The sequence below is a fragment of the Longivirga aurantiaca genome, from assembly GCF_042660085.1.
GTDB classification, from domain to species: domain Bacteria; phylum Actinomycetota; class Actinomycetes; order S36-B12; family CAIYMF01; genus Longivirga; species Longivirga aurantiaca.
In genome coordinates, this window is sequence record NZ_JBHSTI010000009.1 from 1 (window position 1) to 49409 (window position 49409).

At 69.1% G+C, this 49409-nt stretch carries 54 protein-coding genes and 1 pseudogene; 42 read left to right on the top strand and 13 right to left on the bottom strand.

The genetic code is table 11. The annotated features are described in order from the left end of the window. The first annotated feature begins 19 nt into the window (after nt 1-19). From ACFQGU_RS15280 to ACFQGU_RS15335, 12 genes and pseudogenes are all read left to right on the top strand, one after another. Nucleotides 20-136 carry a hypothetical protein gene (locus tag ACFQGU_RS15280; RefSeq protein ID WP_386768459.1) on the top strand — a complete coding sequence of 39 codons (117 nt, stop codon included), beginning with the start codon at nt 20-22 and terminating at the stop codon, nt 134-136. Between the two features lie 324 nt (nt 137-460). Then, nucleotides 461-2086 carry a flavin-containing monooxygenase gene (locus tag ACFQGU_RS15285; RefSeq protein ID WP_386768355.1) on the top strand — a complete coding sequence of 542 codons (1626 nt, stop codon included), beginning with the start codon at nt 461-463 and terminating at the stop codon, nt 2084-2086. A 201-nt stretch (nt 2087-2287) separates the two neighbouring features. Continuing rightward, the gene (locus tag ACFQGU_RS15290; protein WP_386768357.1) at nt 2288-3310 is read left to right on the top strand and encodes a thiolase C-terminal domain-containing protein; all 1023 of its coding nucleotides are present in this window, start codon (nt 2288-2290) and stop codon (nt 3308-3310) included. After that, nucleotides 3310-3447 (top strand): annotated as a pseudogene (locus tag ACFQGU_RS15295) (zinc ribbon domain-containing protein); the annotation flags it as partial. The gene ACFQGU_RS15290 and the pseudogene ACFQGU_RS15295, both read left to right, overlap by 1 nt. A 24-nt stretch (nt 3448-3471) precedes the next feature. Continuing rightward, a complete protein-coding gene (locus tag ACFQGU_RS15300) occupies nt 3472-3732 on the top strand; it encodes a Zn-ribbon domain-containing OB-fold protein (RefSeq protein ID WP_386768461.1) in 261 nt (86 codons plus the stop codon). Nucleotides 3733-3787: 55 nt separating this feature from the next. Next, on the top strand, nt 3788-4642 hold the full coding sequence (locus ACFQGU_RS15305) for a TIGR03619 family F420-dependent LLM class oxidoreductase (protein WP_386768463.1): 855 nt from the start codon (nt 3788-3790) through the stop codon (nt 4640-4642). 28 nt (nt 4643-4670) lie between these two features. Then, nucleotides 4671-5411 (top strand): SDR family NAD(P)-dependent oxidoreductase, encoded by a 741-nt coding sequence (locus ACFQGU_RS15310; protein ID WP_386768359.1) that lies wholly within the window; start codon nt 4671-4673, stop codon nt 5409-5411. Nucleotides 5412-5468: 57 nt separating this feature from the next. Beyond that, nucleotides 5469-7031 carry an AMP-binding protein gene (locus ACFQGU_RS15315; RefSeq protein ID WP_386768361.1) on the top strand — a complete coding sequence of 521 codons (1563 nt, stop codon included), beginning with the start codon at nt 5469-5471 and terminating at the stop codon, nt 7029-7031. A gap of 61 nt (nt 7032-7092) precedes the next feature. Further along, entirely contained in the window at nt 7093-7986 is an 894-nt protein-coding gene (locus ACFQGU_RS15320; protein WP_386768363.1) for a cyclase family protein, read from the top strand. A 43-nt stretch (nt 7987-8029) separates the two neighbouring features. Further along, a complete protein-coding gene (locus ACFQGU_RS15325; protein ID WP_386768365.1) occupies nt 8030-8608 on the top strand; it encodes a nuclear transport factor 2 family protein in 579 nt (192 codons plus the stop codon). 28 nt (nt 8609-8636) lie between these two features. Beyond that, entirely contained in the window at nt 8637-9491 is an 855-nt protein-coding gene (locus ACFQGU_RS15330) for an SDR family NAD(P)-dependent oxidoreductase (protein ID WP_386768367.1), read from the top strand. Nucleotides 9492-9507: 16 nt separating this feature from the next. Further along, the gene (locus tag ACFQGU_RS15335; RefSeq protein WP_386768369.1) at nt 9508-9822 is read left to right on the top strand and encodes a hypothetical protein; all 315 of its coding nucleotides are present in this window, start codon (nt 9508-9510) and stop codon (nt 9820-9822) included. Nucleotides 9823-9991: 169 nt separating this feature from the next. Here ACFQGU_RS15335 and ACFQGU_RS15340 read toward each other — a convergent pair whose 3' ends face one another. Next, the gene (locus ACFQGU_RS15340) at nt 9992-10285 is read right to left on the bottom strand and encodes a hypothetical protein (protein WP_386768371.1); all 294 of its coding nucleotides are present in this window, start codon (nt 10283-10285) and stop codon (nt 9992-9994) included. 129 nt (nt 10286-10414) lie between these two features. Between ACFQGU_RS15340 and ACFQGU_RS15345 the strand changes: the two genes are divergently transcribed. From ACFQGU_RS15345 to ACFQGU_RS15380, 8 genes are all read left to right on the top strand, one after another. Next, on the top strand, nt 10415-11362 hold the full coding sequence (locus ACFQGU_RS15345) for an NADP-dependent oxidoreductase (protein ID WP_386768373.1): 948 nt from the start codon (nt 10415-10417) through the stop codon (nt 11360-11362). An 82-nt stretch (nt 11363-11444) separates the two neighbouring features. Then, nucleotides 11445-12215, top strand: coding sequence for a CoA transferase subunit A (locus ACFQGU_RS15350; RefSeq protein WP_386768375.1), 771 nt, complete (start codon nt 11445-11447; stop codon nt 12213-12215). 128 nt (nt 12216-12343) lie between these two features. Next, the gene (locus ACFQGU_RS15355; protein WP_386768377.1) at nt 12344-12994 is read left to right on the top strand and encodes a CoA transferase subunit B; all 651 of its coding nucleotides are present in this window, start codon (nt 12344-12346) and stop codon (nt 12992-12994) included. Further along, complete coding sequence (locus tag ACFQGU_RS15360; RefSeq protein ID WP_386768379.1) at nt 12991-13476, top strand: MaoC family dehydratase; 486 nt, start codon at nt 12991-12993, stop codon at nt 13474-13476. Before ACFQGU_RS15355 ends, ACFQGU_RS15360 begins: the two co-directional genes overlap by 4 nt. Further along, complete coding sequence (locus tag ACFQGU_RS15365; RefSeq protein WP_386768381.1) at nt 13473-14300, top strand: HpcH/HpaI aldolase/citrate lyase family protein; 828 nt, start codon at nt 13473-13475, stop codon at nt 14298-14300. Before ACFQGU_RS15360 ends, ACFQGU_RS15365 begins: the two co-directional genes overlap by 4 nt. Next, on the top strand, nt 14297-15151 hold the full coding sequence (locus ACFQGU_RS15370; RefSeq protein ID WP_386768383.1) for an SDR family oxidoreductase: 855 nt from the start codon (nt 14297-14299) through the stop codon (nt 15149-15151). The genes ACFQGU_RS15365 and ACFQGU_RS15370 overlap by 4 nt, the downstream gene beginning before the upstream one ends. A gap of 67 nt (nt 15152-15218) precedes the next feature. Then, nucleotides 15219-15875, top strand: coding sequence for a PQ-loop domain-containing transporter (locus ACFQGU_RS15375; RefSeq protein ID WP_386768385.1), 657 nt, complete (start codon nt 15219-15221; stop codon nt 15873-15875). Further along, nucleotides 15872-16279: a PPOX class F420-dependent oxidoreductase gene (locus tag ACFQGU_RS15380; protein ID WP_386768387.1), complete on the top strand. Its 408-nt coding sequence runs from the start codon at nt 15872-15874 to the stop codon at nt 16277-16279. The genes ACFQGU_RS15375 and ACFQGU_RS15380 overlap by 4 nt, the downstream gene beginning before the upstream one ends. Nucleotides 16280-16285: 6 nt before the next feature. Here the strand turns inward: ACFQGU_RS15380 and ACFQGU_RS15385 are convergent, their stop codons facing one another. From ACFQGU_RS15385 to ACFQGU_RS15400, 4 genes are read right to left on the bottom strand one after another with little or no spacing between them, the layout of a single operon-like run. Then, a complete protein-coding gene (locus ACFQGU_RS15385; RefSeq protein WP_386768389.1) occupies nt 16286-17524 on the bottom strand; it encodes a bifunctional 3,4-dihydroxy-2-butanone-4-phosphate synthase/GTP cyclohydrolase II in 1239 nt (412 codons plus the stop codon). 45 nt (nt 17525-17569) lie between these two features. Then, nucleotides 17570-18424: an acyl-CoA thioesterase gene (locus ACFQGU_RS15390; protein WP_386768391.1), complete on the bottom strand. Its 855-nt coding sequence runs from the start codon at nt 18422-18424 to the stop codon at nt 17570-17572. Then, nucleotides 18421-19077 (bottom strand): HAD family hydrolase, encoded by a 657-nt coding sequence (locus tag ACFQGU_RS15395; protein WP_386768393.1) that lies wholly within the window; start codon nt 19075-19077, stop codon nt 18421-18423. Before ACFQGU_RS15395 ends, ACFQGU_RS15390 begins: the two co-directional genes overlap by 4 nt. 23 nt (nt 19078-19100) lie before the next feature. Beyond that, the gene (locus tag ACFQGU_RS15400; RefSeq protein WP_386768395.1) at nt 19101-19292 is read right to left on the bottom strand and encodes a ferredoxin; all 192 of its coding nucleotides are present in this window, start codon (nt 19290-19292) and stop codon (nt 19101-19103) included. 189 nt (nt 19293-19481) lie between these two features. Between ACFQGU_RS15400 and ACFQGU_RS15405 the strand changes: the two genes are divergently transcribed. The 13 genes from ACFQGU_RS15405 to ACFQGU_RS15465 all read left to right on the top strand — a co-directional run bounded on the left by ACFQGU_RS15405 (nt 19482) and on the right by ACFQGU_RS15465 (nt 30766). Further along, on the top strand, nt 19482-20732 hold the full coding sequence (locus ACFQGU_RS15405) for a cytochrome P450 (protein WP_386768397.1): 1251 nt from the start codon (nt 19482-19484) through the stop codon (nt 20730-20732). 56 nt (nt 20733-20788) lie between these two features. After that, entirely contained in the window at nt 20789-21988 is a 1200-nt protein-coding gene (locus tag ACFQGU_RS15410; protein WP_386768399.1) for an acetyl-CoA C-acyltransferase, read from the top strand. A 50-nt stretch (nt 21989-22038) separates the two neighbouring features. Then, on the top strand, nt 22039-22725 hold the full coding sequence (locus ACFQGU_RS15415) for an HAD family hydrolase (protein WP_386768401.1): 687 nt from the start codon (nt 22039-22041) through the stop codon (nt 22723-22725). Beyond that, a complete protein-coding gene (fabG, locus tag ACFQGU_RS15420) occupies nt 22722-23492 on the top strand; it encodes a 3-oxoacyl-ACP reductase FabG (protein WP_386768403.1) in 771 nt (256 codons plus the stop codon). Before ACFQGU_RS15415 ends, fabG begins: the two co-directional genes overlap by 4 nt. Before the next feature lie 33 nt (nt 23493-23525). Next, the gene (locus tag ACFQGU_RS15425) at nt 23526-23981 is read left to right on the top strand and encodes a MaoC family dehydratase (RefSeq protein ID WP_386768405.1); all 456 of its coding nucleotides are present in this window, start codon (nt 23526-23528) and stop codon (nt 23979-23981) included. Nucleotides 23982-24148: 167 nt separating this feature from the next. Further along, a complete protein-coding gene (locus tag ACFQGU_RS15430) occupies nt 24149-25354 on the top strand; it encodes an acyl-CoA dehydrogenase family protein (RefSeq protein WP_386768407.1) in 1206 nt (401 codons plus the stop codon). A 113-nt stretch (nt 25355-25467) separates the two neighbouring features. Next, nucleotides 25468-26325 carry an MBL fold metallo-hydrolase gene (locus tag ACFQGU_RS15435; RefSeq protein WP_386768409.1) on the top strand — a complete coding sequence of 286 codons (858 nt, stop codon included), beginning with the start codon at nt 25468-25470 and terminating at the stop codon, nt 26323-26325. Between the two features lie 15 nt (nt 26326-26340). After that, nucleotides 26341-27093 (top strand): SDR family NAD(P)-dependent oxidoreductase, encoded by a 753-nt coding sequence (locus ACFQGU_RS15440; protein WP_386768411.1) that lies wholly within the window; start codon nt 26341-26343, stop codon nt 27091-27093. Continuing rightward, nucleotides 27090-27602: a flavin reductase family protein gene (locus tag ACFQGU_RS15445; RefSeq protein WP_386768413.1), complete on the top strand. Its 513-nt coding sequence runs from the start codon at nt 27090-27092 to the stop codon at nt 27600-27602. The genes ACFQGU_RS15440 and ACFQGU_RS15445 overlap by 4 nt, the downstream gene beginning before the upstream one ends. 60 nt (nt 27603-27662) lie before the next feature. Further along, nucleotides 27663-28205, top strand: a complete 543-nt coding sequence (locus tag ACFQGU_RS15450) for a VOC family protein (RefSeq protein ID WP_386768415.1) — start codon at nt 27663-27665, stop codon at nt 28203-28205. Between the two features lies 1 nt (nt 28206). Beyond that, nucleotides 28207-28977 (top strand): SDR family oxidoreductase, encoded by a 771-nt coding sequence (locus ACFQGU_RS15455; protein WP_386768417.1) that lies wholly within the window; start codon nt 28207-28209, stop codon nt 28975-28977. Between the two features lie 13 nt (nt 28978-28990). After that, complete coding sequence (locus tag ACFQGU_RS15460; RefSeq protein WP_386768419.1) at nt 28991-29761, top strand: SDR family oxidoreductase; 771 nt, start codon at nt 28991-28993, stop codon at nt 29759-29761. A gap of 24 nt (nt 29762-29785) precedes the next feature. Further along, the gene (locus tag ACFQGU_RS15465; protein WP_386768421.1) at nt 29786-30766 is read left to right on the top strand and encodes an aldo/keto reductase; all 981 of its coding nucleotides are present in this window, start codon (nt 29786-29788) and stop codon (nt 30764-30766) included. Nucleotides 30767-30803: 37 nt separating this feature from the next. On the opposite strand, the gene ACFQGU_RS15470 is transcribed toward ACFQGU_RS15465, so the two are convergent. Then, a complete protein-coding gene (locus ACFQGU_RS15470) occupies nt 30804-31736 on the bottom strand; it encodes an SDR family NAD(P)-dependent oxidoreductase (RefSeq protein WP_386768423.1) in 933 nt (310 codons plus the stop codon). A 250-nt stretch (nt 31737-31986) separates the two neighbouring features. Between ACFQGU_RS15470 and ACFQGU_RS15475 the strand changes: the two genes are divergently transcribed. Then, on the top strand, nt 31987-32742 hold the full coding sequence (locus tag ACFQGU_RS15475) for a crotonase/enoyl-CoA hydratase family protein (protein WP_386768425.1): 756 nt from the start codon (nt 31987-31989) through the stop codon (nt 32740-32742). Between the two features lie 42 nt (nt 32743-32784). On the opposite strand, the gene ACFQGU_RS15480 is transcribed toward ACFQGU_RS15475, so the two are convergent. Then, nucleotides 32785-33750 carry an NADPH:quinone oxidoreductase family protein gene (locus tag ACFQGU_RS15480; protein WP_386768428.1) on the bottom strand — a complete coding sequence of 322 codons (966 nt, stop codon included), beginning with the start codon at nt 33748-33750 and terminating at the stop codon, nt 32785-32787. A gap of 391 nt (nt 33751-34141) precedes the next feature. Between ACFQGU_RS15480 and ACFQGU_RS15485 the strand changes: the two genes are divergently transcribed. The 4 genes from ACFQGU_RS15485 to ACFQGU_RS15500 all read left to right on the top strand — a co-directional run bounded on the left by ACFQGU_RS15485 (nt 34142) and on the right by ACFQGU_RS15500 (nt 38884). After that, nucleotides 34142-35767, top strand: a complete 1626-nt coding sequence (locus ACFQGU_RS15485; protein ID WP_386768430.1) for a sugar ABC transporter ATP-binding protein — start codon at nt 34142-34144, stop codon at nt 35765-35767. Between the two features lie 74 nt (nt 35768-35841). Beyond that, the gene (locus ACFQGU_RS15490; protein WP_386768432.1) at nt 35842-36870 is read left to right on the top strand and encodes an ABC transporter permease; all 1029 of its coding nucleotides are present in this window, start codon (nt 35842-35844) and stop codon (nt 36868-36870) included. Nucleotides 36871-37003: 133 nt separating this feature from the next. Beyond that, nucleotides 37004-38209: a sugar ABC transporter substrate-binding protein gene (locus ACFQGU_RS15495; protein ID WP_386768434.1), complete on the top strand. Its 1206-nt coding sequence runs from the start codon at nt 37004-37006 to the stop codon at nt 38207-38209. A gap of 84 nt (nt 38210-38293) precedes the next feature. After that, a complete protein-coding gene (locus tag ACFQGU_RS15500) occupies nt 38294-38884 on the top strand; it encodes a nuclear transport factor 2 family protein (RefSeq protein WP_386768436.1) in 591 nt (196 codons plus the stop codon). On the opposite strand, the gene ACFQGU_RS15505 is transcribed toward ACFQGU_RS15500, so the two are convergent. From ACFQGU_RS15505 to ACFQGU_RS15530, 6 genes are read right to left on the bottom strand one after another with little or no spacing between them, the layout of a single operon-like run. Next, the gene (locus tag ACFQGU_RS15505) at nt 38881-39462 is read right to left on the bottom strand and encodes a nuclear transport factor 2 family protein (RefSeq protein WP_386768438.1); all 582 of its coding nucleotides are present in this window, start codon (nt 39460-39462) and stop codon (nt 38881-38883) included. The genes ACFQGU_RS15500 and ACFQGU_RS15505 overlap by 4 nt on opposite strands. Beyond that, nucleotides 39459-40007: a nuclear transport factor 2 family protein gene (locus ACFQGU_RS15510; protein ID WP_386768440.1), complete on the bottom strand. Its 549-nt coding sequence runs from the start codon at nt 40005-40007 to the stop codon at nt 39459-39461. The genes ACFQGU_RS15505 and ACFQGU_RS15510 overlap by 4 nt, the downstream gene beginning before the upstream one ends. A 4-nt stretch (nt 40008-40011) precedes the next feature. Beyond that, nucleotides 40012-40779, bottom strand: a complete 768-nt coding sequence (locus ACFQGU_RS15515; RefSeq protein ID WP_386768443.1) for an SDR family NAD(P)-dependent oxidoreductase — start codon at nt 40777-40779, stop codon at nt 40012-40014. A gap of 39 nt (nt 40780-40818) precedes the next feature. Continuing rightward, nucleotides 40819-42054: an acyl-CoA dehydrogenase family protein gene (locus tag ACFQGU_RS15520; RefSeq protein WP_386768445.1), complete on the bottom strand. Its 1236-nt coding sequence runs from the start codon at nt 42052-42054 to the stop codon at nt 40819-40821. 13 nt (nt 42055-42067) lie between these two features. After that, on the bottom strand, nt 42068-43213 hold the full coding sequence (locus ACFQGU_RS15525) for an acyl-CoA dehydrogenase family protein (protein ID WP_386768447.1): 1146 nt from the start codon (nt 43211-43213) through the stop codon (nt 42068-42070). Then, nucleotides 43210-44763, bottom strand: coding sequence for a class I adenylate-forming enzyme family protein (locus tag ACFQGU_RS15530; RefSeq protein WP_386768449.1), 1554 nt, complete (start codon nt 44761-44763; stop codon nt 43210-43212). Before ACFQGU_RS15530 ends, ACFQGU_RS15525 begins: the two co-directional genes overlap by 4 nt. Nucleotides 44764-45045: 282 nt before the next feature. Here ACFQGU_RS15530 and ACFQGU_RS15535 point away from each other — a divergent pair, with 282 nt between their 5' ends. From ACFQGU_RS15535 to ACFQGU_RS15550, 4 genes are read left to right on the top strand one after another with little or no spacing between them, the layout of a single operon-like run. Continuing rightward, nucleotides 45046-45900 carry a TIGR03619 family F420-dependent LLM class oxidoreductase gene (locus tag ACFQGU_RS15535; protein ID WP_386768451.1) on the top strand — a complete coding sequence of 285 codons (855 nt, stop codon included), beginning with the start codon at nt 45046-45048 and terminating at the stop codon, nt 45898-45900. A 45-nt stretch (nt 45901-45945) separates the two neighbouring features. Next, nucleotides 45946-47265 (top strand): acyl-CoA dehydrogenase family protein, encoded by a 1320-nt coding sequence (locus tag ACFQGU_RS15540; RefSeq protein WP_386768453.1) that lies wholly within the window; start codon nt 45946-45948, stop codon nt 47263-47265. After that, nucleotides 47262-48344, top strand: coding sequence for a phosphotransferase family protein (locus ACFQGU_RS15545; protein WP_386768455.1), 1083 nt, complete (start codon nt 47262-47264; stop codon nt 48342-48344). The genes ACFQGU_RS15540 and ACFQGU_RS15545 overlap by 4 nt, the downstream gene beginning before the upstream one ends. Nucleotides 48345-48349: 5 nt before the next feature. Continuing rightward, on the top strand, nt 48350-49159 hold the full coding sequence (locus ACFQGU_RS15550; protein ID WP_386768457.1) for an enoyl-CoA hydratase/isomerase family protein: 810 nt from the start codon (nt 48350-48352) through the stop codon (nt 49157-49159). The last annotated feature ends 250 nt before the right edge of the window (nt 49160-49409 follow it).

A 49409-nucleotide genomic window follows, 5' to 3' on the forward strand; every position in this document is an offset into this window, starting at 1 on the left:
GCCGTTGACGCTGCTGCTGTTGAACCTGCTCAACTGGACGATCTTCTGGTACCGGCCGGAGATGTCGTTGTCGGGCGACCAGATCGCCGACCGGATGGTCGACCTGTTCCTCAACGGCGCGGCAGCACCGGAATGACCAGCAGCCCAGTTGTGGCACTGGCACACGCACTTCGGTTGCGCTGGAACCGTTCCCGCGCCCGGGGACCCCGCGGATCCGCCAGCCGACCGGTGCGGTCGGTCGGGCGCTTGGTTGACAAGAGCCGTAGCGGCCAATACGTTCCGGCAGTAAGGCGGCCCCACCCGCGCTCGTCCGGCGCCCTGATCTCCGACGATCGGGACGGCGGCACGGTCGAGGCGTGCCGACGGCACTGAGCCAGGCTCTCCCGACCCCAAGATCCGCGACACACCTCTATCCCCGCACCAACGGCCCCGGCACCGGCCCGCACCCGAAGGATCCGCCATGACGACACAGCCCACGCAGTCCACCGACTACGACGCCATCGTCATCGGTGCCGGTCCCGTCGGTCTCTACCAGCTCCACCTGCTGAGGGAACGAGGACTCTCAGTCAGAACCCTGGAGGCAGGCAGCGGTGTGGGCGGAGCCTGGTACTGGAACCGTTATCCCGGAGCGCGGTTGGACTCGGAGAGCTACACCTATCAGTACTTCTTCAATCAGGAGCTGCTCGACGAGTGGAGCTGGAGCGAGGAGTTCGTCACTCAGCCCGAGCTCGAGCGCTACTACAACTTCGTGGCCGACAAGCTGGACCTGCGGCCCTCGATCGACTTCGACACCCGTGTCGTGTCCACGGTGTTCGACGAATCTACCCACCGGTGGACCCTCGCAACCGAGGACGGGCGTGCCTACACCGCCAAATACGTTGTCGCAGCCACCGGAATCCTCTCGGTCCCCTACACCCCGGCGATCGAGGGGCTCGACAGCTTCCAGGGTCGGATGCTGCACACCGCAGTCTGGCCGCACGAGCCGCAATCGTTCGACGGCCGGCGCGTCGCTGTCATCGGAACGGGATCAACCGGGATCCAGATCATCCAGGCGCTGGGGCCCGTCGTGGGCGAGTTGACCGTCTTCCAGCGATCAGCGAACTGGGCGACGCCCCTGAACAACTCCCCGATCAGTGCCGAGCGGATGGCCGAGCTCCGTGCCGCCTACCCGGATATCCGCGACCGTACGCAGTCGACCTCGCAGTGCTTCAACATCGAGAGCTTGACAGAAGGCGCGCTCGACGTCTCGGAGGAGGAGCGACGGGCTCACTTCGAGAAGCTCTGGAACATGCCTGGATTGGTCTTCCTGACGCACAACTTCGCGGACGTCATGATCAACGAAGAGGCCAACGACACCGTCGTCGCCTACCTCACCGAGAAGATCAAGCAGCGCGTGAACGACCCTGAGGTCGCACGCAAGCTCATCCCGGACCACCGTTTCGGTCAGAAGCGTCCGCCCCTCGAGGTGGGCTACTACGAGGTGTTCAACCAGGACAACGTCGAGCTCGTGAACCTGGGTGAAGAGGCGATCTTGCGCGTCACCGCGACCGGTATCCAGACCACCGAGCGCCACCTCGAGTTCGACGACATCATTCTCGCCACCGGTTTCGATGCCCTGGCGGGATCGTTCAACAAGCTGGGCATCGTCGGTTCAGGCGGCGTCGCGCTGGAGGACTGGTGGAGCGACGGGCCGCGCACCTACCTCGGGCTGACTGTCCACCACTTCCCGAACCTGTTCATGGTGGGCCCGCAGGGAGTGGGCGGGAACTTCCCCGCAAGCGCGAAGGGCCCCGTCGACTGGATCACCCAGACGATCGCGGACGCCGAGAGCGACGGTGTCGCGCGAATCGAGGCCACCCACTCGGCGGAGCAGGAGTGGGTCGACATGATCAACGCCACGCTGCAGATCACCGTTCTCAAGGATGCGCAGTCGTGGATCACCGGTCACAACATCCCGGGCAAGGTGAAGACGAACTTCACCGCGTACCTCATGCCCATGTTCATGTACAAGGACAAGCTCGCGAGCGTCCGTGCGAACGGGTACGAGGGGTTCGACCGCCAGGCCTCTGCAGATGCTCCGTCCTGACATGAGTGAGATCGCCACCAACCAGTCGACCGCATACCTCCCGGAAGGCAGTAGGACGTGACCCGGGCAGCCATAGTCGGGATCGGACAGACGGAGTTCACCGACGGCAGCGACCCGCGCTCGGGCCTCGAGCTCGCGGCCGAGGCGATCATCGCGGCGGCGGACGACGCCGGGATCCCCGTCTCCGACATCGACGGGATCGTGAAGTACACGCTGGACCCCTCGGCCTCCCTGGAGATGCTTTCTGCGAACCTCGGCCTGAAGGAGATGAGCTTCTTCGCGGAGACGCCGATCGGTGGCGGGGCCAACTGCACCACGATGCAGCTCGCGGCAATGGCGGTCGAGGCGGGATACGCCCAGTACGTGGTCGGTTTCCGTGCCTTCACCTCCGTCGACTACGGCGAGGGTCTTCGTCGCAACCCCGCATGGCTCTGGGCGAGCGAGGTCGGAGTGAAGGAGGTCGCCCGTATCCACGGGTTCGGTGCGATCTCGCAGAGCTTCGCCCTTCAGGCGACGAGGCACATGTACGAGTTCGGGACGACGGAGGCGCAGTTCGGCTCGCTCATCCAGTCGGCCACGACGTACTCGGCGAACAATCCGAACGCCCTGCGCAAGAAGCGCATCACGGTCGACGAGTACCTCCAGACGCCGTTCGTGACGTCGCCGCTCCGCGACCTCGACATCTTCCAGCCGAGTTCCGGTGCCTGTGCCGTCATCGTGAGCACTCAGGAGCGTGCGCGTGATCTCCGGCAGAAGCCGGTGCGCATCCTTGAGGCCGTTTCCGGGTCCGCGGACAAGGTGCCTCCCTACTGGGAGCTGTGGCCGCTGCGCCGCGGCGACATCACCAACGGAGCGCCTCTGACAATCGCCCCGAAACTGTACGGCCGGGCAGGGATATCGCCCGCAGACGTGGACGTCGCCGAGCTGTACGACTGCTTCAGCTTCACGGTCATGATGGCGCTCGAGGCCTATGGCTTCTGTGAGTACGGCGGCAGTGGTGCGTTCATCGAGGCGGGCAACATCGCCATCGACGGTGCGATCCCGGTGAACACTCACGGCGGGCACCTGGCAGAGGCATACATCCACGGCTACAACCACATCGTGGAAGCCGTGCGTCAGATTCGTGGCACCTCGTACAACCAGGTCGAGGATGCCGAGATCGCGCTGGTTACCGGCGGCCCGGGCTTCGCCTCGAGCGCCATGCTGCTGTCGAAGGACTCATGATGCGAACCAGCCTGACGCCGCGCGTCCATCCCGAGTTCGAGGGGTTCTGGGAGGGCTGCCGGGTCGGCGAACTCCGCGTCCAGCAGTGCACGGACTGCCAGGAGGTGCGATTCCCACCGCAACCGCTCTGCCCCGCGTGCCAGTCCCGGAGGCGTCAGTGGGTGCCCGTCGCCGGGACGGGGACGGTGTACACGTTCAGCATCAACACCGGCCAGGGCGCCGCCGGCGCCATCCTCCCGGGGGAGCACGGCTTTCCCTACGCCGTCGCTGTCATCGAGCTCGACAGCGGTCCTCGGATGTACTCCGACTTCGACACCGTCGACCTTCCGCGGCTGAAGATCGGCGCTCGGGTCCAGGTTGTGTTCGAGGACATCGGCGGAGGCATGGTCGGACCCAACTTCGTTCTGACGGACCCCTCGTGAGCCGGCCTCATCGGGCGGCACGCGGTACGGCGATCCGCCCATGAAGATCGGTGTGATGGCCCTGTGCACCGACGAGTCGGTGTCGGTCCCCGAGCTTGCGACCAGTGCGGAAAGCCGGGGGTTCCACTCCCTGTATCTGGGTGAGCACACTCACCAGCCGGTGGCGATGGCCTCCCAGTACCCCATGGGGACGCCGCCGACGGGCATGCGGCGGATGGTCGACCCGCTCATCGCCTTGGCGGCCGCTGCGACAGTCACCACGACGATCGAGCTGGGGACTGCCGTAATGCTTCCCGCCCAGCACGATGCGCTCGTGTGCGCCAAGCAGGTCGCCACCCTGGACTTCATCTCCCGGGGTCGCGTCGTCCTCGGCGTCGGCTTCGGCTGGAACGACGAAGAGATGATGAATCACGGCGTCAATCCCAAGCGCCGGCGGGCGGCCCTGCGCGAGCACATGCTGGCGATGGAGGCGTTGTGGCGGGAGGAGTCCGCCGCTGCTGAGGGCGAGCGCGTCTCGTTCAGCGAGGCCTGGCAGTGGCCGAAGCCCTGGATGCGCGAACGACCGACGGTCCTGATGGGTGCCGCCCCTGGCCCCAACACCTACCAGCACATCGCTGAGTACTGCGACGGCTGGATGCCCGTTGCGGGCTCCGACCTCCCCCGCCAGCTCCCGCTCCTGCGCCGGGCGTTCGAGGACGCCGGCCGTGATCCGGACTCGTTGGAGGTCTGCGTCCTCGGCTGCCCGCCGGTGCCGAAGGCACTCGACAGGTACGCATCCCTCGGGGTGCAGCGGGTCATCTTCCCGCTCCCGATCCTGGAGCGAGGCAAGACCATCGACACCGTGAGCCGCGACGACGCTGAGCGGGCGATGGACCAGCTGCAGGAACTACTCACGCACGTGTCGCCCTGACGGGCTTCGAGCGGAAGGTGGGCACATCATGACGGACAAGGTGGCGATCGTCTCGGGTGCGAGCGGTGGCATCGGTGAAGCATGCGCGAGGGCGCTGCTGCGGAGCGGGGCCAGAGTCATGCTGGCCGACGTCACCGAGGCCGCCGGGCGGGCCGTCGCGGCCGAGTACGGGGAGGCGGCGCTCTTCATGCCCCTCGACGTCTCATCCGAGTCCGGCTGGGAAGAGGTGTGGTCTGCGGCGCGCGAGGCGTTCGGAGCGCCCACGATGCTCGTCAACGCAGCGGGCATCATCCGACGCGGCCCGATGCTCGAGGTCAGCGCTGAGGAGTTCATGGCCGTCACATCGGTCAACCAGCTGGGGACGTTCCTCGGGCTCAAGGTGGCAGGGCGCAAGATGGGTGCTTCCGGGGGCGGCTCCATCGTGAACATCGGCTCGATCGCGGCGGTCAAAGGGCTTGCGGGCTCCTTCGCCTACGGCGCCTCCAAGTGGGCGGTCCGCGGCATGACGTTCGCGGCAGCGAATGAGCTCGGCCCGTTGGGCATCCGTGTCAACTGCGTCAACCCGGGGCCGATCAGGACCGCGATGACAGCTCACTACGACGAGCGCATGTTCGCCGGGGCACCGCTTCGACGGATGGGAGACCCCGCGGAGGTCGCCGAGGTGGTGCTCTTCCTCCTGTCCGAGGGTGCCAGCTTTGTCACCGGCACCGAGCTGATGGTCGACGGCGGTGTGTCCGTCCCGGCAGCGGTGCTTCCCCCGCCGAGCTAGAGGTACGTCGACTCCGCATCCAGCCACAACCAGCACGCGATTCGGAAGACGAGGGACATGGCCATTCGAGTGCAGGGCAAGTACGAGGCGCTGATCCGGGAACGGGCGGCGACTGATGCCCACGACGTGTGGCTCAAGTTCCGTGACGAGACCTACTCGTGGAGCGACGTCCTTTCCGCGATGTCCCGAGTCGCCAACGGCCTGCTCGAGTTGGGCGTCCGGCCCGGGGACCGCGTCATGATCGTGATGAGCAACCGACCGGAGTTTCTCTGGTCGCACCTCGGGATCATCATGATCGGGGCCCATTCGGTCCCGGTCAGCACGCAGCAGCGGGGCGAGACCCTCCGGCACATGATCGTCGACTCCAGGGCGAAAGCGATCCTCGTCGAGGGGGACTACCTCCCCCATGTGCTCGCAGCCTCTCAAGGTGTCGAGACGCTTCAGCACATCGTCGGACTGGGCACGGCTCCGAGCCATGCCGCGCCCGTGACCTTTGAGCGACTCTTCGCCTCTCCCGACACCGAGCCCGACGTAGACCTTTCCGACGCGCCGGGCGGCAGTGGCTTGATCTACACGTCCGGGACGACGGGCCCGCCGAAGGGAGTCGTCGCGACCGCGTACGACTTCGGGCCGATGGAGTTGGTGCTGCGCGCCTCGGGCGTGCAGCCGGGCGAGACCATGTACGCCGCTACGCCTCTGTACCACGGCAACGCGCTCCTGGTGCAGGCCATGGGCTCGATCACGGTGGGAGCGAAGTTCGCCCTCGGGGAGCGCTTCAGCGCCTCGCGGTGGTGGGACGAGATCAGGCGCTACGACGCGGTCGAGTTCAACGCGGTAGGTGCGATGATCCCCATCCTCCTTAAGCAGCCTGCGCGATCCGACGATGCGGACAACCCGGTGAGGGCCCTGCTGTCCATGGCCTGCCCTGCCGATTCGTGGCGAGAGTTCGAGCGTCGCTTCGGGGTCCGCATCATCGAGACCTACGGCATGGTGGACGCGGTCGGCAGCCTCCTCAACGACGTCGGGAAGGTCGGCTCGGTGGGCAAGCCGGTTCCGGGCGTCGAGTACCGCATCGTCGATGACGAGGACCGGGCCCTGGGTCCGGGCGAGGTCGGCGAGATCACCTTCAGACACGCCAAGGGTCAGATGACCGACTACGAGAACAGGCCTGAGGAGACGGCGCACGCCTATCGCGGCGGCTGGTTTCACTCGGGTGATCTGGGTGAGTACGACGAGGACGGCTTCTACTACTACCGAGGCCGCAAGAAGGAGTCGATGCGTCGACGGGGGGTCAACGTCTCGGCATGGGAGATCGAGTCCGTCCTCATCAGCCACCCGGACGTTCTTGAGGTGGCCGCCCACGCGGTCCCCTCACCGCTGGGTGAGGACGACATCAAGGTGGTCATCCGTCCCGTCGACGCCTCGACCCTCACGCCCGAGGACGTGCTCCGCTTCTGCGAAGGGCGAATGGCGTACCAGGCCATCCCCCGGTACGTGGAGTTCGTCGAGGAGGTCCCGAAGACCCCGACCCAGAGGCCGATGTACGGCGTGCTCAAGGAGCGGGGCCTGACGCCGGCCACCTGGGACCGCGAGGCAGCCGGGTTCGAGGTCCGACGATGAGCCGGCCGACCCTGATTCCCGTGCGTTCGCAGCCGTCCATCAACCGAGAGCAGGAGCAGTCATGACTACCTCGACCACAGGAAACTGGGGACGCTGGGGCGCCGACGACGAGCGGGGCGCCCTCAACCATCTCAGTGCCGAGACAGTGCTCGCCGCGGCCCAAAGCATCCGTACTGGCCGCGTCTACCAGCTCGGCACTGTCCTCCATCGCGAGGGACTGCCGACCCTCGCGCATCGCGGTGTCCCTCGCCGTTTCACTCTCCTGAACCACTCGGACCGCGGGTGGTTCGAGGGCATCGGGGCGCCCCCTGAGCTCGGCTGGTCCGAAGACGTGATCATGCTGGCGACCCACTCGGGGACGCATCTGGACGCGCTGTGCCACGTCGACCATGGCGGCGAGATGTACAACGGCTACCCCAAGGAGGGCTTCACCTCCCTCGACGGCGCAGCCAAGTGCGGGATCGAGAAGACCGGAGCGTTCGCCGCGCGGGGAGTCCTCGTGGACGTCGCAGCCCACAAGGGCGTGCCGCTCCTGCCGCCCGTCGCCATCACGCTCGAGGACTTCCTCGAGACGCTCGAGGCGCAGGGCAGCGATGTCAGACCCGGTGACGTCGTAGCCGTGCGCACCGGTTGGCTCGAGCACTGCCTCGCCAGCGGCGGCGAGCTCGAGTTCGAGCAGCCGGGAATCGGTCTGGACGTGGCCCGGTGGCTGGCCGAGCACGACGTGACCGCGGTAGGGGCGGACAACAGCAGTGTCGAGGTGATGCCGTGGGACGGCGACGAGTTCCTGGGCACACACCTCGAGCTGCTTGTCCGCCACGGCATCTACCTGATGGAGCACCTGTGGTTGCAGGAGCTGTCACAGGATCGGCGCTACGACTTCCTCTTTTGCGTGTCACCGCTGCTCGTCAAGGGTGCGACCGGGAGCCCGGTCAATCCCATCGCGATCGGCTGATCCGAACCCCCGACGATCTGAACCCCAACAAGGAGCGCGGCACATGAGCAACGACAGCGCAATCGACGAGCTGCTCGCCAAGGAGCAGATTCGCTACCAGATGGCGGTGTACGCCCGCGGCATCGACCGCCGTGACGAGGAGCTCCTCAAGCAGGTGTACCACGAGGACTCGTTCGACGATCACGGCTACGGGCTCCAGGCCTCAGGCCACGTCTTCGCCACCCTCGTCCGCCGCGATGGCAACGGATTCCCGAACGAGTGGACCCAGACCGGGCACGTGCTGGGGCAGCACCTCATCGAGGTTGACGGGGATAGCGCCAGGAGCGAGGTGTACTTCAACTCTGTGCAGATCTCCGAGCACGAGGGTGAGCAGATCTTCCTGTACGCCGCTGGGCGCTACATCGACGAGTGGGAGCGCCGCAACGACGGCATCTTCCGCATCGCCAAGCGTCAGGTGATCTACGACTACGGACGCACCGACACCGTGTCGACGCCGTGGCCCGGCCCGGACCCGCAGGTACCGAAGATGTTCTGGGGAGGTCCCACGATCGACGGCTCGGCCACGGCCTTCGGCACCGGTGGCCCGGACGACCCCAGCTACCGCGTCTTCCCGCAGGGATGAGCCGCCAGGCTCGGGGGAGGTCACGATCATGAGCGGTCAGCTCGACGGCAAGGTGGCGATCGTCACCGGCGGCGCGAGCGGCATCGGCGAGGGCACCGTAGAGCTGTTCGTCGAGCATGGTGCCCAGGTGGTGATCGCCGACGTCTCCGCCGATGCGGGCAAGGCCCTGGCCGCCCGCCTCGGCGACGCGGCTCACTTCGTCCGGACCGACGTGACGGAGTCCGACCAGGTCGAGGCTGCGGTCGCGGCCGCGGTCGAGCGGTTCGGTCGACTCGACGTGATGTACAACAACGCGGCGTCGGGGGGCGACACGTCGTCGCTCCTCGACCTGTCGCCCGAAGGTCTGGACTCCACGCTGCGTCTCGTGGTGGCCTCGGTCGTGTACGGGCACCGCTTCGCAGCGAAGCAGTTCATCGCGCAGGGCACGCCGGGGTCGATCATCACCACCGCCAGCGGTGCGTCCTTCGCGGGAGGGTGGTCCGCTGCGGCGTACACGATCGGCAAGCATGCGGTGGTCGGAGTCGTCCGGCAGGCGGCGTACGAGCTGGGGCAGTACGGCATCCGCAGCAACGCTGTCGCACCCGGCATGACCATGACGCCGATCATGGTGAAGTACTTCGGCCTCCCGGACGAGCTCGCACCGGAGTTCATTGACTACGTCGCCGACGCGCTGAAGGACCAGCAGCCGCTGGGCCGCGTGGGTCGGCCCAGGGATATCGCCCAGGCCGCGCTGTTCCTCGCGAGTGACTCATCCGCCTTCATGACGGGGACTGTGATCCCCGTTGACGGCGGCATGGTCGCCGTCACCCAGAGCACCCTCATCCCGAGCCTGGCGGCTGCGGCCGGCTCGTTCGCAGACGAGCACGGCATCACTCGAGCCTGACCCCCCGGAGGACCTGATGGCAGCCCGCCCGCACGACATAGTCGACCTCTACCTGGCCCCGGTGGCGTTGGGCGTGGACGAGCGCCTGGCCGAACTCGCACGGCTGTCCCAGGCGGAGCTGTTCGTCCAGGTGTCCCTGAGCACCGACCGTGAGCCGGTCAGCACCGAGGAACGGCGCCGGGGACTTCTCCTGACCGTCACGCACCTGCTCGAGTTGCACGACTGGGAACCGGCCTGGGATGAGGGAGGTCGCGGGCTGCGACTCTCGCACGGTGGGCATTCGCTCACGCTCGGCATCACGCCCAACCTGCGCGAGTTCCTCGAGACCTAGCCGGCGGTAAGCGGCGTCATGAACCGGCGGGCGCTGATCGGGCTTTCGCCTGCAGCGTCGCCGGACCACTCAGTGCGCTGGCGAGCGGTAGCGACAATCTCAGCACAGCGTCGACTCGACATCGATGGACTCGACGCACTCCGGGCATCGCGTCCGCTCGGACCTACGATCACGCCTTACCCCGGCCGAAGAGCCGGTCCAAGACTCCGGGGGATTCGACGCCCCCGCCGACCCCGTCGAGCACGGCCCGGCAGTAGCGCGCCAGCCTGTCGGCCTCGCCCTGCTCGCGCCCTTCCGTGGCTGCAGCGAGCGCTTCTGCCACCGGAAGCAGGTCACGGATGGGGCGCTCGTTGCTTTCAAGCAGCGCCTGGTTGACAGCCTGCCATGCAGTGCGGAGGGCCGCGGAGGTCTTGCCGTCGGCCAGCTGCGCTCGGGCACGCTCCACCAACGACTGCGCGTTCATGCGCGACCTCCCTCGTCCGCTGTTGGCGTCGTTCCGGCGACGTCGTCGTCCACGCGCGTCACCGTAGCCGGAGCAGTTCGGGAGAGTGCACCGATGCAGGCTGGGACCGGTCGCCGCTAGCCTCGGTCCGTGCGCGCGGTCGGCCTGACGACGTTCGGTGGCCCAGACGTGCTGCGACTGCTCGACCTCCCGGAGCCCGTGCCCGGCCCCGGGGAGGTGCGCATCCGAGTCCAGGCGGCGGCGGTGACGCCCAGCGACACGCTCATCCGGGCAGGGCTGCTGGCACATCGGCTCGCGGACGAGGGCGTCGAGCCTCCGTACATCCCCGGCTGGGATGCGGCGGGGGTTGTGGACGCCGTCGGGCCAGGCGGGGACGGCCGGCTCTCGGTAGGGGACGCAGTCGTTGCGTTCGTTCGTCCGATCCATCCCTGCAAGGGCTCGTACGCCGACCTGATCGTTCGTCCGGCAGCATCGGTGGTCAGGGCCCCGTCCGGATCGGCCCACGAGGCATCGACGCTGATCGTGAACGGCGTGACCGCCCACCTCGCGCTCGGTCTGCTCGCGCTCGAGCCCGGTCAGACGCTGGGGGTGACTGGTGCAGCGGGAGCGTTCGGCGGCTTCGTCGTCCAGCTCGCGGCGCATCGTGGGCTCGTGGTCGTCGCCGATGCAGCACCGGGCGATGTCGAGCTGGTTCGGCGCCTGGGCGCCCACCATGTGGTAGCCCGTGGACCCGCGGTGTCCGGGGCAATGAGAGCGGTAGCGCCCGACGGCGTCGACGGGCTCGTGGACGCCGCCCTGCAGAACGAGCTCGTGCTCGGGGCGGTCGTCGACGAGGGACGCGTGGTCTCGTCCCGTGGCTGGACGGGACCGGCTCCGCGGGGCATCGAGGTCCGGCCCGTCTCGGCGACCCCATCGTCGGAGGACACGGCGCTGCTGACCTCGCTCGTCGACCTCGCCGACGCCGGGGTCCTCTCACTGCGCGTCGCGGACGTCCTGCCGCTCGTGTCGGCCGCCGCGGCGCACCGCCGGCTCGAGGCAGGCGGGGTGCGCGGACGCCTCGTCCTCGACCTGGCCTGAATGGCAGGCGCCGTGGTCACCGGGGCGCGCAACGGGTATTGTCTACCGGGCGACCGACAGACTCGGGATGAGAGGCGCACACGTGACGCTCGACAAGGTCGTCGGCTCGGCTGCCGACGCCGTCGCGGACATCCCGAGCGGTGCGACGCTCGCGGTCGGTGGCTTCGGTCTGAACGGGATCCCGTCGGTGCTCATCGGTGCACTGCTCGCCGGTGGGGCGTCGGACCTGCGGGTGGTGTCGAACAACTGCGGGGTGGACGACTGGGGGCTCGGACTCCTCCTGACCGCCAGGCGGATCAGCCGCACCACGTCGTCCTATGTGGGGGAGAACAAGGAGTTCGAGCGGCAGTACCTGCACGGCGAGCTCGAGGTCGAGCTGATCCCGCAGGGCACGCTCGCCGAGCGGCTTCGTGCGGGTGGGTCGGGGATCCCGGCGTTCTTCACCCCGGCTGGTGTGGGCACGCAGGTGGCCGAGGGTGGGATGCCGTGGCGGTACGCCGCGGACGGGTCCATCGCGGTGCCGTCGCCGGCGAAGGAGACGCGGGTGTTCGACGGCCGCGAGTACGTGCTGGAGCGGGGGATCGTGACGGACTTCGCGCTGGTGCGGGCGTCGGTGGGGGATCGGCAGGGGAACCTGGTGTTCGACAAGGCGACCCGCAACTTCAACCCGTTGGCGGCGATGGCCGGGCGGGTCACGATCGCGGAGGTCGAGCGCCTCGTCGAGCCGGGCGAGATCGACCCGGCGCAGGTGCACCTGCCGGGGGTGTTCGTGCAGCGCGTCGTCGCCCTCACCCCGGAGCAGGCCGCCGACAAGCGCATCGAGCGCCGCACAGTCAGCGACGGGGCGCTATGAACCGCAGCCGATTGCACGAACCGGAATCACCGGTCGACGTGGAGGAGATCGAGATCGCCGAGTGGATCCACAGAGTTCAGCAGTGGCGATACGCCTTGGTCGAAGCCGACACGAAGGAGGCCTGAGCCATGGCTCTGACCCGTGACGAGCTCGCCGCCCGCGTGGCGACGGAGCTGCGCGACGGCCAGTACGTGAACCTGGGCATCGGCCTGCCGACCCTGGTGCCCCAGCACATGCCGGCGGGGGTGACGGTGGTCCTGCAGTCCGAGAACGGCATCCTCGGCACCGGTCCGTACCCGAGCGACGACCAGGTCGACGCCGATCTGATCAACGCGGGCAAGGAGACCGTCACGGTCTTGCCGGGCGCGTCGTTCTTCGATTCCGCCACCAGCTTCGGGATGATCCGCGGCGGCCACATCGACGCCGCGATCCTCGGCGCGATGCAGGTCTCCGCGGCCGGCGACATCGCGAACTGGATGATCCCGGGGAAGATGGTCAAGGGCATGGGTGGCGCGATGGACCTGGTCCACGGCGCCAAGCGGGTGATCGTGATGATGGAGCACGTCGCCAAGGACGGCACCCACAAGATCGTCGACGAATGCACCCTGCCGCTGACCGGCAAGGGTGTGGTGGACCGGATCATCACCGACCTCGCCGTCATCGACGTGACCCCCGACGGCCTCGTGCTGGTCGAGACCGCACCCGGCGTCAGCGGCGACGAGGTCCACGCCGCGACCGGGCCGACGCTGATCGTGGCGCTGAGCGGGGTGGCGTCGTGACCTCCGACGAGCCGCGTCGGGTGCTGCAGCGGGGGCTGTGGTTCGAGGAGATGGAGGTCGGCACCATCTACGACCATCGGCCGGGGCGGACGGTGACCGAGGCCGACAACGTGCTGTTCACGACGTTGACGATGAACACGCAGCCGCTGCACCTGGACCAGGCCGCCAGCGAGCAGCTGCCCCCCTTCCACGACCGGCTGGTCAACTCGATGTTCACGCTCTCCACGCTGGTCGGCCTGTCGGTCGCCCAGCTGACGCAGGGGACGATCGTGGCCAACCTCGGGTTCTCCGACATCGCGTTCCCGCACCCGGTGCGTCACGGCGACACGATCTACGCCGAGACCCTCGTGCTCGACAAGCGTGAGTCCTCCAGCCGGCCGGGTGAGGGGGTGGTGACCTTCGAGCACACCGCCCGCAACCAGCACGGCGACGTCGTGGCCACCGCGACCCGCAAGACCCTCGTCAGGATGGCGCCGGCATGAGCTGGAACCCCGGGCCCGCGTGGCTGTTCTGCCCCGCCGACCGACCCGACCGCTACCTCAAGGCCCTGGCCGTAGCCGACGTCGTCATCCTCGACCTTGAGGACGCCGTCGCCCCCACCCACAAGCCGGCCGCCCGCCACACGGTGAAGTCCCTGGCAGAGGCCGGGACACTCGATCTCGAGCGCACGGTCGTGCGCGTGAACGGCGCCTCGACTCCCGACCACCCGCGCGACGTCGAGGTGCTGCGCGCGGCTGGTGTCCGCGTCGTGATGGTGGCGAAGTGCGAGGGTCCCGGCGACCTGTCGGCGCTCAGGGACCTGAAGCTCATCCCACTGCTCGAGTCCGTCCACGGCATCACGCGGGCGGGGGAGATCGCCTCGGCCGCCGGCGTTGCCGCCGTCATGTGGGGGGCGGACGACCTCGTCGCCGACCTGGGCGGCTCGTCCAGTCGGCATGGCGACGGCGGCTATCGCGACGTCGCCCGCCATGCGCGCAGCGTCTCGCTCCTCGCCGCGAAGGCGGCCGGACACCTCGCGATCGATGCGGTGTTCATGGACATCCCGGATCTCGACGGCCTCCGCAGCCAGTGCGAGGACGCCGTGGCGGTGGGATTCGACGTCACCGTCGCCATCCACCCCTCGCAGGTGCCGGTCATCCGCGCTGCCTTCGCGCCGACTCCGCAGGAGATCGAGCAGGCGCGTCGCCTGCTCGAGGCCTCGGCCGGCGGCGGAGTGACCACGTTCGACGGACGCATGGTCGACGGCCCGATCATCAAGCAGGCAGAACGAGTGCTCATTCGAGCAGAATCCGAGGGACGACTATGACAGCCACGAAGCCCAGCAGTTCCGAGGAGACCGCGGCCACGCCGGTCGAGCCGACGAGCCCCCAGTCGCTCGCGGTCCTCGCCGACGGCTCCCTGTCTGGTCGGACCGCGCTGGTGACCGGAGGAGGAAGCGGGATCGGACGGGCGAGCGCGCTGCTCATGGCGAGGCTCGGTGCGCGGGTCCTGGTCGTCGGGCGCAACGCGGAGTCACTCGAGGAAACGGCGCGCAGGGCGTCCGTCGCCGGTTACACCGGAGCCGTGTCGCTCATGGCCAGCGACATCCGCGAGCCGGAGAACGTCGATGCGGTCCTGGACGCCGTGGCGGCCGACCTCGGTCGCCTCGACATCCTCGTCAACAATGCCGGCGGCCAGTTCGTGTCGGCTGCGGAGTCGCTGTCGTACAAGGGGTTCCGGGCCGTGACGCGGCTCAACCTCGACGCCACCTGGTACCTCACCGTGCGCGCGGCCGAGCGCTTCATGCTCCCGGCTGGCTACGGGAAGGTCATCAGCATCGTCATGTCGCCCCAGCGGGGCATCCCCGGTATGGCGCACTCGTCGGCCGCACGGTCGGCGATCGAGTCGCTCATGCGAACGCTGGCGGTCGAGTGGGGGCCACGCGGCGTCCGGACCGTGGCGATCGCGCCGGGCTTCGTGCACACCGAGGCGTTGACCCGGTACGGCGTGGACATCGCCGGCCTGGCTCGGACCGCTCCGCTCCGCCGGGTCGAGTCGGCCGACGAGGTCGCGGCCCTGATCGCGTTCGTCGCGTCCGTGGCGGGCGACTACATCACCGGAACGACTCTGGTGGCCGACGGCGGCCTGAACACCGCAGCGCCAGGCGCCGTCGACTGATCCCAGCGCCACCGCCCGATCGACCGACGCCTGTCCGATGTGACCACGAGGAAGGAGCACGACGAGCATGCACGCCGAGCAGCTCGCCGTCCTCCTCGGCGCGGCAGGGGCGATGTTCTCGCTGTCTATGGTCCTGCCGCAGGCACTCACCATCTGGCGCGACCGGTCGTACGTCGGCGTCTCGCTCGGTTCGTGGCTCCTGCTCACGCTGACAGCGTCCACCTGGGCCGGCTTCGCGCTGCGGACGGAGAACGTGGCGCTGGGCGTCGGCAACACCACGTTCCTGCTCGCATGTTGGTGGGTCCTGGTCGCTACCCTGCGCGCCGACGGCTACCCGACGCCCCGGACCCCGCTGATGGTCGTCCTCGTCCTCGCCGGCGACTCGATCGCTTTCCTGACCGGCCTCGCGGCGCCGCTGGGCCTGGTGGTGGTAGCCGGAGTCGCGTCGTCGCTCGTTCGGATCCCCCAGGTGGTGCGGTCGTGCCAGACCTGGCAGGCCGCCAGCCCGTCGGAGGTCTCGCGCACGAGCCTGTGGATCGGCTTCGCGGGCAACTGCAGCTGGACCCTCCACGGCGTCATGCGCGGCGATCCGTTCGTCACGCTGTCGGCCGCGGTCGGGACGGCCGTCGCAGCCACCGTCATCGCGTTCGAGCTCGCAGCACTCAGGCGGCGCGCCGCGCTGCCGACGTCCCTCGCAGCACAACCGGAGCGTGACGCCGTATGACCGCGACCATGTCGGATGCCGCGCGAGAGCTCTTCGCCCACCGCGAGTACGTGACCCTGGCGACGATCGAGGCCGACGGGCAGCCGCACCTGTCGGTCGTGTGGGCGACTCTCGACGGCGACGACATCCTCGTGTCGACGGTCGAGGGACGGCGCAAGCACGTCAACCTCGTGCGCGACCCCCGCGCGACCGTCCTCCTCATGCCGCACGGACGGCCCTGGATCTACCTCGAGGTCCGAGGCCACGTGACCATGACCCGAGAGGGAGGACGCGAGCTGATCGAGACTCTGTCGCGCAAGTACACCCAGGACGATCGCTACTCCTTCGACGACGGCACAGACAACGTCCGTGTCGTCGTGCGCATCACGCCGTACAAGGTCATCGAGTACGACGGGCTGGCCTGAACGGCGTCACACCCTGGCGCTGCCGGGCAGGTCGAGGTCGAGTCCCTGGATCGAGTGCCCCATGCGGTCGCGCTTGGTCCTGAGGTAGCGCAGGTTCTCCGGCCCCGGGGCCGACGAGATCGGCACCTGCTCGGAGATGGTGAGCCCATAGCCCTCGAGGCCGCCGCGCTTGAGCGGGTTGTTCGACAGCAGCCGGATCGACGTGAGGCCGAGGTCCACCAGGATCTGCGCACCTACGCCGTACTCCCGCGAGTCCACCGGGAGGCCGAGCGCGAGATTCGCGTCGATCGTGTCGGCGCCGGCGTCCTGGAGCTCGTAGGCGTGCAGCTTGGCGGCGATGCCGATCCCGCGGCCCTCGTGGCCGCGCAGGTAGACCACGACCCCGTGACCCTCCTCGGCGACCTTCTGCATGGCCGTGCGCAACTGGTGGCCGCAGTCGCAGCGCTCGGAGCTGAAGATGTCGCCGGTGAGGCACTCGCTGTGCACGCGGACCAGCGGGGACGCTTGACCGGCGGGGTCGCCCATCACGAATGCCAGATGCGTGAGGCCGTCGACCTTGCTCTCGTACGAGTGGCACGTGAACTCGCCCCACGGCGTCGGGATCCGTCCCTGCGCGGTGTGGCGGACGAGCTGCTCGGACGAGCGCCGGTGCCGGATCAGGTCCGCGATGGTGATCATCAGCAGCCCGTGCTCGGAGGCGAACTGCTCGAGCTCCGGCCTGCGTGCCATGCCCGTGCCCTCGCGGCTCAGGATCTCGCAGATGACTCCGACCGGCTCGAGGCCGGCCATCCGTGCGAGGTCGACCGCCGCCTCGGTGTGGCCCGCGCGCTGCAGAACGCCGCCCGGACGGGCCCGCAGCACGTTCATGTGCCCTGGCCTCAGGAGGTCGTCCGGCGTCGTGCCTGGTGCCGCGAGCACGCGCGCCGTGGCGGCACGGTCCGCCGCCGAGATCCCTGTGGTGGTGAGGTCGCGCGCGTCCACCGTGACGGTGAAGGCGGTCCGCTCGCTCTCGTTGTTGTTCTCGACCATGAGCGGGAGGCCGAGCGCGTCCGCCCGCTCTGACGTGACGGCGGTGCACACCAGCCCCGAGGCCTCCCGCACGATGAAGCGCATCAGCTCCGGCGCGACGTGCTCCGCGGCGATGACGATGTCGCCCTCGTTCTCACGGTCCTCGTCGTCGACGACGACGAGCATCTGTCCGCGTCGCAGTGCATCGACCGCGTCGGGGATGGTGGCGAACGTCATGGGTCCTGCCTCTACTCGGGGTTGGGCGAGCTCGCGGGCGGCTGTTCAGCCGGTCGGTGGCGGTGGTCTCCGGGCTCGGAGGAGGCCTTCCTGGGCGGTCGTCGCGACGAGCCTGCCGTCCTGGCGGTAGACCCGACCCCAGGCAATCCCCCGCCCGCCTGCGGCGCCCGGCGACACCTGGTCGTGCAGGAGCCAGTCGTCCACGCGCAAGTCGTGGAGGAACCACATCGAGTGGTCCAGTGTCGCGATGACGAAGCCGTGGGGCTGTGCGTCCTCGTCGGGGAGGGGCACTGCCGCGAGCATGCTGAGGTCGCTGACGTAGGCGAGGACAGCCGCGTGCAGCAGAGGGTCGTCGGGGAGCTGCGCCGCCGCCCTGACCCACACCTGCAGGGAGGGGTTCTCCTCGGTCACGGCATCGTCGTCGCAGCGCATCTCCAGCGCGGACCACTCGACGTGGGCGAGCGTTCCGTACCGGGCTCGTGAGGCGAGCCTGCTGTGCCAGTTCGGCAGGGACTCCGGCGGTGCGGCGATCGGCATCGGAGCCTGGTGCTCGAGCCCCTCCTCCTGGTCCTGGAACGACGACGTCATCGTGCAGAGAGCTGTCCCACCCTGGATGACGGTCGTGCGACGGGTGCTGAACGCCCTGCTCTCCCGGAGGTTCTCGACCCGGAGGACCACCGGCACAGCCGGGTCGCCGCCGTGCAGGAAGTTCGCGTGCAACGAGTGCACCCGACGGGTTGGGCCCACAGTGCGGCCGGCGGCCATCAGAGCCTGCGCGACGACGAGCCCGCCGAACATGCGGTGGTCGGATTCGTTGACTGCACGGCTGCGGAAGTGATCGGGGTCCAACTGCTCGAGGTCGAGGACCGCCAGCAGAGGTGCGACCGAGGGCGATGTCATGTTCCCCCGCGATCAAGGAGCAGGGGAAGCTCCCGCATGTCCCGGAACACGATGGCACCGAGGCTGGAGAGGGCGTCGTCCTCCTGGGTGGCCCCGGTGTAGGCGAAGCAGTCCATCGCAGCTGCCCGTGCAGCGCGGACACCCGTGATGCTGTCTTCGACCACGGCGCACGAGCTCGGCAGCGCGCCGAGCGACCTCGCCGCGTGGAGGAACAGATCGGGCGCGGGCTTGGGCTGTGCGACATCGCTCGCGACGAACACGGCGTTCTCGAACCGCTCGAGAAGGTTCACACGTCGGAGGTTTCGACGGGTCGTTGCGCGATCCCCGTTGGTTGCGACGCACATCGGGACCCCGATTCGTGCGAGCGCCTCGCTCACGCCGTCCACTGCATGGAGGCGGGAGTCGAATGCCGCCTCGCAGCGGGAACGGAGCTCCTCCGCCCACCCCTGCTCGAGCCGATCGCCTAGCTCGTCCCGCACACCCGCCTGCCACTGGGTCGGGGTGCAACCGGAGAACCGGCGGCGCAGCTCGTCGGCCTCGACCTCCCAGCCGAGGGCCCGGAACATCTCGGCGCTGACCTCGGCGGCCAGCCGCTCGCTGTCCACGAGGACTCCGTCGCAGTCGAGGATGACGAGTGTGTACGGCGTGGGCATGAGTCGGTGGCTCGGAGCGGCGGTCAGGAGAGCAGGCTGATGGCGAGCCGTGGGCAGGAGTCGATCGCGAGCGTGACGTCCTCCTCGAGCTCGAGGGGGACGTCGGCCGCCACTGCCTGGGTCGTGCCGTCGCCCGCCAGCACGAAGACGTCGGGGACCAGTCCACGGCAGACCCCGGCGGACTCGCAGAACTCCTGGTTCACGGTGGCACGCACGAGGGCTCCCAAGGATGTGGTTCACTGCGGTCAGTGTAGCCAACCAAGCGCTTGACAGACAATGGCGGGCCCGCCTAGTTTGCTCGCGACCGGGGTATCCCGGCGAGGGCGCCCTGACGCTCCGCCCGGGCGGCCTGACGTCGACCGCCGCGTCGCATGCGTGGGGGCCCGGCCTCGACGAGGAGCGACATGTCTGGCGAATGCCCAGTCCGGCACGACTTCCAGATGCTCGAGCAGTCGTTCGTGAAGGACCCGTACGCGACCTGCCCCGCCGTCCAGGAGTCGCCGGTCTTCTGGTCCTCCGACCTCGGCTGCTACGTGGTGACGCGCTACGACGACGTGCAGCGGGTGCTGTCCGACCACGAGCTGTTCTCGAACGCGGCGACCAATGTGCCGGTGACCCCCATCAACGAGGAGGCGCAGCGGGTTCTCGACGAGAGCGAGGTGTGGTTCCGGCCCAACCTCACCAACGCGGACGCGCCGCGGCACACGATGGTCCGGCGCTGGGTGGCCGACGCGATGAGCCCTCGGCGGATCCGCGCCCTCGAGCCGGGCGTGCGCGCCTGGGCGTCCACCAAGGTGGACGAGATGGTGGCCAAGGGCCGCGCCGACATCTACGCCGAGCTCTGCTTCCCGCTCCCGGCCATCACCGGCTTCACCCTCCTCGGGTTCCCGCCGGAGGACGTCGAGCAGCTCAAGTCCTGGTGCGACCGGCGGGTCGTGCTCACATACGGACGCGCGACGGGCGCCGAGCAGGTCGAGGTTGCTGAGAACGTGGCCGCCTTCTGGCGCTACACGAACGAGTTCGCCCAGTCGCGGATCGACGATCCCCGCGACGACCTCACGAGCGACATCATCAAGCACCACCTCGCCGACCCCGAGGAGTTCTCGCTGCGCGATGTGTCGGCCGTCCTGTTCGGGCTGTCGATCGCGGCGCACGAGACCACCACCAACCTGATGACCAACGGCGTCCGTCAGCTGCTCGCGCACCGCGAGCAGTGGGAGGCGCTGGTCGCCGACCCGACGCTGATCCCCAACACGATCGAGGAGTGCCTCCGATTCGACGGGCCCGTCATCGCGTGGCGGCGGCGCGCGACGGCCGACGTCGACGTCTCAGGGACGGTCATCCCCAAGGACTCGGTCGTCCTGATGCTGCTCTACTCGGCGAACCACGACCCGCGCCGCTTCGACGACGCCGGCAGCTTCGACATCCGCCGCCCCGAGGCCCGTTACCACCTGACGTTCGGCAAGGGCACCCACTTCTGCGCCGGCGCGCCGATGGCCCGCATGGAGATGAAGATCCTGCTCGAGAACCTGATCGAGAAGGCTCCCGGGATGCGGCTGGTCGAGGATCAGGCGCTGGAGTTCATCCCCAACATCTCCCAGCGGGGCCCGCACGGCCTCGTCGTCGACTTCGAACCGGCCCTCACCCACGCCTGATCCGGTGGCCGGCGCCGCCGCGCGTCACCGTCGTACCTCACCTGGAGCCCTCACCCATGCGCGAAGCAGCAGTCATCTCCACCGCCCGCACGCCCATCGGCAAGGCGTATCGCGGTGCCTTCAACGACACGCAGGGCCAGGCGCTGGCGGCGCATGCCATCGCGCACGCGGTGGCGCGAGCCGGCATCGACCCGGCTGAGATCGAGGATGTGGTTCTCGGCTGCGCACTTCCGGAGGGTTCCACGGGGCTCAACGTCGCGCGGCAGGGAGCCATCCGCGCGGGCCTGCCGGTGACCGTGTCGGGGATGACGATGGACCGGCAGTGCTCGTCGGGCCTCATGGCCATCGCGACGGCGGCCAAGCAGATCGTGGTGGACGGCGTGCGTGTGGCCGTCGGCGGCGGTGTCGAGTCGGTCTCCCTCGTCCAGAACGAGCACCAGAACAAGTTCCGCATGCAGGACCCCTGGCTGGACGAGCACCGACCCGACATCTACATGCCGATGCTGTACACCGCGGAGATCGTGGCCGAGCGGTACGGCGTCACCCGTGAGATGCAGGACGAGTTCAGCGCGCAGTCACAGCAGCGGGCGGCTGCCGCCGCGGCCCGCGGAGTGTTCGACGACGAGATCGTGCCGATCACCGTGACCAAGCTCGTGCGCGACAAGGCCACCGGAGAGACGAGCGCGGTCGAGGTGACCCTGTCGCAGGACGAGGGCATCCGCGGCGAGACCACCGTCGAGACCCTGTCGGCGCTGCGGCCGGTGCTCCCCGACGGTGCGGCGTCGCAGGTGTCGACCGTGACGGCCGGCAACGCCTCGCAGCTCTCGGACGGGGCGGCGGCGGTGGTCCTCATGGAGGCGCAGGAGGCGTCCAGCCGGGGCATCACCCCGCTCGGCTTCTACCGGGGCATCGCCGTCACGGGCTGCGCACCCGACGAGATGGGGATCGGGCCCGTGACGGCCATCCCCAAGCTCCTGGCGCAGCACAGCCTGAAGATCGAGGACATCGGGGTCTGGGAGCTCAACGAGGCGTTCGCGTCGCAGGCCCTCTACTGCCGCGACTTCCTGGGCATCGACCCCGAGCTGTTCAACCCCAACGGCGGCGGGATCGCCGTCGGCCACCCCTATGGCATGACCGGCGCCCGGCTGGTCGGGCACGCGCTCCTGGAGGGGAAGCGCCGCGGCGCCCGCTACGTCGTCATCTCGATGTGCGTCGGCGGCGGCATGGGTGCTGCCGGCCTGTTCGAGGTGGCCTGACCCGCGATGTCGACCGGCAGCAACCACGAGCGGAACCGGAGGACGGCGAGGTGAGCGCGAGCCGATCGGTGCCGTCGGTCGGAGTGCGCGGCGTGGTCTTCGACTACGGCGGCGTCCTCACCACACCGGTCGGCGACTCCATCCGTGCCTGGCTCGCGCGGGCGGCGATCGAGCCGTCCAGCTTCTCCCGGACGCTGAAGGAGTGGCTGTCGAGGGATGCGCCGTCAGGGACCCCGGTGCACAGGCTCGAGACCGGCGCGCTCAGCGTGGACGAGTTCAACGTCCTGCTCGCCGAGCGCCTGGTCCGTCTGGACGGTAGCCCCGTGGAGCCCGACGGGCTGCTGAAGGGCCTGTTCGCCGACGTGCGTCCCGACCCGGCCATGATCGGCCTGGTCGAGCGACTGTCGGCGAACGGCGTCGAGGTGGCGCTTCTGTCGAACAGCTGGGGGAGCGACGACTACCCCTGGGACGTCGTCGACCGGCTCTTCCGCACGACCGTCATCTCCGGCCGCGACGGCGTGCGCAAGCCGGATCGCGAGTCCTTCGCACTGGTGCTCGACAGGATGGGTCTCGGCGCCGACGTCACTGTCTTCGTCGACGACGCCGAGCCCAACGTCCTCGGTGCCCGCAGGGTGGGCATGCGCGCCATCCACCATGTCGACGCCGCGTCGACACGTGCCGAGCTCGAGGAACTCATCCCTGCACTGACCGTCGACCTCACCGAGGAGAGCACGTGACCGCCGCTGCCAGCCCTGCGACCCGCACAGCGATCGTGACCGGGGGTGCCCGAGGGATCGGTGCGGCCATCTCGCGCCGGCTCGCGGCCGACGGCCTCGCCGTGGCCGTGGTCGATCTGGATGAGAGCAGCTGCACGACCACGCTGGAGGCGATCCGCGCGGACGGTGGCACGGCTCTCGCCGTCGGCGCGGACGTCGCCGACGAGGCGAGCGTCGAGGCGGCCGTCGCGACGGTGGCCGACGAGCTCGGCGCGCCGTCCGTGCTGGTCAACAACGCCGGCATCACGCGGGACAACCTGCTCTTCAAGATGACCGTGGACGACTGGGACAGCGTGATGGCCGTGCACCTGCGGGGCACCTTCCTCATGTCCCGCGCCGCGCAGAAGCACATGGTCGCGGCGGGCTTCGGTCGCATCGTGAACCTGTCGAGCGTGTCGGCCCTCGGCAACCGCGGCCAGGCCAACTACGCGGCGGCCAAGGCCGGGATCCAGGGCATCACCAAGACGCTCGCCATCGAGCTCGGCCGGTACGGCGTGACGGCGAACGCGATCGCGCCCGGATTCATCGAGACGGAGATGACGGCCGCGACCGCGGCGCGCATGGGGATGGACTTCGAGGAGGCCAAGCGCCTCGGTGCGGAGCAGATCCCCGTAGGTCGGGTCGGCCAGCCCGAGGACATCGCGCACCTGGTGTCCTATCTCGTCAGCGAGGGTGCCGGCTTCGTCTCCGGACAGGTCATCTACGCCGCCGGAGGCCCGAAGACCTGACCCGGCGCCGCCCCTTTCCACGAGGAGTTCCCCATGCGCGTGTTCCGTACGTTCGACGAGCTCTCCGCCTCGGTGGGCGAGGTGCTCGGCAGCAGCTCCTGGCTCCTGGTGGACCAGGCGCGCGTCGATGCATTCGCCGAGTGCACCGGCGACCACCAGTGGATCCACGTCGATGTCGCGCGGAGCGAGGCCGGCCCGTTCGGAGGCACCATCGCGCACGGCTTCCTGACCCTCTCGCTGATCCCGGCGCTGCAGGCCGAGGTCTTCGTGCTCGAGACCCCCGGGCCGAAGCTCAACTACGGCGTGAACAAGCTGCGCTTCCCGGCCCCGCTGCTCGTGGGGCGACGCGTGCGCGACACGTGCACGTTGCTCGAGGTCACCGAGCTTCCCGCCGGCCGCCAGGTCGTCGTGCGCCACGTCGTGGAGATCGAGGGCGAGGGCAAGCCGGCGCTGGTCGCCGACGCCGTCGCGCTGCTCCTCAACGTCTGAGAACCTCGACGCACGGCCGCCCAGGGCCCTCGGTCACTTGTTCTACCAAGCGCTTGACAGAGTGATTCGCGTCGCACTAACGTCCGGGCCAAGGTCGAGTCCGGGCTCGCGAAGCTGTCCCGGCCGCCGTGCGCTGCACTGCGGCCCCATCGAACGAGGAGACTGTGGTGACGACGTACGCCGGCGAGGACCAGCAGACCAAGCGTCTCGAGACTGCCCGCGAGATCGGACACGTGCTCAACCGTGAGGCCGAGGCGGGCACGGAGGCCGGTCAGATCACTGACGCGGTCGTGCAGGCGATCCTCAGCTCCGGGCTGCTGAGCATCGGCGTCGCCCAGGCTGTCGGTGGCGAGCAGTGCTCGTACGCCGAGTGGGCCGCTGTGCTGGAGGAGCTCTCCCGCGCCGACGGGTCGGCCGGGTGGAGCTTCATGGCCACCAGCAGCCACGCTGCGGCCTTCAGCTCCGTGCTCCCGGACGCCGGGGTGCAGAGCTACTACGCAGGCGGTCGCCCGCCCGTGATCGCCGGCATGCCCGCGCCCCGCGGACGCGCCGAGCGGGTCGAGGGCGGCTACATGTTCACGGGCAAGCACCAGTTCGCCTCCGGATCCGCCCTCGCCGACCACTTCGTCGGCGGCGGCGTCGTGTTCGGCGCGGACGGCGAGCCGATCATGGCCGACAACGGCGTCCCGGAGATGGTCGCGGTGATCATCCCTCGCGACAAGGTTCGTCTCATGGGCAACTGGAACGTCACCGGCCTCGAGGGCACGGCCAGCATCGACTTCGAGATCGGACCGATCTTCGTCGAGGAGGACAAGGTCGTCCACGTCAACCCGTGGCCGACCACCGTCTACCGCGGTACCTCGTTCTGGGCGCTGGGAGTTGAGATCCTCGGCCCATTGGGCCACTGCGCGCCCGCGCTCGGCGTCTCCAAGCGAGCGCTCCAGGAGGTGGCCGCCCTGGCTCCCACGCGCAAGCGCGTGGACGCGGCCTTCCCGACGGTCGGCGACCAGCCGCTGTTCCGTCACGACCTGGTCGCCCGCTGGGCGGACTGGCAGGCCACCCACCTCCTGTGGGACGACCTGCTCGTGCGCCTCGACGACTGGACCGCCAACAACGACGCGCAGCCTCCGCGCGAGCTGGTCGACCGGGCCAAGTACGTCGCCCGGCACATCCACGACACCGCTCTCAAGTGCGTCGACTTCGCCTACCACTGGTCGGGCACGGTCGGTCTTCGCTCGGAGGGCGTGGTCGGCCGCTGCTTCCGCAACGTCCACGCCATGGACGTGCACATCGCCGTGGACCGCAACAACTACGTCGTCGCCGCGGACAGCGTGATGCCCCTCCTGGGCGAGGGCGCGCACGACTTCGACTAGCACCCGGCCGTCGACGTCCCACGTCGTCGTACCTCATCAAGGCAGCGAGGCGGTCGCGCGGCTCACGCAGACGTGCGGCCGCCTCGGGCATCTTCCGGGCGAGAGGGCATCACATGAAGATCGGCAACGCCAGCATCGACGCCGTCCTCGACGGCGAGTTCGCGCTCGACCGATCGATCCCCTACCCCGGCATCGATCCCGATCGCTGGACCGGGTACGAGTCGTTGCTGCGCGACGGGACGCAGGTCGTCAACCAGCTCGGCGGCTACCTCGTCCGCACCGACGACCACATTGCTCTCGTCGATCTCGGCTTCGGCCCCACGCAGGTGCCCACCTGGACCTCGGGCAAGTTCCTGGACTCGCTGGCAGCGCTCGGAGTCAAGCCCGAGGACGTCACCGAGGTCTTCCTGACCCACCTGCACTTCGACCACATCGGGTGGGCCGCGGTCAACGGCGACCCGGTGTTCCCCAATGCGACGCACCGCTGCCACGCCCGGGACTGGGAGTACTTCACGGGGCCCGACTTCGAGGACAACCCGATGATGTTCGGGCCGGAAGCAGGCCTCGACCAGTGGCCCCAGGACATGCTGACGCGGGACAAGCTAGGTGCCATCGAGCACCTGCTCGAGCGCTGGGACGGCACGGCGGAGCTCGCCCACGGCATCAGCGTCATCGAGTACCCCGGTCACACGCCCGGCACCACAGCCATCAAAGTCACTGCTCAGGGCGAGTCCGCCATGCTCATCGGTGACATCGCCCATCACCAGGCCGAGCTGGTCGAGCCCGACTTCCACTTCATCGTGGACATGTCGCCGGAGGAGTCCGCAGCGTCGCAGAGCTCGCTCCTGGTCCAGCTCGAGCAGACCGGGATGCCCGTCGCGGGCGCACACTTCCAGGACTTCCAGTGGGGTCGCGTCGTTCGCGGCGGAACCGGCTATGCCTGGGCGCCCATCGACGCTGCGTCAGCCTGATAGCGGAGGATGTCCATGGAGCTCAAGGGTGCGATCGCCGTCGTTACGGGCGGTGCTTCCGGCATCGGGAAGGCCACCCGCGACCTGTTGGAGGCGGCGGGTGCCCGACCAGTGACGTGGGACCTCGCGGGGGCCGACATCCGCTGCGACGTCTCCAGCGAGGAGTCGGTCGAGGCGGCGATCGCCGCGACGGTGGCTGGCTACGGGGTTCCGTCGATCCTGGTGGCCGCCGCCGGGGTCGGGCGGACCGGACGCATCGTCGACCTGGATCTCTCCGACTGGGATCTGACGTACGCGGTGAACATCCGCGGCGTCATGCTCGCTCTGCGCGTCGTCGCACGCGAGATGATCGCGGCGGGCCTGCCAGGCAGCTGCATCCTCATCAGCAGCGTCAACGGAACGGTGGCCGATGCTGCGCACTCGATGTACTCCACGAGCAAGGCGGCCGTGAACCATCTGGCCCGATGCGCCGCGGTCGAGCTCGGCCCCGAGGGGATCAGGGTGAACGCGGTAGCACCGGGACCTGTGGAGACCCCGATGATGAGCGGCGTTCTCGCCATTGAGGGCTACAGGCAACAGATCGCGGACACCACGCCCCTCGGCCGTATCGGCGCGCCGGAGGACATCGCGGAAGCGGTGCTCAACCTGCTGCGGTCCGACTGGGTCACCGGGCAGGTGGTGGCCGTCGACGGAGCTGCATCGCTCATGAGCGCGCGCGGTCACGACCGCGCTCGCAAGCTCACTCAGAAGCACGGGGACGGGGCATGATGGCGGCGACCCCCGTCGAGACCGATGCCGGCGGCGACAGCGTCACTGTCCGCTTCCGGGACGCGATGGGACAGGTGGCCGCACCGGTATGCGTGGTCACGATCCTCGACGACGCCCACCCGTACGGCACCACGGTGAGTGCCTTCATGTCGCTGTCGATGGCACCGCCCATGCTGCTGCTGTCCCTCGACAACACATCCCGGCTGCTCAGCCGGATCTCGTTCGGCTCGCGACTGGGTGTGAACATCCTCGCCACGGACCAGCAGGCGCTCGCGAGCAGGTTCGCGAGCAAGATCGATGACAAGTTCGACGGCGTCGACTGGTTCCTGGACGCCGACGCGCCCCGGTTCGACTCGGTCCACGCGTGGGTCTGCCTCGACGTGCGCGAGATCATCGCGGGGGGCGACCACCGCGTGATCCTCGGAGAGGTCGTCGCGGCCGAGGCCCTCGAAGGCTTCCAGCCGCTCACGTACCACCGCCGGACGTTCGGCACGCACGCCGCTCTCTGATCGAGCCGGCCCAGCTGCTCGGCACGACGCTCCGCCACCCGGCCGAGGAAGGATCCGTGAATGAAGCTCTTCCACATCAACGTGGTGTGCATGGACTTCGAGAAGTCCTACGCCTTCTACACCGAGACGCTCGGCATGGTGCCGCTCACCCGGCGTACCGCTTCCTCCGGGGACGGCGCTCCGACGGGACCGCTCACGCGTCTGCCGGACGGACGGCTGCCGGGGGAGGCCCGCACCAAGGACGAGGATCAGGATGCTTCCCGGCGCGCGCTGGCGATGTCCGGTGATATGGGTAGCCGAGGCGTTCTGCTCTACTGGCCCGAGATGCCCCAGGGTCCGTACATCGACCTGCTCGAGTGGACCGAGGGCGGCTACGACGTCGAGCGGACGGTGAAGGGCACCGGCTTCGCGCGCCTCGCCATGCAGGTGGACGACATCGAGGCCGAGTACGCGCGCATGACCGAGCGGGGCGTCGAGTTCTACAGCGAGCCCGTCCTCATCACGCTCGGCGCCACGGCCATCAAGATCGTGTTCTTCGAGGATCCGGACGGCACCGTCCTCGAGTTCGTGGAGCTCGCCGCCGGCGGCTGGGGGAAGGTCTGACATGCCTGCTTCGATGACGGGACAGACGGCCATCGTGACCGGAGGGAGCCGGGGGATCTGCCTCGCTGCCGCCAAAGCGATGCTCGATCGTGGCGCCAACGTGTGCATCACCGGGCGGCACGAGGAGCAGCTGGCCGAGGCGCTGGCGCATCTGGCCGCTGGTAATCGCGCTATCGCGGTTGCCGGGCACGCGGCAGAGGCCGCGCACCGTGAGGAGACGGTCGCGACGGTGATGGCGACGTTCGGATCGATCGACGTCCTGGTCAACGGGGTGGGCATCAACCCGTACTACGGGTCGCTCTCGGACCTGCCGGAGGACGTCGCGATCAAGATGTACCGCACCAACGTGCTCGCCGCCCTGGAGTGGTTCAAGCTGTGCGAGAAGGCATGGATGGCCGAGCACGGCGGGAGCGTGGTCAACCTCGCCGCGGCCGGCGTCTACCGCGGAGGCCCACTGCTCGGCGCGTACTGCGTCACCAAGGCCGCGCTCGTGCGGCTCACCGAGCAGCTTGCGCTGGAGAAGGCTCCGCTCCGGATCCGGTTCAACGCCGTCGCCCCCGCCACGGTGCGCACGAAGTTCGCCGCCAAGTTCTGGGAGGGCAACGAGGAGGCGGTCGCAGCGGCGTACCCGATCGGGCGTGCCGGGGAGCCCGAGGATGTCGGCGAGGCCATCGCCTTCTTCGCGAGCAACGACTCGTCGTGGATCACCGGACAGACCCTCGCCATCGACGGCGGGCTGTTGCTCACGACGTCGGTCGACTCGCTCGCGTGAAGGGGGCAGTCCTATGCCGGCGTCGATGAAGGACCGGGTCGCGATCGTGACGGGCGGGACACGCGGTATCGGCCTGGCCACGGCGCGGTCCTTGCTGGATCGCGGGGCGACCGTGTGCATCACCGGACGCAGTACCGAGCAGCTGGCCGATGCACTCACCCAGCTGGATGCGGGTGAACGAGCAATCGGCGTCGCCGGCCACGCGGCCGAGGCTGCGCACCAGGACGCCACGGTCGCGCGCGTCATGGCGGAGTTCGGATCCGTCGACGTCCTGGTCAACGGGGTGGGCATCAACCCGTACTACGGGTCGACCAGCGACCTGCCCGAGGATGTAGCGATCAAGATGTTCCGCACCAACGTGTTGGCGGCTCTTGCCTGGTTCACCCGCTGCGAGCAGGCCTGGATGGGTGAGCATGGCGGGAGCGTCGTCAACCTGTCCTCGGCCGGCGCCTATCGAGGCGGTCCGCTCCTCGGCTCGTACGGCATCACGAAGGCCGCGATGATCCGGTTGACGGAGCAGCTGGCCCTCGAGAAGGCGCCCCGACGGATACGGGTCAACGCAGTCGCCCCCGGCACGGTGCGGACGAAGTTCGCGGCGCAGTTCTGGGAAGGCAACGAGGAGGCCGCCGCGGCCGCGTATCCGCTGGGCAGGGCAGGGGAGCCTGAGGACGTGGCCGAGGCGATCGCCTTCCTGGCCAGTGACGACGCGTCGTGGATCACCGGCCAGACACTCGCGATCGACGGCGGACTCCTGCTGACGACGCTCGTCGACTCCCTGGCCTGAGCAGCCACGGCAACCGGAGGAACAGTGCAGCAGAGGGTGCTCGGCCAGGGGCTCGTGGTCAGCGCCGTGGGTCTGGGATGCATGGGCTTCACGCTTCCGGGGCTGGTGGTCGACGACGCCCGTGCGCGGGCCACGATCAGGCACGCTCTCGATCGCGGCGTCACCTTCCTGGACACGGCCGACATGTACGGCGACCACCTGAACGAGGAGATCGTCGGCAGGGCCATCTCCGGCCGGCGGGACGAGGTGGTGCTCGCGACGAAGTTCGGCTTCGTGCGTGGCCCCGACGGCGCCGTGGTCGGCGTCGACGGCAGCCCCGAGCACGTGCGTGCGTCGTGCGACGCGTCGCTGCGCCGTCTCGGTGTCGACCACATCGACCTGTACTACCAGCACCGCGTCGACAGGGCTGTCGACGTAGAGGAGACCTGGGGCGCCCTCGCGGAGCTCGTGGTTGCGGGAAAGGTGCGCCACCTCGGCATCTCGGAGGCGTCGGCGGAGACCATCCGGCGTGCCCACGCCGTCCACCCCGTGACGGCCGTCGAGACGGAGTGGTCGCTGTGGACCCGCGACCCGGAGGTCAACGGCGTCCTGGACGCTGTTCGCGAGATCGGTGCCGGCTTCGTGCCGTACTCGCCCATGGGACGCGGCATGCTGTCCGCGCGCATCCGATCTGTGGACGACCTGGACCCGGGTGACTACCGACGGGGACTTCCTCGCTTCTCCCGCGAGAACTTCGCGGCGAACCTGGCTCTTGTCGACGAGGTGGCGCTGATCGCGGGACGTCTCGGCGTGACGCCCGGCCAGCTCGCGCTGGCCTGGGTGCTTGCCCAGGCGCCGTGGGTCGTCCCCATCCCGGGGACGACGCGGATCGCGCATCTCGATGAGAATGCCGCTGCTGTCGCCCTGGAGCTCTCCGAGGCCGATCGTGCGGCCCTGGACGCCGTCGCACCGTTCGGCGCTCCTCGTGGCGATCGCTATGCAGACATGAGCACGATCGACGCCTGATTCGCGGCACCGTCGTGAGACGGGTGCCCGTGACCCGTCAGGTGCGGTTGCCGAACCTCGCGATCAGCGCCTGGCCCTGGCCGTCCGCCTCGGTGTGCCGCACGAGCCCCGCGTCGTACACGGAGTCGGCGAGGAACAGCTGCTCGACGTTGTCGCGGATGTCCTCGGGGGACGGGTCGTCGGAGCCGAAGCCGTACGCCTCGCCGATCACCACCTGCGCGGTAGTGCCCGCGATGGCCGTGAACGTCTCTCCGTTGACCTTCGTCTCGGGGTGCGACAGCCAGAGCACGGTGGGCGACACGAGATGGGGGGAGAACTTGGCGAGCAGCTCGTCGGTGAAGAACTTGCTGCTCGCGCTCACGGGGCGCGTGCCGGCGCCGGGTGAGATCTCGTTGATGTAGATGCCGTGGTCGAGGGAGTCCAGGGAGAGCGTCCTCGTGAAGCCGTGGATGCCCGCCTTGGCGACGCCGTACTCCAGGCGTCCCGTGCTGCCGACGAAGCCGACGGCCGAGGTGGTGTTCACGATCTTCCCGTAGCCGCGTGCCTGCATGTGCGGCCACGCGGCACGGGTGCAGTTGATGGTCCCGTACAGGTGCACCATGAGGACGCGCTCGAAGCTCTCCTGCGTGGTGTCCAGGAACGTGTAGCGGTCGGTGAAGATCCCGGCGTTGTTGACCAGGATGTCGATCTGGCCCCAGGTGTCGAGGGCCTGACCGATGATCGACTCGCCCGCCTCGACGGTGCCGACCGGGTCGAAGTTGGCGATCGCCTCGCCGCCGCGCGACACGATGAGGTCCACGACTTCCTGCGCAGGCGCGAGGTCCCCGCCACTGCCGTCGAGCTCGACGCCCGGGTCGTTGACGAGGACGCGGGCCCCGCGCGCGGCGAGGAGCAGCGCGTGCTCGCGACCGAGGCCGCGACCGGCGCCGGTGACGACGGCCACGTGCCCGTCGAGTCGAAGCTCACCCATCGTGCCGACCTCCAAGGACAGCACGCACCCGCCCGCGTACGGGCGGGGCGTGTCACTGGTGTCAGCCGGTCGCGGACCGACCGGGCTGCTCTCGCGGGAGACTGGGGCGGGGTCCGATCGCCGCGGACCCCTTCCCGGCCACCTCTGGTGCGGGCGGGGTTGACGGTAGGACCCGCCTGCTGAGACTGTCAAGCGCTTGGTAGAGAGATTCTCGGACCGCACGCGGTCCCGTCCCCGCGAGAGGTGTCCCGTGACCGACGAGGTGCTCACCGAGCAGCAGGATCGAACCCTGCTCATCACGCTCAACCGTCCCGAGGCCATGAACGCCATCAACGAGGCGTTGGTCGCGGGTCTGCTCGCCGCGGTGCGACGCCTCGACGACGACCCTGGTCTCACCGTGGGCGTCCTGACCGGCGCCGGCACGCGAGCGTTCTCCGCCGGCATGGATCTCAAGGCGTTCAGCCGTGGCGAGAACATGCGCGGCATCTACGAGTTCATCAGGAACGGGTCGCGCAAGCCCCTGCTCGGAGCGATCGAGGGGCTGGCACTCGCCGGAGGCCTCGAGATGGCGCTCACCTGCGACCTCCTCGTCGCGGCGAAGGGGGCCAGGCTGGGGATCCCCGAGGCCAAGGTGGGGCTGTTCGCCTCCGCAGGGGGGGTCATGCGGCTTCCGAGCAGGGTGGGCTACAGCACCGCCATGGAGATGGCGCTGACCGGAGATCCGATCCTCGCCGAGGAGGCCTACGAGCGCGGGCTGGTGGCGCGTGTCTGCGAACCGGGCGATGCCGTCGCTGCCGCGCTCGAGCTCGCCCAGCGGGTGGCGAGGAACGCGCCGTTGAGCGTGGCGACGTCCAAGCAGCTGATCCGTGCCACCCAGGGCACCACCGAGGCGGAGTTCTGGCAGCTCCAGGAACCGTACGAGGCCGCCATCGTGGCGTCGGCCGACGCCCAGGAGGGCCCCCGCGCGTTCGCCGAGAAGCGCCCCCCGCAGTGGACGGGGGCCTGACCCGTTCGGAGTGCGAGCGGAGCCTCAGGGCGGTCGTCGAGCTCAGGGTCGGAGCAGCACCTTGCCCACCGCTCTCCTGTCGTCGATCAGCCTCAGAGCCTGGTCCGCCTGGTCGAGGGTGAAGACCTCGCCGATCACTGGAGCAAGGGCGCCGTTCTCGACGAAGGGCAGGAGCGCGTTCCATCCCTCGCGCACGTGCGTGGGTCGCGTGACCCCATAGGCCCCGAGCCCGACGCCCACGACCGAGATGTTGTTGAGCAGCAACCGGTTGACCTTCACCGAGGGGATGTCGCCACCGGTGAAGCCGACGACCAGAAGCCGGCCGTCGTCGCGCAGGCAGCGGAGGGAGTCGGTGAACCGGTCGTCCCCCACGGTGTCGACGACGAGGTCGACCCCTCCCGGATGCGCCGCGAGCGTGTCGTCCTTGAACGACTCCGCCAGGACGTAGGTGTCGGCGCCGGCGCCCAGGGCGACCGCTCCCTTCTCGTGGGTCGAGGTCACGGCGATCACCGTCCCCGCACCGAAAGCCCGGGCCACCTGGATGGCTGCTGTGCCGACACCACCCGCGGCGCCCTGGACGAGGACCGACTCCCCCGCCCGCATCCGGCCCCGCTGCACCAGGGCGAACCAGGCGGTCAGGTAGTTGAGGGGGAGCGCTGCTCCCTGATCGAACGACGTGCCGTCCGGGAGCGGCAGGACGCGAGTGACAGGCGCGGCGGCGAGCTCCGCGAAGCCGCCCAGCATGGTGAAGGCCGCCACCCGGTCGCCCGGCGCCAGCCCTGAGCCGGCGGGCGCCATGACCACCTCGCCCGCGACCTCCGAACCGGGGACGAACGGAAGGGTGGGGGACAGCTGGTAACGGCCCCGCGTCTGGAGGACCTCGGGGAACGACACGCCGGCTGCCCTGACGGCGATGAGGGCCTCGCCGGCCGCGGGCACGGGATCGGGGACGTCCGCGAGGCGCACAGCACCCGGGCCGTCGTGCGTGGTGATCTGGACGGCGCGCATCGTGTGCTCCTTCTGATCGGATCGTGGCCACTGTAGGCCGAATGTGTCTACCAAGCGCCCGATCAGTCCTGTCCGGGCGGAAGGCAGGCGTGGCGGCTGTCGGCCTACCACCGTGGCGCGTGGATGCGGCCTCAGAGGTGCACGGGCAACCCGGTGTGACGCAAGGAATGCCGACGTACCGCCAGCCCGGGAAGAGCGGACGTTGAGGTGACCGTGGTGGTCTGGGCGCTCGGGGACGAGGGCCGGCGACCTCGTTCGGGAACGCGCTCGTAACAATTCGACCAAGCGCTTGATATACGAACCGGCGCATGCCACTGTCTGCACCACCCAGAAGTCGGTGGACCCGTCTGCCGACCGTCGACACTCCTGACCCGCGTGCGAAAGGAGCCTCGTGACCTCCTCCACGGCTTCGCGGTCGGCCCGGCCGGTCCGGGACGACTCCGCCGTCCCGGTCGTCTCGCTGCGCGGCGTCACGAAGACGTTTGCCGGCACGCGGGCGCTGCGCCGGGTCGACCTGGACTTCTTCCCCGGGGAGATCCACGCCGTGTGCGGCGAGAACGGCTCCGGCAAGTCGACGATGATCAAGATCCTGTCGGGGGTCTACCAGGGCGACCCCGGTGGGACGGTGTCGCTGAACGGTGAGGAGTACGACGCCGACCGCGTCACGCCGACCGTGGCCAACCGCCAGGGCGTCCGTGTGGTGCACCAGGACCTCGCGGTCTTCCCGGAGCTGACGGTTGAGGAGAACCTCGCGATCGACGGCGGGTTCCACACCAGCAAGCTCGGCCGGATCCGCTGGCGCAAGCAGCACAAGTCGGCCGAGCAGCTGATCCGCGACTTCAAGATTCCCGCCCGGCCCAAGAGCACGCTCGCCGAACTGTCCCTGGCTGCACGCACCGAGGTGGCGATCGCACGGTCGTTGCGCGACATGGACGACCGCGGCAAGGGCCTCCTGATCCTCGACGAGCCCACCGCGGCGCTGCCGGTCAAGGAGGTCGACGCGCTCCTGGCGTCGTTGCGCGACCTCGCCGACAGCGGCCAATCGATCCTCTACGTCAGCCACCGGCTGGACGAGGTTCTGGCGCTCGCCGACTACGTGTCGGTCCTCCGCGACGGCGAGCTGGTCGGTACGTTCCCCACCTCCGAGCTCGACGAGGCCCAGCTCGTGGACCTCATGCTCGGACGAGCGGTCCACAAGGCGCTCGAGCATGTGCCGGTCGTTCCCGACGGAGACGCCGTCTTCAAGGTCGAGAACCTGTCGGTCGGGCCGCTCAAGAGTGTCTCGCTCGAGGTCCACGCCGGCGAGATGCTGGGGATCGCCGGTGTCATGGGTTCAGGTCGCAGCACGCTCCTCAAGTCGATCTTTGGCGTCGCGCAGCCGCGCGCAGGACGCTTCGTCCTCGACGGGCAGACGATGGCGGCCGACAGTCCGAAGTCTGCGATGGGCGCAGGGATCGCGATGGTGCCCGAGCATCGCTTGCGCGACGCAGCATTCGGCAACGAGCCGGTGGACATGAACATCTCCATCAGCGTCATCGGGAAGTACTGGCGCAAGCTGGTCCTGGCGGACAAGGCCCTGCGTCAGGACGCAGACCAGCTGATCTCGGAGTACCGCGTCAAGGTGCCGACCGGTCGATCCCTGATGAGCTCGCTGTCCGGCGGCAACCAGCAGAAGGTCGTCGTCGCGCGCTGGCTCCGTCGCAAGCCTCGGCTGATCCTGCTCGACGAGCCGACCCAGGGCGTGGACGTCGGTGCGCGAGCCGAGATCTACAACATCCTGAGGCGGGCCACCCAGGACGGTGCCGCAGCAGTCCTGGTGGCCTCCGACTTCCAGGAGCTCGCTCAGGTGGTCGACCGGGCGATCGTGCTCCGCAACGGCCGAGTCGTCGCCGAGCTCCGGGGCGACGAGATCACCGCCCATCGCCTGGCGCGCCTCAGCCACGCGGATGAAGCCCCCGCGGCGGCCATGCCCACCCCTGACAGTGACTCATCCGTCGCATCTGCCGAGAAGGGATGACCGGCACCGTGTCGGACACCACGCACACGACCTTGACCCCTCGGCCCCGCCGCACAGTCGGCGAGGTCATCGAGGTGGCTGGTCTGCCCATCTTCCTCGTCCTCCTGGTCACGTTCTTCATGATCAACCCGGAGACCAAGGACCTGTTCGCGGCGAAGCCGAACCTGATCAACATCCTGGGCAACCAGTCCGTGACAGGTCTGATCGCCCTGGCCATGGTGATCCCGCTGGTGTCCGGGTATTTCGACCTGTCGGTGGCTGCCATCGCGGGGCTCGCGAACGTTGCCATCGCGTCGGCCATGGTCGACTACAAGCTGGCCCCTGCGCTCGCGATCCTTGTCGGGCTCCTGATCGGTCTGCTCGCCGGAGGAGTCAACGCGTTCCTCGTCGCGAAGCTCCGGCTGAACGGCTTCATCGCGACCCTGGGCACCTTCACCCTGCTGACCGGGCTGCTGCAGTGGTACACCAACGGCACCAGCATCTTCGGGGTGCCGAAGGACTTCGCCAACTGGGGCTCGCTCGCCTGGTTCGGAATCCCTCGACCGTTCTACCTGCTCATCGTCGTCGCGCTGATCGTCTGGTACGCGCTCATGCACACGCCGAACGGCCGCCAGCTGGAGGCCATCGGATCCAACGAGAGCGCCGCTCGTCTGGTGGGCATCTCGGTGGATCGGCTCGTGGCGCTCAGCTTCCTGGGCTCCGCACTGGTGGCCTCGGTGGCAGGAGCCCTCCTCACCTCGCGACAGGGCGGTGCTGACCCCACCGTCGCCTCCAACTACCTCTTCCCCGCACTCGCTGCCGTGTTCCTGGGTGCCACGACGATCCGCCCGGGTCGCTACAACGTGTGGGGGACCATCATCGGCATCTTCACGCTTGCCGTGGCCATCAACGGTTTCACGTTCCTCGGCGCCGAGGCCTGGGTCACCAACGTGTTCAACGGTGCGGCCCTGGTCTTCTCCGTGGCCATCTCGACGCTGATGGGCCGCCAGCGGGAGCGCAAGGCAAAGCGCCTCCTGCAGCAGTCGGACGACGACCCGCCGCCGAGTCCCGCAACCGCGGGGTCAGGCGGACAACCCGCGGAAGCGACGTCCTCCGTGACGTAGCCCGCCCCCAGACGGCACGACGCCGCGTGCCTGCTCTACGGGACCTGCGCATCCGCGCCCGGCTCGATCGGGTGCGCTCGCCCTGAGGAAGTCCCATCCGTCCGGAGCAAGTCCTGTTTCCCTAGGAGCAACGTTGACCGTCCACAGGAGTTCCAAGCGCCTGCTGGGGATGGGTGCAGCGATCGTGCTGCTCTCCTCCGTTCTCGCAGCATGCGGCAGCTCGTCGGATGCCCCCCCGAGCAGCAGCGCGGCATCGACCTCGGCCACGTCCGGCACCTCCGAGTCGGCGACCCCCTCGTCCGACACGGCCTGGGCCGACGCGATCGCGACCCAGTTCGTGGGCAACCCGCCGTCGACGGGCCCGGCGCCCGTCAAGGGCAAGAACGTCTGGTGGATGGGGTGCGGCAACGCCGTCCCTGACTGCAAGACCCTCTCCGACGCCGGTGGCGAGGCAGCGAAGCTGCTGGGCTGGGACTTCCACGTCGCTGACGGCAAGGTGAACCAGGGTGGTGGCTACGCCGCCGCGATCCGCACCGCGCTGGCTGCCAAGCCCGACGCGCTTGTCATCCAGGGCATGGACTGCTCGGTGGTCCAGCAGGCGCTGCAGGAGGCCAAGGACCAGAACGTGCCGGTCTTCGGTCTCCAGTCGCTCGACTGCAACGAGATCGACCCGTCGCAGCCGTCGCTCATCCCCTGGAAGATGGTCTACAGCGAGGCCGCGCCGACCGTGCAGGACTACTACATGGCGGCCGGCAAGAACGCTGCGGCGTACCTCATCGGCTCGTCCGGCGGCACCGCGCAGGTCATCGCGAACCTGGGCAAGGGCGGCTTCTACGAGTACATGAACAAGGGCTTCCGCGACGAGATGGCCACCTGCTCGGGCTGCAAGATCCTGCAGGAGGTCCGCTGGGCCGACGCCGACACCGTGCCGAACGGCCCGTGGATCCAGGCGTTCACCGTCGCCCTGGCCAAGAACCCGACAGCGACCGGCGTCTTCATCCCGTTCGACTCGCTCATCACCGGCAGCGGCGGCAACCAGGCCATCAAGGACAGCGGCCTGGACATCACCCTCGCCGGCGGCTCGGGCAACCAGCCCGAGCTCCTGCAGGCCGTGCGTGACGGCGCCAAGCTGGGCCTCACGAACGCTCAGAGCTTCCCGTGGCTCTCGTTCGGCGTCATGGACAACGTGAACCGGTACTTCGCCGGCGAGCAGCCCGTGGCCCAGGGCGTCGGCCCGACGCTCATCGACGCGAACCACAACCTGCCCGCCGAGGGCGAGCTCTTCAACGGCACGACCGACTGGAAGACCGCATACAAGACCCTCTGGGGCGCCAGCTGATCGTGCACGGCTAGTTCGCAACCAACGCTGGTGGGGTCCGTCGGAGACGACGGGCCCCATCAGCGCTTTCCCGGAGGAGCCAGCATGGACGACCGGCAGGCGATAGCAGAGCTTCTGGCCAAGCAGCAGATCGTCGATGCCATGGCGCGCTACGCGCGGGGCATCGATCGTCGCGACGAGGCGCTCGTGCGCTCGGCGTACCACGAGGATTCGATCGACAACCATGGGTACGGCAACGACTCCAGCGGGTGGGGTCTGGCCGCCAAGGTCCGCACCGACGGCACCGGTTTCCCCGTGGAGTGGTACAGCACGACGCACATGCTCGGTCAGCACCACATCGAGGTCGACGGCGACCGAGCCGTGAGCGAGGTCTATTTCGAGTCGGTGTCCCGCCTGCGCGACCCGGAGGGCCGCGAGTGGCGGATCACGTGCTCGGGCCGCTATCTGGATCGGTGGACGCGACGTGACGGCCAGTTCCGCATCTCCGAGCGCACCGTGGTCTACGACGGCGAGGTCCACACAGAGCCGGTGCTCGCCAACTGGCCCGGCCCGGATCCCGCGGTACCCAAGGGTGTCTGGGGCGGGGAGTCGATCCCGGTCGACGCCGTGAAGGCGACGGCGATGGGAACGGCGGGGGAGGATGATCCCAGCTATCGGTTGTTCCGGCGCGGCTAGAGCCGGTGGCGGCCGAGGAAGGCCTGGTAGCTCGCCAGCGACTCCGGGAGGTCGGCGGGCTGAGGCTCGCTCCCTGGCCAGCGGCGCCGGGGAAGACGCGGGTCCATCGTCGGCAGGTCGGCCAGCGGCATGACGTAGTAGAAGCGTGCTTCTCGCGAGCCGAGGAGCCATGCCCCCGAGGCACGCGTGTAGGTGTCCAGGTAGCGGTGCGCGGCAAGCACGATCCCGCGGTCCACCATGTGCTCCGCATGGGCGAGCACGGTGCCGCGTGCCGTGTCGGGAGTGTCGAACTCGATGATGGCCCCGTGGATCACGTGGTACGTGGGCCCGAAGTCCGCGAGCCGCGAGGCGAACTGCCGAGCCATCGCCTCGTGGCCCTCGGTGCGGCGGCCGCTCGACAGGAAGTACCCGTCCTCCGCGTAGCAGCCCACCAGCGCGTCGATGTCACGGTCGTCGCAGGCCATGCAGTAGCGGAGCAGGAGATCGTCGATGGCCTGGCGGCTCTCGACCCGGTCGAGGCGCTCCAGCAGCGTCGGACGCTCGCGCGCCCCGGACCCTGGATCGCCGCGTCCGGTCATCGCAAGGCCTCGAGGCGCAGGACGTAGCTCGGGTCGGAGGCGTCGCGCGTCCCGACCACGAAGTCGTCGGGAAAGGGCATCCGCCGGCTGGGGCGATCACCGGGGACCAGAGCAGACTGGCCCGCCCAGTCGTAGATCACGGTCCGGTGCGCGATTCGCCATTCGCCTGAACGACATTCGAAGCGATCCTCGTATCGGCAGCCGATGAGCAGGACGGCCTGGCTTCCGCCCGTGTCCGCGTGGCCAACATGGAAGCCGACTGCCGTGGTCTCCGCCCAGGCGACGTCGCCGCGCAGCTCTACCAGGGGTGGGGAGGTGGTGTGACTGGTCGCAACCCACATCGCCGGGTCGGACGTCGACACGAGCTCGGCGAAGTCGCGGGCAGATCCCCGGAACATGTTGTGGTCGTCGGTTGCATCAGGGTGGTAGCACGCCAGCATGAGCTCGCGGTCGCGTCGGTCGGTACCGCGGGCAAGTCGCAGGATGACCTGCGCGATCTCCACGCGGGCCGCGAGCTCCTCGAGCCTTGCCTCGTGGTCCGTCATGACATCAGCCCAGCTCGCGGGGCGGCACGACCGACATCAGGCCGCCGTCAGCGACGAACTCGGAGCCGGTGCAGTAGGACGCCTCGTCCGAGAGGAGGAAGGCCACCACCTCGGCGAGCTCACGAGGGTGGCCGGTGCGTCCGAGCGCGACGTTCGCCGGCTGCTGTCCGGCTGCTGCCTGGTTGTCCCAGTCGGGACGACTGAGCGGGGTGTCGACGTAGCCCGGGAACACGCTGTTGATCCGGACGCCCATGACGCCGAGCTCATGCACCAGGGTCTTGGTCAGTCCACGGATCGCGTACTTGCTCGTGGAGTAGGCGACGTTGCTGCGAAGGCCGGCGAGACCGGCGCAGGACGAGATGTTCACGATGGACCCGGATCCTGATTCGCGCAGGTGCGGCAACGCGGCCTTGATGCCGAGGAACGGGCCGACCGTGTTGACTGCCAGGATCCTGGTCATCTCGGCGCCGTCCGTGTCCAGCAGGCCGTGCCCCGTGGCGATGCCGGCGTTGTTGACCAGCCCGTCGATGCGGCCGTAGCGCTTCACCGCTTCGGCGACGTAGCTGTCCCACGATGCTGCATCTGCGACGTCCAGGTGCACCGCGAGCGCCGCAGCCCCGAGCTCCGCGGCCCGTGCGTCAGCCGCGTCCAGGACGATGTCGCCGAGGACGACGCTCCCACCCTCGCGCACGATCGCTGCGGCGGTGGCGGCACCGATGCCGTTGCCGCCACCCGTGATGAGCACGACGCGCCCCTGATGGCGTGCGGTCATGGCAGCCTCCCGTGCTTCGAGTGGTGGATCGGGTCGCGGTTACGCGGTCGGGATGTCCTTGAAGGGGATTCCTCGGTCGGCGCGTGGACCGGAGGGCAGGCCGAGGATGCGCTCGGCGATGATGCCGCGCTGGATCTCGTTGGAACCGCCGGCGATGCGGTAGCCCAGCGCGCCGAGAACGTGCTCGTGCCAGAGATAGGTCTCGGGTTCGCCGGTGTCGGCGACCAGGCGCGGTCCCAGGATCTGGGCGACCGTCTCACTGATCTGCACCATGCCCTCGACCCACTGGAGCTTGCGCATCGAGCCCTCGGGGCCACGCGGCGTGCCCCGTAGCCGCGCGCTGAGGTCGCGGGCGACATCCACCTTGGCAAGGACGTGACGTGTGTACGCGTCGGCGAGCATGGGACGCACGCTCGGGTCGCCCGTGCGGCCCATGGCCTCGGCGAGTGCGAGCACCTGGATCCAGGACCCGCCCAGCGTGGTGTCGTCCCCGGACGCGTCACGCTCGAAGCCGAGCATGGTCGTGGCGACCTTCCAGCCGCCCCCCACCTCGCCCACGCGGTACTCGTCCGACAGTCGCACGTCGTCGAGGAACACCTCGTTGAAGCAGGAGCCACCGGTCATCTGACGGAGCGGCCGGACGTCCACGCCCGGAGTCTCGAGCGGGAGCAGGAACGCCGTGATTCCGGCGTGCTTGACGACGTCGACGTCCGAACGGGCGAGCAGCAGGCCGTAGCCGGCGAACTGCGCTCCGCTGGACCACACCTTCTGCCCCGAGATGGACCAGCCGCCGTCGTCGAGCCGGGTGGCACGAGTCGTCAGACCGGCGAGGTCGCTCCCCGCAGCCGGCTCGGAGAACAGCTGCGCGCAGACGAGCTCGGACCGGGCGAGCGGTCCGACGAACGTCGCTCTCTGCTCGTCGGTCCCGAGCAGCCGCAGCATCGGAGCAACGAGACGCGTCGTGATCGGCAGCAGGTCGTGGTGGGGTACGTCGTACTCCGCCTCGACAGCCGAGACGGCGTCGGCGTGGGCCCGCGTCAGTCCGTGACCACCGAACTCCTCGGACCAGTCGAGCCCGGCGAGGCGGTTGTCCCACTTCGCCTGCAGCCAGGCCCGGGCCTCGTCCAACAGCCGCACCTCGTCGTCGTGCGAGGTGTCGGTGAAGATCGCGACGCTCCACGGCTTGCCCGACCGCGACTCGGTGTCGAGCCGCTTCGGGACTCGGTCGTCGAACCACGCGCGCGCGCGGTGGGCGGTCTCCTCGACAGTCTCCACGTCGGCTCCTGGCTCAGAGGGCGAGCGACTGCAGCAGCCGCTCGCGGTGGAAGGCGGGGGAGCCGAGCGCGACTCGGGACGCGAGGGCGCGGCGGTAGTAGCGGTGCGCCTGGTGCTCCCACGTGAACCCGATGCCGCCGTGGATCTGGATCGTCTCCAGCGCCGCCAGGTAGAACGTCTCGGAGCACACGACACCGGAGATCGAGGCGGCTTCGGCGCGCTGTCGCGGATCCGCCGGCGCGGCAGAGACGGCGTACTCGACCGCGGAGGCGGCGGTGTCGATGGAGATCGCCAGATCGGCCAGCCTGTGCTGCAGCGCCTGGAACGACCCGATGGGCTGGCCGAACTGGAAGCGGGTCGAGGCGTAGGCGACGGTGAGGTCGAGGAGGTGACGACTCGCCCCCAGCTGCTCGCACGCCGCGGCCGCCACCGCCGCATCGAGCACCGGAGCGAGGAGGTCGTCGCAGCGGCCGACAGCACCGACCAGTCGCGCCGGTGTGGACTCCAACCTCAGCAGTGCCTGCGGCCTGGTGGTGTCCACGACGGACATGGCAGAGCGGGAGAGGCCGCGGGCGTCCGACGCCACCAGGAACCAGCCGTGCTCGTCGTCGGAGGTTCGGGCCAGCAGAAGGATCGCGTCGGCCACTGTGCCGTAGGGGACGAAGGGCTGGTCGCCGGTCAGGACCCAGGCGCCGTCGACGCCGAGCTCGGCGGCGACGGCCGACCGGCTCACCGGCGCGAGAACGGAGTCGTCGCCCAGCGCGACAGCGACGACCGTGCTGCCGTCGACGATCCCGGGCAGGATGTCGCCGGCAGCGCCTTCGTCCCCGGCGGCGAGGACCAGCGTCACCGCCACGACGCAGCTCGGGGCGAACGGCACGCACGCCAGACTGCTGCCGAGCGCCTCCAGCACGACACGCGCCTCCGCCCACCCGAGGCCGAGCCCGCCGTGCGCCTCGGGAACCAGCACGCCGGTGACGCCGAGGTCCTGTGCCAGCGTGCGCCACAGCGGGGCGTCGAGGCCGTCGAGGCCGTCGGCCACCGCGGCCACGCGCTCGATGGGGGACTCGGCAGCCAGCACCGATCGCACGGCTTCGGCCATCGAGCGCAGCTCGTCCGTCGGCTCCGTCAGCAGCAGCGCGCCGGCTGTGGTGCTCATGTGGTGCTCCACAGCTCGCGCAGAGCGTCCTTCTTCACCTTCTGGGAGGCGTTCCGGGGGAGCTCGTCGAGGAAGCGGACCGAGGTCGGCTTCTTGAAGCTCGCCATGTGCTCCTTGGCGAAGGCCACGACGTCCTCCTCCGTGATGGCAGATCCCGGGCGCCGGACGACCGCGGCCGCCACGGTCTCACCCCACTTGTCGTGCGGGACGCCGAACACCGCGATCTCCGCGATGCCGTCCAGCTCCCGGAGTACCCGCTCGACCTCCGCCGGGTACACGTTGGCGCCGCCGCTGACGATCATGTCGCGCTTGCGGTCCACGATGTAGGCGTATCCCTGGTGGTCGACCCACCCGACGTCACCCGTCAGATAGCGGCCGTCCTTGAATGCCGCTGCCGTCTGCTCGGGGTTGTTCCAGTAGCCGGCGAAGATGGTGTCCTGCTCGACGGCGAACTCCCCGACGTGCTCGCGTCCGCGTGGGAGGACGTTGCCGTCGTCATCGAGGACGAACAGCCGTGTGGTAGGTGCCGGGCGCCCCACCGTCGCCCAACGGTCCTCTGCCGTCCCGAGGCCGATCGCATCGTTGCGCGTCAGGCAGGTGAGCGCGCCGACGATCTCCGTCGCCCCCCAGCCGTGGAAGTACTTGTCGCCGACGAGGTCGACGATCTTCCGGATCTCGGCGGGAGTGGCTGCCGATGCGCTGTGGTTCAGCGTCTCGAGGTGTGCGATGACGTCGGGGTAGTCCCGCGCCTTCTCGACGAACCGGTCGATCAGAGGGCTCGGGCAGTACGTGAACGTCGTGCGGTCCTGCCGCATGGTCTCGAACCACGAGTCGACCGTGTAGTCGCGGATGAGGTTGACCATCCCGCCGACGTACAGGTGCGGGAGGATGATGGTCCACCAGGGGGCGGCGTACCCGAGCCCGCCGATGTAGGCGAGCCTGCTGTAGTGCGGGACGCGCAGAACCCCGACGCTCGAGCGGACGCAGAGGACCAGCGTCGACTGCGTGACCATGGCGCCCTTGGGGAATCCGGTGGTTCCGCTCGTGTACCCGATGATCGCAAGGTCATCGGGCAGCGACTCGTGGAGGGCGAGAGCCGGTTCGGCGGCCTCGAGGGCCGCGGCGTAGTCGAGCCTGTTGCCCGACGGCGACTCGGACGGTGCTAGGTGCAGGACGACGTCGATGGTCGCAGCTGTGGGTGCTCCGGCGACGGAGGCTCGGACTCCATCGGTGTGCACCAGCCCGCGCGCCCCGGAATCACGCAGGACGTGGTCGAGCTCGGAGGCCTTGAACCCAGCGTTGACGGGCACGATGACCAGACCGGCGATCGTGATCCCCATGAGGACTTCGACCGCTTCGGCGCAGTTCTCCAGCATCAAGAGCACGCGGTCGCCCGGCTGGAGGCCGCGCGACCGCAGCACGTTGGCGACGCGCGCGGCGTTGAGCAGGACGTCGGCGTACGTGCGATCGCCGTTCACGGACCGGACCGCGGTCAGCTCGCTGTGACGCTCGCAGCTTCGCACGAGCATCCCGCCGAGGGTGTCCTGCACGTCTGGTCTCCCTCCACCGCCGAGCGGTGCACTGGTGGTCTGGCCGGCCCGCTGTGGGCGAGCTTGAGCGCGCGCTCCGGACCGCGGGCGCCGGCTGCGACCGAGGCCGCGAGGCCCCTGACGCACGGGCGTCTGCCCTCGTCGTGAACCGCCACCACCCTGGCACACGCAACGGGAATTAATCAAGCGCCCGGTTGACAATGCGCTTCGGCGGCCACTAGCGTCCGAGCGTCCGGTCACGACCTGACGTCGCAGTGCGTACACGTAGGCGGGAGGTGCTCGGTGGACATCGGCGTGATGACGCTGCTCACCGACGAGAGCTCGTCGCCGTACGAGGTCGCCCGAGCTCTCGAGGTCCGCGGCTTCGAGTCCCTGTTCATCGGCGAGCACACGCACATGCCGCACGTCCCGGCCACGGAGTACCCGGGCGAGCGCGGGGAGCTGCCCCCGGGGGTCAATCGCACGTACGACCCGTGGACCGCACTCATGGCAGCAGCGACGGCCACCAGCCGCCTGAGGCTCGGCACCAGCATCTGCGAGCTGGCCGTCTACGACCCGATCCTGCTGGCGAAGGTGATCGCGTCGGTCGACCGGCTGTCGGGCGGCCGACTGGTCCTGGGCCTCGGCTACGGCTGGAACGTGCCGGAGATCGAGAACCACGGGGTCGCGTTCGCCGATCGTCGCGATGTTCTCCACGAGAACCTCGAGGCCATGACGGCGATCTGGACCCAGGACGTCGCGAGCTACTCCGGTCAGCACGTCTCGTTCGACCAGATCCTGTGCTGGCCCAAGCCGCTCCAGTCACCACGGCCGCCTGCCCTGCTGGGAGCCACCGGGCCGAAGGGGCTGGCAGCCGCCGTCGCCTACTTCGACGGCTGGATGCCGACGGGTTACGACAACTTCGTCCGTGGGCTCCCGCTGCTCCGGCAGGCCTGCGAGGCGGCGGGCCGCGACATCAGCACGGTGCGCATCACCGTCACGGATCGGCATCCCGATTCAGAGCGGATGGCCTTCTACGCCGAGAACGGCGCCGAGCGCCTCATCGTGTCCAAGGTCATGACCCAGTTCACCCCGGCCACTCTGGATCGCGAGCTCGACACGCTCGCGGCCGTGGTGGGCGAGCACCTTCATCCGTAAGTCCGATCCGACCCGCCCCGGCGGGTCATGACATGGGAGTCACGCGTGGCGTGGGATTTCGAGACCGAGCCTGAGTTCCAGGAGAAGCTCGACTGGATGAACGAGTTCGTCCGCAACGAGGTCGAGCCGCTGGACCTGGTCATCCGCAACGTCTGGAACGTGGCCGACCCGATCCGCAACGAGCTCATCAAGCCGCTTCAGGACGTCGTTCGGGCGAAGGGGCTGTGGGCGTGCAATCTCGGCCCCGAGCTGGGAGGTGCAGGCTACGGCCAGCTCAAGCTCGCGCTGATGAATGAGATTCTCGGCCGCACCGTCGCCGGGCCCGTGGTCTTCGGCAGCCAGGCGCCGGACTCCGGCAACGCGGAGATCCTCGCGCACTACGGAACCCCGGAGCTGAAGGAGCGCTACCTCGAGCCGCTCCTGCGCAACGAGATCGTCTCCGCCTACTCGATGACCGAGCCCACGGGCGGTTCGGACCCGACGAACTTCAAGACCAAGGCGGTCCTCGACGGAGACGAGTGGGTGATCACGGGCGAGAAGTGGTTCAGCTCGCACGCCAACCTGGCTGACTTCATCATCGTGCTCGCCGTCACCGACCCCGACGCCGAGCCGCACAAGAACTCGTCGATGTTCGTCCTTGCGCGTGACACCCCCGGCGTCGAGATCATCCGCGGCATTGCGCCGTGGGGCCACCCCGACTCGGACGCCACGCACTGCTATGTCCGCTACAACGATGTGCGGATCCCGGCCAGCAACATCCTGGGCCCGCGCGGCGCCGGGTTCGCCGTCGCGCAGACGCGTCTGGGCGGTGGTCGCGTCCATCACGCCATGCGTGCGGTCGGCGTGGCCCAGAAGGCCTACGACATGATGGTCGAGCGCTCGGTGAGCCGGTCGACGAAGAACGGCTCGCTCTCCAGCCGGCAGCTCATCCAGGAGATGATCGCGGACTCGTGGATCGAGATCGAGCAGTACCGCCTTCTCGTCATGCGCACCGCCTGGCGCATCGACAAGTACAAGGACTACCTCAAGGTCCGCAAGGACATCGCGGCGGTCAAGGCGGTCATGCCGATCATGCTGCGCAGCGTGGTCTCGCGGTCGATCCAGGTCCATGGCTCGATCGGCATCTCGACCGAGATGAGCCTCGGCAAGTGGCTCATCGAGAGCTACGGGCTCGGCCTAGCCGACGGTGCCACGGAGATCCACAAGCTCAACCTCGCGCGCGAGCTGCTCAAGGGCGCCGTACCCGCGCCGGACGTCTTCCCGAGTCAGCACCTGCTCCGTCTGCGAGCCGCCGCCGTCGAGAAGTACGGCGACGTGCTCGGCCCGGACGTCGACCTTCCCTCGCCCGGAGGTTCCTTCGGATGACGACGTCTGAAGTTCCGGGATTCACCGAGGTCGCGCCCGTCCGTCCGGGTGAGGACCTCGACTGGGTCGCGCTCGAGCGCTACCTCCGGGACACCATCCCGGGGCTCGTGGGCGAGTTCTCGGTGCTTCAGTTCCCCAACGGATCGGCCAACCTCACCTATCGGGTCGCCTTCGGCGACCGACAGCTGGTCGTCCGTCGTCCGCCGCTGGGCCAGCTGGCCATCGGTTCGCACGACATGAAGCGTGAGCACCGAGCCCTGTCGGGGCTGTGGGTGGCCTACGACCGTGCACCGAAGCCGTTGGCGTACACCGACGATGTGAGCATTGTCGGCGCCGAGTTCCTCGTCATCGAGTACCGCTCGGGCGTCGTCATCTGGGGAAGCGACACGGTGCCGCCGGTGATCAGGGCCATGCCGGACCACGGCCATCGCATCGGCATGTCGCTCATCGACGCGCTGATCGACCTGCACCTGGTCGACATCCACCACACGGGGCTGATCAACCTCGGCAAGCCCGAGGGGTTCCTCGAGCGACAGCTCCGTGGGTGGCGCCGGCGTTGGGACGCCGTCTCGGACGTCGGCCCCGACCACCCGCTGATGGAGGGGCTCGCCGACCGGCTGTTCGAACGCGTCCCCGTCTCGCCGCCGCCGACCGTCCTGCACAACGACTTCAAGCTCGACAACTGCCAGTTCTCCTCGGAGAGCCCCGATCGCGTGATCTCCGTGTTCGACTGGGACATGGCCACGGTGGGCGATCCGCTCGTAGATCTGGGGACGCTCCTGAACTACCTCCCTGACCCCGACGGCCAGGAGCTCGAGCGCGTCGCGATCCCCGGGCTGGAATCCCTCGGCCTTCCCTCGCGGCAGACGATCGTGGAGCGCTACGCGGCCCGCACCGGCACGGACGTCGGGTCGATCCACTGGTACGAGGCCTACGGCATCTGGAAGACGGCCGTGATCATGCAGCAGCTCTACGCTCGGTACGCCCGGGGTGAGACGTCCGACGAGCGGATGGGCACACGGGCGGACCGCATGGACGGCGTGGCCGCCCGGGCGCTCGATCTGCTCGGCGGAGGGTGACGCGCATGGCTGAGTTCGACCCGGCGATCCGTGAGGCGGACGAGACGAGACTCGACGAGCCGTCCGACTTCGCGTTCCTCACCTGGACCGTCCAGGACCGGATCGCCACGGTCGTGATGAGCCGGCCACCGGTCAACGCGGTCAACCAGCGCATGTACCGGGAGCTGCACCGGCTCTTCACGCAGGTGGACCGCTTCCTGGTCGGCTCCTCGGTCGTCGTCCTCCTCGCGGACGGAAAGCACTTCTGCGGAGGCAACGATCTGGGCGAGTTCGCCACCATGACCTCCGACAATGCCCGGGAGCGCATGTACCACGCGCGCGAGGCCTTCTACGCGATCATGGACTGCCCTCTCCCGACGGTGGCCGCGGTCCAGGGGGTGGCAACCGGCACCGGGATCGGCATCGCCTCGTCGTGCGACGTCGTGATCGCGGCAGACGACGCCCGCTTGGGGCTCACCGAGGTCAAGGTCGGGGTGATGGGTGGCCCGCGCCACCTGGCGAGGATGCTGCCTCAGCACATCGTTCGCTACATGTTCCTCACGGGCGAGCTCATGGCCGCACCCGAGATGGCTCGGCTCGGCGGCATCCTCGAGGCGGTGCCGGCGGACAAGCTGAGGGAGCGGGCGCACGAGATCGCTGCCCTGATGGCCCGCCATGATCCGCTCGTGCTGCGCACCGCCAAGTTGGCCATGAACGAGGTCGAGGAGATGGACCTCCGCGTCGGGTACGAGCGTGAGCAGAGCCGTACCCTGGAGCTCGCGGATCGACCCGAGCGCAAAGAGGCCCTGCAGCGGTTCTTCGACAAGGGCGCCTGACGGGATATGCTGCCGGGCGCCCGGTCGAGACGCGTCGTGCACGTCGTGAGCCGCGTCCGGGCGACCAGCAGGGGCCGTACGTCGTGGCCCCGGATCCAGGCGGAGGACCCATGGCCGTGAGCGCGAAGCCCAGCAAGGCCCGCAAGCCCGCCGAGTCGGACGCGGCCGAGTCCGTGAAGTCCATGCGTACGCGCAAGGCGATCGCGCGGGCGTGCCGTGAGGGGTCGCGGCTGTTCGCGGAGAAGGGTTA

Excerpts from the sequence above, each read along its gene's own strand:
- ACFQGU_RS15285 (WP_386768355.1), top strand. The coding sequence starts at position 461 with ATGACGACACAGCCCACGCAGTCCACCGACTACGACGCCATCGTCATC.
- ACFQGU_RS15305 (WP_386768463.1), top strand. The coding sequence starts at position 3,788 with ATGGCCCTGTGCACCGACGAGTCGGTGTCGGTCCCCGAGCTTGCGACC.
- ACFQGU_RS15310 (WP_386768359.1), top strand. The coding sequence starts at position 4,671 with ATGACGGACAAGGTGGCGATCGTCTCGGGTGCGAGCGGTGGCATCGGT.
- ACFQGU_RS15315 (WP_386768361.1), top strand. The coding sequence starts at position 5,469 with ATGGCCATTCGAGTGCAGGGCAAGTACGAGGCGCTGATCCGGGAACGG.
- ACFQGU_RS15320 (WP_386768363.1), top strand. The coding sequence starts at position 7,093 with ATGACTACCTCGACCACAGGAAACTGGGGACGCTGGGGCGCCGACGAC.
- ACFQGU_RS15325 (WP_386768365.1), top strand. The coding sequence starts at position 8,030 with ATGAGCAACGACAGCGCAATCGACGAGCTGCTCGCCAAGGAGCAGATT.
- ACFQGU_RS15330 (WP_386768367.1), top strand. The coding sequence starts at position 8,637 with ATGAGCGGTCAGCTCGACGGCAAGGTGGCGATCGTCACCGGCGGCGCG.
- ACFQGU_RS15335 (WP_386768369.1), top strand. The coding sequence starts at position 9,508 with ATGGCAGCCCGCCCGCACGACATAGTCGACCTCTACCTGGCCCCGGTG.
- ACFQGU_RS15340 (WP_386768371.1), bottom strand. The coding sequence starts at position 10,285 with ATGAACGCGCAGTCGTTGGTGGAGCGTGCCCGAGCGCAGCTGGCCGAC.
- ACFQGU_RS15355 (WP_386768377.1), top strand. The coding sequence starts at position 12,344 with ATGGCTCTGACCCGTGACGAGCTCGCCGCCCGCGTGGCGACGGAGCTG.
- ACFQGU_RS15365 (WP_386768381.1), top strand. The coding sequence starts at position 13,473 with ATGAGCTGGAACCCCGGGCCCGCGTGGCTGTTCTGCCCCGCCGACCGA.
- ACFQGU_RS15370 (WP_386768383.1), top strand. The coding sequence starts at position 14,297 with ATGACAGCCACGAAGCCCAGCAGTTCCGAGGAGACCGCGGCCACGCCG.
- ACFQGU_RS15375 (WP_386768385.1), top strand. The coding sequence starts at position 15,219 with ATGCACGCCGAGCAGCTCGCCGTCCTCCTCGGCGCGGCAGGGGCGATG.
- ACFQGU_RS15380 (WP_386768387.1), top strand. The coding sequence starts at position 15,872 with ATGACCGCGACCATGTCGGATGCCGCGCGAGAGCTCTTCGCCCACCGC.
- ACFQGU_RS15385 (WP_386768389.1), bottom strand. The coding sequence starts at position 17,524 with ATGACGTTCGCCACCATCCCCGACGCGGTCGATGCACTGCGACGCGGA.
- ACFQGU_RS15390 (WP_386768391.1), bottom strand. The coding sequence starts at position 18,424 with ATGACATCGCCCTCGGTCGCACCTCTGCTGGCGGTCCTCGACCTCGAG.
- ACFQGU_RS15395 (WP_386768393.1), bottom strand. The coding sequence starts at position 19,077 with ATGCCCACGCCGTACACACTCGTCATCCTCGACTGCGACGGAGTCCTC.
- ACFQGU_RS15405 (WP_386768397.1), top strand. The coding sequence starts at position 19,482 with ATGTCTGGCGAATGCCCAGTCCGGCACGACTTCCAGATGCTCGAGCAG.
- ACFQGU_RS15410 (WP_386768399.1), top strand. The coding sequence starts at position 20,789 with ATGCGCGAAGCAGCAGTCATCTCCACCGCCCGCACGCCCATCGGCAAG.
- ACFQGU_RS15425 (WP_386768405.1), top strand. The coding sequence starts at position 23,526 with ATGCGCGTGTTCCGTACGTTCGACGAGCTCTCCGCCTCGGTGGGCGAG.
- ACFQGU_RS15435 (WP_386768409.1), top strand. The coding sequence starts at position 25,468 with ATGAAGATCGGCAACGCCAGCATCGACGCCGTCCTCGACGGCGAGTTC.
- ACFQGU_RS15440 (WP_386768411.1), top strand. The coding sequence starts at position 26,341 with ATGGAGCTCAAGGGTGCGATCGCCGTCGTTACGGGCGGTGCTTCCGGC.
- ACFQGU_RS15445 (WP_386768413.1), top strand. The coding sequence starts at position 27,090 with ATGATGGCGGCGACCCCCGTCGAGACCGATGCCGGCGGCGACAGCGTC.
- ACFQGU_RS15450 (WP_386768415.1), top strand. The coding sequence starts at position 27,663 with ATGAAGCTCTTCCACATCAACGTGGTGTGCATGGACTTCGAGAAGTCC.
- ACFQGU_RS15455 (WP_386768417.1), top strand. The coding sequence starts at position 28,207 with ATGCCTGCTTCGATGACGGGACAGACGGCCATCGTGACCGGAGGGAGC.
- ACFQGU_RS15460 (WP_386768419.1), top strand. The coding sequence starts at position 28,991 with ATGCCGGCGTCGATGAAGGACCGGGTCGCGATCGTGACGGGCGGGACA.
- ACFQGU_RS15470 (WP_386768423.1), bottom strand. The coding sequence starts at position 31,736 with ATGGGTGAGCTTCGACTCGACGGGCACGTGGCCGTCGTCACCGGCGCC.
- ACFQGU_RS15480 (WP_386768428.1), bottom strand. The coding sequence starts at position 33,750 with ATGCGCGCCGTCCAGATCACCACGCACGACGGCCCGGGTGCTGTGCGC.
- ACFQGU_RS15500 (WP_386768436.1), top strand. The coding sequence starts at position 38,294 with ATGGACGACCGGCAGGCGATAGCAGAGCTTCTGGCCAAGCAGCAGATC.
- ACFQGU_RS15505 (WP_386768438.1), bottom strand. The coding sequence starts at position 39,462 with ATGACCGGACGCGGCGATCCAGGGTCCGGGGCGCGCGAGCGTCCGACG.
- ACFQGU_RS15510 (WP_386768440.1), bottom strand. The coding sequence starts at position 40,007 with ATGACGGACCACGAGGCAAGGCTCGAGGAGCTCGCGGCCCGCGTGGAG.
- ACFQGU_RS15515 (WP_386768443.1), bottom strand. The coding sequence starts at position 40,779 with ATGACCGCACGCCATCAGGGGCGCGTCGTGCTCATCACGGGTGGCGGC.
- ACFQGU_RS15525 (WP_386768447.1), bottom strand. The coding sequence starts at position 43,213 with ATGAGCACCACAGCCGGCGCGCTGCTGCTGACGGAGCCGACGGACGAG.
- ACFQGU_RS15545 (WP_386768455.1), top strand. The coding sequence starts at position 47,262 with ATGACGACGTCTGAAGTTCCGGGATTCACCGAGGTCGCGCCCGTCCGT.
- ACFQGU_RS15550 (WP_386768457.1), top strand. The coding sequence starts at position 48,350 with ATGGCTGAGTTCGACCCGGCGATCCGTGAGGCGGACGAGACGAGACTC.